The organism is Stenotrophomonas sp. LARHCG68, from assembly GCF_052871705.1.
In genome coordinates this window covers 1-55728 of sequence record NZ_JBIXJV010000006.1, presented here as the reverse complement: position 1 = coordinate 55728, position 55728 = coordinate 1, and the positions used below count along the sequence as shown (strand labels likewise).

Here is a 55728-nt window from a genome sequence, read left to right as displayed (position 1 = left end):
CATAGGAAGCGAGTTCGAGCAGGGCCAGGGCGGCGACGGACGCCGCAGCGAACGACAGCGCCAGGTGCACCCGCTGGCCGGGACGCGCGATCCATATCACCACATGTGCCAGGGCGACGATCAGGCTCGCACTCGCGAGCATGGGCCAGGCGAGTTCCATCCAGTTCATTGCGCGCCGGTCCGTTCTTCGTCGGCGGTGTTTTTAACACATCGGGCAGTGAACGAGCCGCCCTTGGCCGGCGTCCGGAACACGCATGGAAGGACGCATTCACGTTCCCGTCCCGGCACCGGCGTAGGCCCAAGGGCCAATTGTCCGGGCGACGAGGTGCTACCTACCATCCCGCCCCATGCACTCCAGCGCCCTTCCCCTGCTGATCGCCATCGTCGACGACGACGATGGCATACGGGTCGCCCTCCGGCGCCTGCTGCGCTCGGCCGGGTTCGGGGTGCAGTCGTATGGCTCGGGCGGTGAATTCCTCGGCCAGGTGGCCGATGCCGTCCCGGACTGCCTGGTCCTGGACCTGCACATGCCGGGACAGAGCGGCTTCGAGGTGCTGCGTTCACTGGCCAACCGCCGGCCCGCGCTGCCGGTCGTCGTATTGACCGGCGATGACACGGCGGGGAACCGGCAACGCGCCCGTGCCAATGGTGCCTCGGCGTTCCTGGTCAAACCGGTGAACGACGAGACATTGATCGATGCCGTTGTCGCGGCAATCCAGAACCGCTCCCACGTTTAACTCACGGAAGCCCTTTCAATGAAGAATTCCCCCTGCCGGCACCGGCGGCCATCATGCGGCCTGCGGACGATGGCCATGCCATTGCTTGCCGTCGCCGCCCTGCTGCCGCCCCAGGCACACGCCTCGTTCCTCAGTGGCGATGCGCTCGACAGCGCGGCCAACGTCATTTCCTGGTTCGCGCTGGTGATCGTCCCGGTGGTCCTGGTCACGGTGTTCTGGCTCGTGCATATCCTGCCCGAGAAGATCGCCGAACAACGCCGCCACCCCCAGCTTGCGGCGATCAAGGTGCTGTGCCTGCTCTCGCTGTTCTTCGGCGGGCTGCTGTGGCCGCTGGCCTGGCTGTGGGCGTACACCAAGCCGGTGTTCCACAAGTTCGCCTACGGCACCGACGTCGCCGACCACCCCGACCATGGGCAAGCGCTCACCCCGCTGCATGACGCAGGCATCGAACACCATCACGCGCGCGCCGCCGACGCAACGCAGGACGACCCTGGCGAGGATCTGGACGCGCTTCGCGGCCGCATCCGCACGCTGGAAGCGGCGCTGGCCGCCAGCACGGCCCGTGCGGGCGACCAAGCCACTACTGGAGAGTGACACCATGGAAATCATCCTGCTCCTGATCTACTCGTTCTTCGTCTGGCTGATCTTCTTCAAGTTCAAGTGGCTGGCGTGGAACTTCGTTTCGCAGATCATCGTGGTCTCGTTGCCGGTGTTCGCGCTGACGGCGATGATCCTGATCCTGAACGTCGTCGCGCCGTCCTCCTCGGACATCCGCGTGGTCAACTATGTCGTCCAGATCGTGCCGCGCGTGGCCGGTCGGGTCATCGAGGTCCCGGTCGAAGCCAATCGCCCGGTGAAGAAGGGCGACGTGCTGTTCCGCATCGACCCGGTGCCTTTCCAGCAGGAGCTCTCCACGCTGGAGGCCAAGGTCCCCGAGCTGTCGGCCAAGCTGGACACCGCGCAGGCCTACCAGCGCGAGCTCGACGAACAGTTGAAGTCGGCGCGTTCGGCGCAGGCCGCGGTGGCATCGCGGTTGAAGCTGGCCGAGTTGCGCGAAGGCCAGACCGCGGAGCTGGCCCGGATCGGCGCGGGCCCGAAGTTCGATCACGAGCAGGCACAGGCCGAAGCGGCCAGCCTGCGCGCCGAGCTGACCTCCACCTCCGCGCAGATGGCCCAGGTGCAGCAGAAGCTGTCCGCGCGGACCGGTGACGGCGAGCTTTCCGAGGTGGCACAGGCACGCGCCGCCCTGCAGCAGTTGGACGCGCAGATCGTGCAGGCACGTTGGCAGCTGGACCAGACCATCGTGCGGGCACCGTCGGATGGCTCGGTGGTCAACCTCCAGCTGCGCGAAGGCTCGTATGCGGCCAACCTGCCGCTGACCCCGGTGATGAGCTTCGTCGAGCAGGAGCAGTGGGTGCTGGCGATGTATGCCCAGAACGAGCTGGGCAACATCGCCCCCGGCAACGAGGCCGAGATCGCACTGAAGACCCAGCCCAACCGCATCATCAAGTGCAAGGTCGACTCGGTGGTCTGGGCATCGGGCACCGGCCAGATGCCGATCAGCGGGATGATCCCGCAGCCGGGTGACCAGCCCATTCCCACCGGGCGCATCGCCGTGCGGTTGCGGCCGGCCGGCAAGGACGCGGACCTGCTGCTGGCCATGGGCGCACAGGGACAGGGCGCCATCTACACCGAACACGGCAAGCTGCTGCACATGGTCCGCAAGGTGATGATCCGGGTCAGCTCGAAGCTTGACTGGCTGGTCCTCAAACTGCATTGAGCCCTCACATGACCGACATTTCCCGCTCCCCCCTCACCCGCGCCTCGCACGTGGCGGTGGCCTGCCTGCTTGCCGCCCTCTCCGGTTGCGCCGTGCTGCCCGAGCCCACCCGCAGCCAGGTCCAGTCCGAGGCGTTGGGCCATGTCGACATTCCCGACGCGTGGGCATCGTCCGCCGCATCGGCGGAGGTGATCGACGGCTGGCTGGCCAGCTTCAACGACCCGGCATTGACGCAGCTGGTGCAGGAAGCACTGGCGAACAACCCGGACCTGCAGATTGCCGCGGCACGCCTGGAGCAGTCCAACGCCCAGCTGGAGATCGCCCAGGCCCAGCTCAAGCCCGGCATCGGCGTGCTGGGCCGCGCCGGCACCAAGCCGGTATCGGACCTGGTGCCGCTGTTCAGCGGCGCCATGCTGCGGCTGTCATGGGAAATCGACCTGTGGGGCCGCCTCCGCTACGGGCGCAACGCGGCAATGGCCGCTCGCGATGCAAGCAGTGCGGACTATCAGTTCGCGCAGCAATCGCTGGCCGCCGGCGTGGCGCGGGCCTGGTTCGTGGCCTGCGAAACCGCGCAACAGAAGGCGCTGGCCGACCGGATGGTGACCTCGGCGCAGGCACTGCTGGAGCTGGCCGAGCACCGGCGTCGCATTGGCGCCGGTGACGAAAGCGACGTCATCGCCGCGCGCGCAAGCCTGAGCGACTACGAGAACGCCCGGCAACAGGTCGAGCTGGCCCATCTCCAATCGCGGCGTGCGCTGGAACTGCTGCTGGGACGCTACCCGGGGGCCAGCCTGGCCTCGGGCACCGGACTTCCCACGTTCCCAGGGCCAGTTCCGGCCGGCATCCCGATGGATGTGCTCAACCGGCGGCTCGACGTGCAGGCCGCGGAGCGACGGGTCGCGGCCGCCTTCGACAGGGTCGGTGAGGCCAAGGCCTCGATGCTGCCCTCACTCTCGCTGTCGGCCGGCTACGGCCGGCTCAGCAACGAGGTGCTGGAAACCCGCAGTGGCCTTGAGCAGACCTTGTCCAGCGTGACCGGCACCACCACGGTGCCGGTGTATGCCGGCGGCGCGCTCAGCGGGCAGGTGACGCTGCGCACCGCCGAACAGAAGCAGGCCGTCGCCGACTATTCCCGCAAGGCATTGGCGGCACTGGGCGAGGTGGAGGACGCGCTCAGCGCAGAGCGCATCCTCGGCGAGCGCGAAAGCATCCTCAAGGCCACCCGGGCGGCGAACCAGGAAGCGCTGCAGCTGGAGCAATCGGCCTACCACGTCGGCAAATCCGACCTGCGCGCGGTGAACCAGCGCCAGCTGGCCCTGCATGCCGCCGACGTCGCGTTGATCGCGCTGCAGAGTGACCGCCTGGCACGCCGCGTCGACCTGTACCTGGCGCTGGGCGGCAGCTTCGATACCGCCACCGGCGTCACCTCGGCATCTGCGGCAGGAGTGGAGTGATCGTCCGTGCGGTTGCCAGGCAACCGCACGGTGCTACCGGCCGGCGCTGCGGGGCAACGCGCTTCAGCGGCTGCGTGGCCCGGCGTTCAACACCTGCATCCAGGCCTGGAAGCCCTCCAGGAATGTGCCCAGGCGCTTCTGGGTCGCAGCGTCGAATGCACCGGTTTCCGCGTCGCTGGCCTTGGCCGCCTCGGCAACGTACAGCTGCGGCGCCGTCATCGTGAGCGCTCCCATGGCCGCCAGGGCATGGCGGAGCTGCGACTGGGCGACCCGCGTCCCCCACCGGCAGGGCGTCGCGCCCATGATCGCCGCCGGCTTGCCGGACAACACTTCGCCGTACTCGGCGTCCTTGCGCGAAAGCCAGTCCAGCGTGTTCTTGAGCACCCCCGGCAGCGACTGGTTGTATTCCGGGGTCGAGATCAGCACGCCATCGGCCGCGACGATCGCCGCGCGCAACTGTTTCACCCCGTCCGGCCCGCCGTGGGTCTCGGCTTCCAGGTCCTCGTCGAACAACGGCACCTGCGCGATGGTGTCGTAGACGGTCAGGCGAATGCCGGCCGGCGCAGCGGCTGCCGCTGCGTCCAGCAGGCGGCGGTTGTAACTGTGCCGGCGCAGGCTTCCGGCAAACGCCAGCACGTGGAAGGGAGTGTGCTCATCGGACATCGGGGAACTCCGTGGAATGGTCACGGCAACAGAACCACGCCGGCCATCTACCCGGCAAGCCCCCTCGTCACCGGCGAATCAGGACACGCGATATCGACATGGTCCTGCCACGGATACGGTCTCAATTGCTGCCGAGCCGGGTGAAGTCCTCGATCTCATCCAGCCAGAGCAGTTGCACGCCTTCGCCTGGCACGTCGATCGGCACCTGTCCGTTCGTCCCCTCTTCTTCCTGCGGTCCGCGGAACTGCTGGACCGCAGGACGCTCGGTCACCGTGCCGGTGATTACCCGGCCATCCTTCATCCGCAACGCAACGACCAGCTCCGCGTCCAGTGCCAGTTGCAACGCCTTCAGATGCTCGATTTCAACCTGCGCGGTATGCACGCGGGGCGCAGTCCTGGCCATGGGCTTCTCCGGGCCGTTGATAGGCGCACCCTAGGCGCCAGCGCGCTAAACGCGGATGAAACCTTTGTGCACGCCCTTTCACCTCACACGCCTGGGCGCTGTACGCGCAGGTATCGCCACATTCTGCAGACGGCGACGGCGTGCACGGATATCCGCCGGGATCAGGCTTCCTTCAGGTGCAGCAGCGGGAACGGATTGCCCTGCCCGTCCACGGGCGAACGCCCCGACACGACGAAGCCATTGGCGAGATAGAAGGCGACGGCGCGCGGGTTCTGTTCGTTGACGTCCAGTTCCAGCGCCCCCTTCAACGCACGTGCGTGCGCGAGCAACTGCCTGCCGCCGCCCTGGCGGAAGCGGGTGGGCGACACGAACAGGGCTTCGACCTTGTTGCCATCCAGCCCCATGAAGCCGATCGGTGCATCGGCGTCATCGCTGGCAACCCAGACTTCCAGGTGGGGCAGCGCCTGATCGCGCACGATCGGCAGCAGTGCCTGGATATCCTGCTCGGACAGGAACGCATGCGTGGCGCGCACGGACTGCTCCCAGATCACGAGCAAGGCCGGGAGGTCAGTGTGTTGCAGGGGTCGAATGCGCACGAACAGCAGGCTCCAGGGAGGCCGCACATCCTACCGTTTCCGGCCTTCCCTGCAACGGGGGGCCCCTTCGTACTGGAGGCTTTGCGTGGAGGCGAACCCTCCACCCGGCACCCGCGGCTGGACTGCCGCTCAGGCCGCGGGAAACACCAATGAGCGATGCACCTGCGCGCCGGCCCATGCCCCATCCCCGACCGCCAACGACACCGAATGCGGCACACGAGCGGTATCACCGCAGGCGAATACACCGGGAAGTCCGGTCTGCTTGGTCTCATCGACCTGGATCTGCGTGCCCATCGGCGTACTGGCCAGCGGGCAGCCCAGCCGCTCGGCCAGCGGGGTGGATGGCGCGTTCAACGGTGCCGTGAACAGGCCCGCGAACGTCAGCCGGCGGCCATCCACCAGCACCACGTCGGCCTCACTCTCGATGCGGGCGACCGGCGTCGACTCGATCCGTACACCGCGTTGCTGCAGCGCTTCCCGCGCCGCGGCATCGGGTTCCACGGCGTTGTTCAACAACAGCGTCACCTCGCCCCACTCCGGCAGCAGCTGCGCCTGGTGCAACGACATCGGGTTGACCGCGATCACCCCGATGCGGCCCATCGCCAGCTCGTAGCCGTGGCAGTACGGGCAATGGAAAACGCTGCGTCCCCAGCGCGCCTGCAGGCCCTCGATCTCGGGCAAGGCATCGGAAACGCCCGTGGCCAGCACGAGGCGCCGCGCGCCGAACTGGCCCGAGCGCGCGGTGCTGACCACGAACGCGTCATGCGTGCCGGCGGCATCGACAGCCTCGTCCTCGCACCAGGACAGGCTCGGGTACGCCTGCAACTGTGCGCGGGCGATACGGGCGATCTCGGCCGGATCGGCGCCGTCCTGCGCCAGGAAACCATGCGAATGCGACGCCATGCGGTTGCGACGCTGGCCGGCATCGATGACCAACACGCTGCGCCGTGCGCGTACCAGTTGCAGTGCCGCGGCCATGCCGGCGTAACTGCCACCCACGATGATGACGTCGTACTGCTTCATTGCCTTGCTCCCTTGTATGCGGCATGCCGGCGCGCGAAATCCTCGACCAGGTCGGCCAGCGAAACCGCGGCGAATCGCTCCAGCAGCAGTGCTTCGGCATCCGCGAACGCGGTGTCCAGGGCTGCATTGACCGCCTGTTCCACCAGGCACTCGGGCTGCTCGCTGCGGTTGCCGATGGCGAACAGCGCAGGCTCGCCCAGCGCATCGTGCAACTCGCGCAGGCTGACCTTGCGCAGGTCCGCGGTGATCCGCCAGCCGCCGGCATGGCCGCGTTCGGCGGCAACCAATCCGGCGTCACGCAGCAGCCCCATGGTGCGGCGGACCACCACCGGGTTGGTGCGCAGGCACTGTCCCAGCGCTTCGGACGTCATGGGGGTTGCCTGCTCGGCCATGTGCAACAGGGCATGCAGAACGGAGGAAAGGCGGCTGTCTCGCTTCATGTAACTTATGTTGTTACATATTGAGCGGGACGTCAAACCGTCCCGCGTTCATCCGCCGCGATGAACGCCACGACCTGGGTTACAACCTCCGGATCCTCGAGCAGGCGCCGATGGCCCAGTCCCTGCGTGGTATGCAGCCGCGCCCCCGGCCAGCTCGCGGCGATGGCAGCACCCTCGGCATGCGCCACCTCACGGTCGTCGCGGTCATGCACCACCAACAGGCGGCCCACCGGCGTCACCTGCGGCAAGCCGGTCACGTCGAACGCGGGCCAGCGGCGTCCCAGCCGCTGCTGTACATCGGCCTCGAACCGCGCCAGGGCTCGTGCATCCGCACCCAAGGCACGCGCGAACGGCGCAATGGCTTCCTGCGGCCGGGCAAAGGGAGCAATGAACGCCAGCCGCGCCGGCATGCCGAGCCCTTCGCGCAGCGCCAGGGTCGCGGCAGTGCATCCACCGGAGTGCGCGACGAGGCCAACCAGCGGGTCCACCCCAGCGGTGACCTTTCCAATGGCGGCGGCGATTTCCACGAAGCTGACCCGTCGCCCACCCCAGTGGCTCGGCCCGGAGCTGCCATGCGCCGGCGCGTCAAACGCGAGCACTCGCAGACCGGCCGCGCACAGCGGTGTGACGAAGGCATGCATCTGTCCGGCGTTGCCGCCCCAGCCATGCATCAGCAAGACTGCTGGGCCGTTGCCCCACGACCACACCGCCACGCGGTTTCCGTCCACGTCGACATCATGCCGCTGGCCGGCCTCCAGGCGGGCCAGCGCGGCGGGCTTGGGCCGGGTCTGCGGGGCGGTGAACCACAACCGCGCCATCAGCCGCGCCGCCAGCGCCGGGCTCACCCATCCCGCCATGCGCATGCACGCGCGCATCGCCGCCAACCGCCAGTCCGCGTCGGCACGCCGGCGTGGTGATTTACGAACGACCGTACTATTTTTGTCGTGCACGGAATCCATGGCGCTACTCCTCGAGCCTCAGCGGGCGTTGCGGGGGGGAATGAAGGGGGTGATCAGGCGCTCGAAGGCGCGTAGCCCGCGCATGCGCGCCTCGGTGTAGTCGAACAGGCCGGAGTCGTGGTGCAGCACCATCGCAAAGCCGGTGATCTCGAACGCCAGCTGCGCCGGGTCGGTATCGGCGGCGAGTTCGCCCGCGGACACGGCCTGGTCGATCACCCGCGACAGGTAGCCGCGCCATCTCGCCTGCTGGCGTGCCAGGTGCGCGCGGACCGGCCCCGGCTGGTCATCGAATTCGCTGGCTGCCGCGGTGAACAGGCAGCCGCCGCCAGTGCGCTCATGGCGGATCCAGTCGAACCAGCGATCAACGATGGCACGCAGCTGCGGCAACCCCGCCGGCTGCAGCGCCGCCGGCTCGATCACCTGCTGCACGAACCGCTGCGCGGTGGTGTCCAGCACCGCCAGTTGCAGGTCCTCGCGGGAGCCGAAATGGGCGAACACGCCGCTCTTGGACATGCCAACCGCATCGGCCAACACGCCGATGGTGAGCCCATCCAATCCGTTGACCCGCGCCAGGGCGCACGCCGTGCCGAGGATCACCTCCCGGGTCGCCGCACCTTTGCCTGCTGTCGTCTGCCTGACCATGCGGCAAATAAAAGCACAATCGTTCTTTTCATGCAAACGGGGACACGCCCCACCCACTGGACGGCGCAGCAGCGGCATCGTATAGAGCGGATCTCATCGCGCTCCTGTGCTGCCCATGCACCTGATCCCACACGTCCTGATGTTGATCGCCGTCACCATCGCCCCCCTCGCAGCAGCCTGTGATGCCGCGCGGCTGCCGCTGTCAGGCAGCGTCGCGGTTCCGAGTTGCGTTACGCAAGCGCCAACGGACACCTGCGTGTTTGCCGGCAAGGCGCTGTACGACTATATGCAGGCCATTCCCGACGATGACAGCGTGCTGACCATCGTCCTGCAGTCCAGCCCATGGCGCCTGTACGACGCGCAGATGCGCATCCTCACCCTTGATGACCTGGTCGCCAGCATCCAGCCAAAACTGGGTGGCGGGGTGCAACGCGTGGAACTGATCGGCTCGTGGACTGCTACCGCACCCACGGCGGGTACCGCCTCCCTGGCGGAACGCCTTTCGCAGGCGTTGGATGGCTTTCCCGTACGGGGCGAGGACGGTTTCCTATGGCTGGCCGAGGACGGCACGCGGCGCACCACCCGCCAGGCCTTCACCCTGCGCGCAAGCAGCGGTGCCTACTTCATACCCAAGGGGGCGGACGTATTGGCCGCACTGGCCACCGGCTGGCCCGCGGAAATGCAGGAGCATATCCCCGCCGACAACCACGCCCTCCAGCTATCGGCGGCCATCGGCTGGGACGCGTTCTTCCTGTGCCCGGACAAGGCACTGGAGCGGTTCGAGTTCAGCGCGGCGCAGGGCAATCCCATCGCCGCCTACAACGCCGCGGTGATGCGGATCGAGCGCGGAGGCGCAGGCGATCGCAGCGCCGCGCTTGCCCTGCTCGGCCAGGCCGCAGCGCTTGGCGATGCCCCTTCCCGCACGCGGCTGGCCGTCGAACGCGCGCGCAGGTAAGCGCGCCCTCAGGCAGCCAGCAGCGTGCGTGCCAACTGCCCGGCCTTCGCCTTCAACGGCATCGCCTGCAGCATGGCGCGCTCTGCATCCCGAAGGCGGTGCCCATGGGCCAGCGACAGCTCCAACATCAGCTCCAGCAGTCCTGCGATGTCGCGCTGCGGAGCGTCCGGCACCGCCGTCACCAACGCGACCAGCAGGTCGAACACCAGCGGGTGTGCGCCCGGATCCAGCCGCAGCGCCTGCTGCAGGCTGCGTGTGTAACGCGATGCCTTGACCATCGGCGTGGCTGACAGGCGACGCAGCGCAATAGCCAAAGCATCGGTCTCAAGACGCCCTTCCCGCCACGTGGCCAACAGCGCATCAACCGACAATGCATGCTGGCCGGGCTCCTTCGCCGCCAATCCCAACGCCAGCAGCAAGGTCGCCATGGGCCGCATCGTCACCGCCGGGTCCAGCAACCGCTCCAGGTATGCCTTGGTCGACCACTGCGCTTCCCACCAGTCCAAGTTGTTGCCGATCGCACGCACGCCGTCTGCAAAATGTGCCTCCAGGCAATTGGGTAACAACACCGCCGAGAAACGGAGCAGCCCTTCGTCATGATGACCGGCAAAGCCAGGCGCATGGAACACGTAATAGCCTCGATCCTCCTCGCGTGGTATCCGATGCCGACGGACCGCCAGCAGCTCATCGGCGACCTCATTCGGCTTGGTGTCCAGCTCCACGATGAAACCATGATGGTGGTAGGTCTTGCCCTGCACTTCCGATTGCCAGCTCTGTGTCTGCCAACGGTAGCGCGCGGCGTGTGCGCCACCGGCACCAATATCGCCTACCGCAGCGAACAATGCCGGGTCGTCGGCCTCGGGAAAGCGCACACGGGCGGCAGCGGCGAACAGGGCCAGTTGGCCTGTCTCCGGCGCGAGATCATCGCCCAATGCGTAGCGCAGCGCACGCGTGAATGGCCCGTCGGCAAGCTGTCGCGCCGCCTCGATGGCGGCTGCATCGCCGATCGGTGCCAGCCGCAGCAGGGCGCGGACCTGCTCGCGCAGGCCCACATCGACCGCCCGTTGTTCGTATGCAGCGGCACGTTCGACCAGCATTGAGGGGGCAATGAAGCCGCCGCGGTGCGTCGGCATGGACAACGGCGGTAGATGCACCGCTTGAGCTGCCAGCCGCAACCAGTCTTCGCTACGGTCCTGCAGGCAAGCGAGCGCAGTATCGGCGTAGACCTCGAATGGCCGCGGCGCCAACAACTCTCCCCTCTCACCCACCACAGCCAACAGCAGGCGCCCCAGCTCCTGCGCCACAGGGGTGCGCAACCGCCCTGCCCGCTTGATCACCGGCCCAAGCCGCTCACGTTGCCCTGCTTCGAGTGGCGCAAGCTGGACCAGCGCTGCGGCTGCCATCTCGAATGCATCGCTGTCGTGATCGTTCTCGAACACGTGCGCGATACAACGCACCAACGCGTCGATATCGGCCGGTGGCCGCAGGCGATGTGCCTCGTCCAGCGGACAGGCCGGGCCACTGCCAGGTGCGACGACCGGCTGTTCCACCAGCGACGGTCCGGCTGCGTCAGCCGCCGCTCCCCCCATCAGCGCCAGGAAGGCCGGCCGGTGCACGGCGGCGATTCCGTCGGCATAGAGCGGCAATAGCATCCGCACATCCGGCCCAGCGTGCCAGCGCGCAAGTCGCTGCAACACCTGCGCCTGTACGTCCGGGGCGGTATGCGCCAGCGCGGCCATGGCCAGTCCGAACGCACTTTCCGCCAGCGCGGAATCTCGCTTCACCCGCCCATCCAGCAGTTTCAATGCGCCCAGCACCTGCGCCTTGGTGCTTGCGTGCAGCACCGGGCGCAAGGCATCGAATAGATCCGCGTCGGCGATGACCTGGCTGGGCTCCAACCGTTTGATGACCTCCAATGCCATCGTCACCGTCGGTGCGATGCGGCTGTGGCAGAGCCCGAGATAGCGCGGCGCATTGGCGGCCAGCAGGGGCAGGTCGGGCGCGAGTTCGGCATGAAAGCGCGAGAACCAACCCGCACGGAATTGTGGCCAATCCTGCGCCAGGGTGGACAAGGTGCGTTCCATCAGCTGTTCCTGCGTGTACACCCCTTCGTCGCGCAACCGACACAGCACCTGCGACCAGCAGGCGGTGCCGTGCGTGTACTTGTCCACCGCGGCCAGGTTGAACTCGCTGCTGCCCTCCACCTCCATGATCCGCAGCAGTACCTCGCGTAGGCCGGGATCGGCGGCCCACACCGCCTCGAAGCGACGGTTCTGGGCCAGGCTCATCAACCCGATGATGTAGTCATCGCTGTCCGGCCGCGGTACCAGCCCGGCGACGAGCAACGCCTGCACCACTCCAATCGCATGCGGGCTGCCGCGCAGTTGGGCGTCCGCCATGCCCTGCAGGGATTCGGGGCCGAACTCCCGGCACAGATCCAGCAGGTCATCCTTGCTACCGTGGCTGGCAGCAACGTCGTCGGCGGTGCCACAGACCACCACCGTTGCGAACATGGCGCGGACCTGGTCGTCTGTAGGGCTCACACCCCAGCCGGCGTAATTCTCGTCACGGCTGTTCCAGCGCGCCGCGTCCAACAGCTTCTTCATGCGGCGCACACTGGACCGGTGCGCACGTCTCTGTTCCCGGTCGAGGATACGCAACAGGGTCAGGGTCTGCGGATAATCACCAGCGTAGACCGCCGATTCCAGCGCAGTTTCCGGTACGAAATTCTGTGCCATCCAGGCAGTTCCTTGGTTCAATGATCGAGCGTACGCAGGGCCGAGGCCGCCAGCACGTGCTTGCAGGGGCCCCGCTGCCCTTGATGACGGGCGAACCACGGGCAGGTGCAATGCAACTGCTCGTCGACTTCCCACACGCGGTGCCACACGCCCCCGCTGGCAATGGTGGCAGCCAGCGGCTGGGCGCTGACCAGCGTCACCGCACCTTCCTCCAACAGCTGGCGTGCTTCGGCCAGACGCGGGTGCAGGTCCTCCATCAGGCTCAGGTCGAACGGCAGCACGCGATGGAAGTAGGCGCCTTCGCTGACGTCGAAGCCCACCAGCCCCGAAGCTCCCAGCACGCGCAGCGCATCGGTCACGCGATCCACGCTGCTATTGCACCCGGCAGCCAGTGCGGCCGCATCGATCGCCGCCTGCCAATTCAACGAAGCACGGACACATGCCAGCTCGGCGGCGTTACCTGTACTGGCCTGCATCAAGGCTGTCAGCGCCTGTCCTTCACCGGAGAAACCACGCCAGACCTCGCTGCTCAGTACCAGGCTCAGGCGGGCGCTGCCGAAATCCAGCACCCAGGTGCAGGCCTGCTGCTGCGCATCAGCGTGAACCTGCAGGCCCTTGGCACGGGGTAGCAGCAACCCAAGCACGCGCAGGCGCGCGGTTTCCGTCAACCGCACCGCGCCGGGTGTTTGCCGGGTCGACGCGGCCAGACCGCCGCCCATCCGCGCGATCCACAACGGCGTGCGCCGGGTCGAGGCCTTGGGCAGGCTGCGCAGCAGGCGCAGTGCTTCCACGGCGGTCGCGCTGAAGCAGGGCTGCATGCTCGCTTGGTAGGACTGCACCTCCACCATGCCGCGCAGCCATCGGGTCGGCAGTGCCACTTTGCGTTCGACCACCTCGGCACCGGCCGAACGTAGCTGCACAGCGTCGCGCCCGACGGCCAGTTGCAGCCCATCAGCATCGCGCAGCCGCGCCAGTGCAGCACGCATCGGCGCGTTGAAGTCGACGTTGGTGGTGCCCTTGCCCACCACTTCGCCGTCGTAGGATGCCGGTAGCAGGTCCACGCGGATATAGGCGCTGCAGCACGAGGAAAAGCCCTCGAAACGCAGCACCTGCCCGCCACAGGTAACCACCGGGTCCGCCAGGGCAATGGCGCGGGCCACGCTGTTGGGCGGAGTGAAGAAGCGGCTGCCCACGATCAACTGCACCGCTGTCAGCAGTTCGGCGACCAGTCGCGGCTGCAGTAGCCTGCCCTCGAAGAAGTGCGGATGTGGATTGCCGGCCATCCCACTGGTTTCCAGCGTCAGTCGTGGCCCGGCGGCTTCCTGCCAGGCTGATGGCTGCAGGTAACGATATGTGTGCTGGAGACTGCTCAATCCCTTCCCCTGGAAGCGTTCCTCGCCGCGAAGGGCAGGAGTGGAGAATAGCCAATGTCGTGGCACGACATAACCGTCTCCGTGCCTTGCCGAGGACATCGGTTGTCGCCGATGCCGCCAGGGCGCCCTGCCATATATCCTGCACAAGCCCGCTTCCCCCATACAGTGCCCTCCGTGACCACCCTTGCCCTGATTACCGACGCCACCAGCCTCGACGACGACTACGACATGCCGCCACTGCGCGATGCCTGCCAGGCCTTGGCGCTGGATGTCCACATCTGCAACTGGGATGACCCGGACCAGGACTGGTCCCGCTTCAGCCACGTGGTGCTGCGCTCTCCCTGGGACTACACCCGCCGCCCCGACGCCTTCCTGGACTGGTGCGCACACGTCAGCAAGGTCAGCCGCCTGGTGAACCCGCTGCCGGCCGTGCGCTGGTCGCTCGACAAGCATTACCTGGCCGACCTCGCCAAGGCCGGCATGGCAGTGATTCCCAGCACCTTCATCGAATCGAAGGCATCGGCGCAGACGATGCTCGACGCGTTCCTGCAGGCGCACCCCGGCCTGGATGAACTCGTCGCCAAGCCAACGGTCGGTGCATCCTCGCGCAATGTGCGACGGTTCCTGCGCGCCGATGCGATGCAGGCACTGCAGCACGCAGAGACCCTGCTGGGCGCGGGCCACAGCGTCATCCTGCAGCCGTATCTGGCATCGATCGAACGGCAGGGCGAGACCGACCTGGTCTACATCAACGGCATCTATAGCCACGCGATCCGCAAGGCCGCGCTGCTGGCCCGCGACGGCACCACCAACGCCCCGAGCCTGGGCTTCCTTTCCGCATGCGAGGCGACCGCCACCGAACGCGCACTGGCCAGTGCCGCGCTGCAGGCAGCAAGCCGCACCCTCGGCCTCGATGCGCCGCTACTGTATGCCCGGGTCGACCTGATCCATGCCGACGACGGCCAGCCACAGCTGCTGGAACTGGAGATCCTCGAACCGTCGTTGTCCTTTCCGTTGGCCGAAGGCAGTGCGATGCGCTTTGCCCGGGCCCTCGCCGGATTGGACTGAGCGCGTCGGCGTTACCTGACTGCGCCGGCGCCTGGACGCAATGCTGACCCTGCCCGGCTCAGTCCAGCACCCGGCCTTCGGACAACTGCACGACCTGCTGGCCGAACACCTCCATGTCCTCCGGGTCATGGCTGATCAGGAGCATGGGAATGCCGGTGCGGTCCAGCACCGCTTCCAGCTCCCGGCGCAGATGGCTGCGCAGGGTGTGATCCAACGCGGCGAACGGCTCGTCGAGCAGCAGTGCACCCGGGCCAGTGACCAAGGCCCGCGCCAGCGCGGTGCGCTGGCGTTGCCCACCCGAGATCTGGTCCGGGTACTGGTCGCCCAGATGGTCGATGCGAAACGCCTGCAGCCACTGTTCAACCCTCGGATCGCGCGCGCCACGGCGTGGATTGAGCCAGCCCGCGTGCAGGCCGAAGGCCACGTTCTGGCGCACGCTCAGGTGCGGGAACAACGCGTAGTCCTGAAAGACATAGCCCAGCCCCCGCCGTTGCGGCGGCACATGCGTGTGACCGGCGGCGTCGAACAATGTCTTCCCGTGCACCCGCACATGCCCCCGCTCCGGCCGCAACAGGCCGGCCACGGCCTTGAGCGTGAGGCTCTTGCCAGCGCCGGACGGGCCAAACAGCACCACCCGCTGCTGGGAGCAACGCAGCGTCACCTGCAATGCGAACGCGGATGTGCCCGAACCAAACCGCTGCCCGATATCCAGGTCAAGCCACATCACGCAGCCCTCCCTGACGGCCGCGCGCCAGGCGTGCGGCAAGCAGCAGGACCACGATGCAGACCACCGAGGTCAGCAGCACCAAGGCATTGGCCCGTCCGTCATTGCCCGCCTGTACGGCTTCGTAGATGGCGATGGACAACGTCTGGGTACGGCCGGGGATGCTGCCGGCCACCATGATGGTCGCGCCGAACTCGCCCATGGCACGCGCGAACGCCAGCAGCAGCCCGGCCAGGATGCCGCGCCACGCCAATGGCAACGTCACCCGCAGGAACAACGCAATCCCGGAAACACCCAGCGTGCGACCAGCCTGCTCCAGTTGCGGGTCGACGCCCTCAAACGCCGCCCGCGCAGGTTTGAATACCAGTGGCAGCGAAGCGATGGCCGCGGCGATCACCGCGCCCTGCCAGGTGAACACCAGGTTGATGCCGAATACCTCCTGCAGCCAGGCGCCGAGGGGACCGTTCCGGCCCACCAGCACCAGCAGGTAGTACCCGAGCACCGTGGGCGGCAGCACCATCGGCAGCGTCAGCAGCGTATCCAGCAGTTCACGCCCGGGAAATCGCCGGCGTGCCAGCAAGGCCCCCAATGCGACGCCGACGACCAGGTTGATCGCCGTGGCCCATCCGGCCACCTTCAATGACAGCCACAGCGCGCTCCAGTCCAGGTCCATCGATCAAGGGCTGCCGAAGCCATGGCGCTGCAGGATCGCCTGCCCTGCCGCCGAACGCACGTAGGCAATGAAGCGCTGGGCCTGCGCGGCCTTGCTGCTTCCCTTCACCTGCGCCAGGGGATAGCTGATGTCGCCATCGACAGGCACCTGGAAAGCGCGTTGCACCCGGTCGGGCATCGCCTGCGCGTCGGTGGCGTACACAAAGCCGGCGTCAACCTCCCCGCGCGCCACGTAGTCCAGCGACTGGCGCACATTCTGGGTGGTGATCACCTTGGCCTGCAGTGCCGACCACAGCCCGGCCTGTTGCAGCGCGCCGCGTGCGTAGCGTCCCACCGGGACGCTGTCCGGATTGCCGATGGCGATGCGCTCGAAGCCGGCGCCCGCCAACGCCGCCAGGTTGGCGGGCCGCTGCCGGGCCTGCGGCGGCACCACCACCCACAGGCTGTTGTGCGCGAACACCTGGCGGGTACCCGGCTCCAGCAGCCCCTGGGTCGCCGCCTGGTCCATCGTGGCCTGGTCCGCCGAGGCGAACACATCCACCGGCGCGCCACGTGCGATCTGCTGCAACAACACGCCGGAGGCAGCGAAGTTCAGGTCCACCCTGGTGCCGGGGTGGGCCTTCTCGTAGGCCACCGCGATCTCGCGGAAGCTCTCGGTCAGGCTGGATGCCGCCGATACGGTCAGGTCCTCGGCCGACGCGGTGGCGCTGGTGAACAACAGCAGGCAGGCAAGCCAGGTGCGGATCATGTGCGGTTCCGTCAGGGATCAGGTGGGGGAGTCGTCGCTTGCCGCCATTTGTGCCAGACGTTCGGGCTGCAGCAAAATGATTTCGCGTTGTTTGACCGCGATGACGCCGTCGTCGCTGAGCCGCCGCAGCACGCGGCTGGCGGTCTCCGGTGCCATGCGCAGGTAGTTGGCGATCTCGGTGCGACTCATCGTGAGATTGAACCGGGTTGCGGAAAAGCCTCGACGGGCATAGCGCGCCGAGGTGTCCAGCAGGAACGCGGCCATGCGCTCCTCGGTCCGGTAATTGGCCGCCAACAGCGCGGCCTTGCCGATTTCCGCGCTGAGCAGGCTGAACAGCTTGGCCTGCAGCCCCGGCATGCGCGCGGCCAGCGAGCTGATCTTGGGAAACGAGATGCGGCACAGGTGCACGGTATCCAGCGCCACGGCGTTGCATGGGTAGCGCGAGCCATGGATGGCGTTGAGCCCGATCACCTCGCCGGGAAGGCTGAAGCCGAGCACCTGCTCGTTGCCCAGGCTGTCATCGACGAAGGTCTTGACCATGCCGGCACGCACGGCCGCGATCGAATCGAAGGGCTCGCCGGCGCGGAAGATGTAATCACCGGCCTGGTAAGGGCCGACGTGATCGACCAGGACATGCAGTTCGGACAACGCGGCCTTGTCGTAGCCTTGCGACATGCAGGCATCGGAGAACGCACAGGTGCTGCAGAAATGCAGGGCATCGCCGTCACTGGCGGCGGCCGGGTTTGGCGTCTTTGCGGCGCTTGCACCGCGCGGTGGCTGGATCGGTGACATCTTTTGCATTCAGGTGGTTTCGGCGGATGGGCGAAAGCACGCGGCGATCATACGCCACAGCAGTTGGCCTTCATGTTGAAGGCGCAGCATGCGTCCGTCATGTCGCAGCCACCCCTGCTCGACGAAGGGTGACAGGCTGGCGAGCGCCTCCCCGAAACACTCTCCCACGCGCAGGCCGTTGCGCCACTCGAAGGCGGCCACGTCCAGCGCGTGGTCACAGGCGATGCTCTGTACTGCCTCGTCGGCCAGTCGCTCGTCCTCGGAGAGGATCAACCCCGACACGATGCCCGGGTGCCCGGAATCCAGCCGGGCCAGCCAGCGCCCCAGGTCCTGCTCCTGGCGGCACAGCACGTCGCCGATCTGGCTGCAGGCGCCCAGTCCGATGCCGATGAAGTCGCTGCGATCGCGGCGCGGCACCCCGGCCATGTCGCAGTGCCGGATCCCGTCACCGCGACGCTCCGGATGCGCGCAGTCCGCGCGCTGGTAGTGGTCTGCGCCCATTGGCAGGTAGCCGGCCGCCAACACGTCCTGCCAGGCGCGCCACCAGCCGTCCACCGCGGGGGCTGGCGGAAGATGACGCGGGGATGGCAGCAGGATGCGTTCGGGGGCCAACGCCAGCACTGCGTGCAGGCGCGGCAGGAATGCCCGGTCGTCCTGCGACGGTACCGACAACTGGTAGTAGCAGGCGGTGAAGCGGGCCTGCTGGGCTCGACGCAGCAACGCCGGCCCGTCCGCATCGGCGCTATCAAGGATGTTCAGGCGGGTGCAGCCAACCTGGCGCAGCGCATCCGGCGCGATGCCGCTGCCGGCATCCAACCGTACCTCGACCTGCGGCCTTGCCACGGTCCGCAGGTGCTGCGGTACCGCGTCCAGCAGGTGGCCCAGCAAGGCCGGCGTCAGCAACTCCGCCAGTCCGCGTCGCAGGACGACCGCCACCACCTCCCGGTCCTCGGCCAGCGCTGCGCGGTGCAGCTGCAGGCTGGCCAGCATGGCCTGCATGTATGCCTGCGCATCCCCGGCCGGTTGCCGCCGGGGCGCCTGGAATGCCAGGGTCAGCCCCCGTGGGATCAGGTGTTCGTTGCTGGCCCTGATCGCCGTCCGCCAGCCGGCGTCGCCAAAACCGGTGCTGAACTGGTCAGGCGACGGATACAGCACATGGACCGGCTGATGCAACACGCTGCTGAGTGACAGGGTGCGTTCCACCATGGGAGCCTCGAATGACGTGGCGTACATCCTTGCGTGCCTGTCCGGGGATTTCCCTGATCTGGATCAAGCGCGCGAGGATGAAGCCACCCGCGCAGCCTCGATCGCCTCGGGCAGATCGGTCTGCGTGTCCAGCTGCGGGAAGTTCCTGCGTTCCATGCGGCGGATCGCATGGTGCATCCACGCAAGCGCGGCGGCGACCACCACGAACAACAGCATGAAGCAGCTGCTCCAGATGCCGATGGCATCGTTCAGGGCGCCGAACACGATGGGCAGGATGAAGCCCCCCAGCCCGCCGATCATGCCCACCACGCCACCCACCGCACCCACGTGCTGCGGGTAATACACCGGGATGTGCTTGTAGACCGCCGCCTTGCCCAGCGACATGAAGAAGCCCAGCACGAACACCAGCACGGTGAACAGGGTCACGCCGATGGCCAGGTGGAAGCGCAGCTCGCCGTGGATGCCCTTCACCACGTAGACCGTGTCCGGATAGGCCAGCAGGAAGGTGCACAACGCCGAGACGCCAAACGTCCAGTACATCACCCGCCGTGCTCCGATGCGGTCGGACAGCCAGCCCCCCACCACGCGGAACAGGCTTGCCGGGATCGAATAGCACGCCGCCAGCATGCCGGCAGTTCCCACCTCCATGCCATAGGCCCCCACCAGGTAGTGCGGCAGCCACAACGCCAACGCCACGAAGCCCCCAAACACGAAAAAGTAATACAGCGAGAATCGCCAGACCTGCAGGTTCCTCAGCGGTGCCATCTGCTCGGCGAACGGCATCGGCTTGACGCCATCGCGCCGGCGCTGCTCCAGTTGCGGGTCTTCCTTGCTGAACAGGAAGAACAGCACCGCCGCCACCGCCAGACCGACCGCCCAGACCTTGGCCACCATGGTCCAGCCGGCGGCCACCATCACCATCGGCGCCAGCAGCTTGGTGACCGCCGAGCCGATGTTGCCGGCACCGAAGATGCCCAGCGCGGTGCCCTGCTTGCTGGCCGGGAACCACTTGGAAACATAGGCCACGCCCACCGAAAAGCTGCCGCCGGCGATGCCGACGCACAGCGCCGCGAACAGGAACTGCGGGTAGGTGTGCGCATAGGTGAGCATCCAGGTCGCTACCGCGCCACACAGCATCACCAGCACCAGCACCTTGCGCCCACCGAACTGGTCGGCCCAGATGCCGAGGAACACCCGGCTCAGCGAGCCGGTCAGCACCGGCGTGGCGATCAACAAGCCGAACTGGGTGTCGTTCAGCCCCAGCTGCTGGCTGATCTGGATGCCGATGATCGAGAAGATCATCCATACCGCGAAACACACGGTGAACGCGAAGGTACTCAACCACAGGGCACGCTGCTGCTGGCCGTGGGGGACCGATTGCAGATTCTGGCTCATCGCCACTCCTTCAGGAAAACAACTTACTCGGCCTGGGCCTCGATTTCGTCCAGCCCGCTGACCGGGTAGCGCTCGCGCAGTTCCAGCAGGAACTGCTGCACATCACGCTGGCGCACCTGCAGCTCCAGGTAATCGCGGATCTGCGGCAACACCTGCTCGAAGCCCAATGCCACGCCGGCCTCGTGCGCGTCCACGTTCACCACGTGGTATCCCCATCGCGACTCCACCGGAAACCCCGCAAGGCCCTGGCGCAGCCGGAATACCTGGCGGTCGAACTCGGGGGTGGTCTGGCCACGCTGCAGCCAGCCCAGCTCCCCGCCCTCGGTGCTCGATGGGCACTGTGAATGACGGGCCGCCAGATCGGCGAACAGATGCGGTTGTACCTGCAACTCGGCGATCACTTTCTCGGCCTCGGTACGTGCCTTGAAGCGCCCGGCGACATCATCGGCCGGCGCCGCCAGCAGGATGTGCCGAACCCGGATGCGGTCCGGCGAGCGGAAGCGCTCCGGGTTCTGGCTGAAATAGCGTCGGCAATCTTCCTCGCTGGGAACACGATCCTCCAATACCTGTTCGATCAGGCGCTGGATGCGTGCTTCCTCGTCGGTCGGGTGGCCATCGCCCTGCCCCTCTTCCAGCCCGAGGCGCTGAGCCTCGCGCCGCAGCAGCTCGCGCACCACCAACGCACGGGCGGCGTCGGCGCGTGCCTGCTCCGGGCGCATGGCCCGGTGGAACTGCATCTCGCGGGCGATGTCGGCTTCACTGATGGCCAGGCCATCAACGAACAGGTGGCAAGGCGCCGGCTGCCCCAGCGAGCGTGGGCCTTGTCCCGTGTCGTCGTGGTGGTGGCCCGCTTCGGCGGGCACCGGCTGGGCCGAATCGATGATCGTGATCGGCAGGATCTTCGGCAGCGTGCCCATGGCTTACTCCCTCGGCCCATAGCGCAGCGTGGCCTGACGGCGGCGTACCACCTGGTACGGACGCCACAGGTAGCTGACCGGAATGCTCCACACATGCACCAGCCGGGTGAACGGGGCGATCAGGAACAGGGTCAGGCCCAGGAAGATGTGGGCCTTGTAGACCCAGTTGACGTCGGTGATGAAGTCCGCGGCGCCGGCACGGAAGGTCACGATGTGCTGCGCCCACTCGGCCAGCATCACCATCACGCCGCCATCCATGTGCCCGGCCGAGGCCTTGATGCTGTATAGCCCCAAGCACAGCTGCGCGAACAGCAGCACCAGCACCAGGGTGTCACCGACGTTGCCGGTGGCACGCACGCGCGCGTTGGTCAGGCGCCGCACCAGCAGGATGCTGATGCCGACGAAGCACAGCGCACCGAAGAAGCCGCCCACCACCATCGCCAACAGCTGCTTCTGCGAGGAGGTGATGAAGTGCTCGTACAGCGCATGCGGGGTCAGCAGGCCGACCAGGTGACCGCCGAGGATGGCCAGGATGCCAATGTGGAAACAATTGCTGCCGATGCGCATGCCACGGTCGGACAACAACTGGCTCGAGCCGGTGCGCCAGGTGTACATGGCCCTGTCATAGCGTGCCCAGCTGCCGATCAGCAACACCGCGACGGCGATGTAGGGGTAGTACTGGAAGGCGAATTGGTGCAGGTAGTAGCTCATCATGGCTGGATCTCCCGGTGCACGGCGCGTGCCGGTGAACGATGTGGCGGTTTGCAGTCTTCGGACGGGGCCTCGCTGCCGAAGCGCACGGCTTCCTCCTCCCAGAGCGCATCCATGGCTTCGGCGGTGTCGTCGCGCACTTCCTCGCCGGCGCGCTGGCGCAGCAGGGCCAGGTCCACCCTGCCTTCACCGGCCTCGACCAGGATTTCCAGCAGCACCGCATGCGGCAGTTCGCGCTCGGCCGCGCGGGCTGCGAGCATGCCGGCGATGTGGCCGATGTGGTGCAGCCAATCCTTGGCTTCGGCCTGTGGGCGATGCGAGAGGTATTCCAGCAGCAATGGCAGGTAGTCCGGCAGCTCCTTGGCGCTGAGCGCAAAGCCGTTACGGCGGTAGGCATCCACCAGGTCCACCATCGCCTGCCCGCGGTCGCGGGATTCACCATGGATGTGTTCGAACAACAGCAGGCTCATCGCCCTGCCCCGGTCGAAGGTGGCCAGCCACGCCGACTGCGCATCCAGTGTGTCGCTGCCCAGCAGCTGGTCCACGAACGCCCGCAACTGCGCGCGGCGGGCCGGCGACAGCGCGGGTTCGTCGCAGGCCTGGCGCAGTTCCTCCCCGTGCTGCCACAGCTCATCGCGCGGATAGTCCAGCAACACCCCGATCAACTTGAGCAGGCTCATTTGATCACCTCATGGCGGTGCTGGCGGTTGGGGTGCACCTCATAGGTGGTGCTCTTGCGTTGGCTGAACAGGTCGGCAGGGCTGTCGCCGTTGCAGCCGTTTCCGAACGTGAAGCCACAGCCGCCCCGCTCGCCGAAGGCGTCGTTGGCGTACTCGCGGTGCCCACTGGGAATCACGAAGCGATCCTCGTAGTTGGCGATGGCCAGGTAGCGGTACATGTCCTCGGCCTGGGCGACCGTCAGGCCGGTCTGCTCCAGCGCACGCAGGTCCTCCACCCCATCCACGTTCATCGCCCTGCGCCAGGCGCGCATGGCCATCAGGCGCTCCAGGGCGCGCACCACCGGCGCTTCGTCACCGGCCGAAAGCATGTTGGCCAGGTAGCGGACCGGGATCCGCAGCGAGGCAACGTCTGGCAACTCACCATTCATGCCCACATGTCCCCGCTCTGCGGCCGACTGGATGGGGGACAGCGGCGGCACGTACCACACCATCGGCAAGGTGCGGTATTCCGGATGCAGCGGCAATGCCAGCTTCCAGTCGATGGCCAGCTTGTATACCGGCGATTGCCGGGCGGCCTCCAGCCAGTTGTCGGGGATTCCCTCGTTGCGCGCGGCCGCGATGACGGCCGGATCGTTCGGGTCCAGGAAGATATCCAGGTGCGCCTGGTACAGGTCCTTCTCGGCGGCCACCGATGCGGCCTCGGCAATGCGGTCGGCGTCGTACAGCATCACACCCAGGTAGCGGATGCGACCCACGCAGGTCTCCGAGCACACGGTGGGCTCGCCCATCTCGATGCGCGGGTAGCAGAAGATGCACTTCTCGGACTTACCGCTCTTCCAGTTGTAGTAGATCTTCTTGTACGGGCAGGCCGACACGCACATGCGCCAACCGCGGCACTTGTCCTGGTCGATCAGCACGATGCCGTCCTCCTCGCGCTTGTAGATCGCCCCGGACGGACAGGCCGAGACGCAGGCCGGATTCAGGCAGTGCTCGCACAGGCGCGGCAGGTACATCATGAAGGTCTTCTCGAAGGCGCCGTAGATCTCCTTCTGCACCTTGTCGAAGTTGTAGTCGCGGGCGCGCTTGGAGAACTCCGTCCCCAGGATTTCCTCCCAGTTGGGGCCCCATTCGATCTTCTCCATGCGCTGCCCGCTGATCAGCGAGCGCGGCCGCGCGGTAGGCTGATGCTTGACCTCCGGCGCGTCATGCAGGTGCTGGTAGTCGAAATCGAACGGCTCGTAGTAGTCGTCGATCTGCGGCAGGTCCGGGTTGGAGAAGATCTTGGCCAGCATCCGCCAGCGGCCACCGGCGCGCGGTACCAGTTTGCCGGCACGCGTGCGTACCCACCCCCCGTTCCACTTGTCCTGGTTCTCCCATTCCTTCGGGTAGCCGATGCCCGGCTTGGTCTCCACGTTGTTGAACCAGGCGTACTCCACGCCCTCACGCGAGGTCCATACGTTCTTGCAGGTGATCGAGCAGGTATGGCAGCCGATGCACTTGTCCAGGTTCAGCACCATCGCGATCTGTGCACGTACTTTCATCACACCACCTCCCGTGCTGCCACCACGGCGTCTTCGCCGTCCAGCCAATCGACCTTTTCCATCTTGCGCACGATCACGAACTCATCGCGGTTGGTGCCGCACGTGCCGTAGTAATTGAACCCCCACGCCAGCTGGGCGTAGCCGCCGATCATGTGGGTGGGCTTGAGCACGATGCGGGTCACCGAGTTGTGGATGCCGCCGCGGGTGCCGGTGATCTCCGAGCCGGGAACGTTGATGATGCGTTCCTGCGCGTGGTACATCATCGCCATGCCGGGCATCACGCGCTGGCTGACCACCGCACGGGCGGCGATGGCGCCATTGACGTTGAACAACTCGATCCAGTCGTTGTCCTCGATGCCGGCGCTGCGCGCATCATCCTCGCTGAGCCATACGATCGGGCCACCGCGTGACAGCGTCTGCATGATCAGGTTGTCGCTGTAGGTGCTGTGGATGCCCCACTTCTGGTGCGGCGTGATCCAGTTCAGCACGATCTCCTTGTTGCCGTTCGGACGCTGGTTGAGCAGCGGTTCCACCGTGCGCGTATTGACCGGCGGACGGTAGCCCATCAACGCTTCACCGAAGTCGATCATCCATTCGTGGTCCTGGTAGAACTGCTGGCGCCCGGTGAGCGTGCGCCACGGAATCAGTTCGTGCACGTTGGTGTAGCCGGCGTTGTAGCTGACGTTGTCGTCTTCCAGGCCGGACCAGATCGGCGAGGAGATGATCTTGCGCGGCTGCGCCTGGATGTCACGGAAGCGGATCGCCTCGTGCTCCTTGCCCACCGCAAGATGGGTGTGCTCACGGCCGGTGAATGTGCCCAGCGACTCCCACGCCTTGACCGCGACATGGCCGTTGGTTTCCGGGGCCAGGTGCAGGATCACCTCGGCCGCATCGATGGCCGTGTCGATGGCCGGGCGGCCCTGGCTGACGCCGGCGTCGCGCACGGTGTGGTTGAGCTTGCCGAGGAATTCCACCTCGTGCCTTGTATCCCAGCTCATGCCCTTGCCACCGTTGCCGAGTTTGTCCAGCAGCGGGCCCAGCGAGGTGAACTTGCGGTACAGGTTGGGATAGTCGCGCTCGACCACCGCCATGTTCGGCATGGTCTTGCCCGGGACAGCCTCGCACTGGCCCTTCTTCCAGTCGGTGACGCCGAATGGCATGCCCAGCTCGTTCGGGCTGTCATGCAGGGTCGGGACCAGCACCAGGTCCTTCTCCACCCCGAGCACGCCCGGCGCCATCTCGCTCACCGATCGGGCCACGCCCTTGAAGATCTCCCAGTCGCTACGCGATTCCCAGGCCGGGTCCACCGCCTTGGACAGCGGATGGATGAATGGGTGCATGTCCGAGGTGTTGAGGTCGTCCTTCTCGTACCAGGTGGCGGTGGGCAACACGATGTCCGAGTAAAGCGCGGTGGTGCACATGCGGAAGTCGAGCGTGACCAGCAGGTCGAGCTTGCCCTCCGGTGCCTCGTCACGCCATTTCACTTCCTCCGGCTTGATCGCCCCCATCTCGCCCAGGTCCTTGCCCTGCAGGCCATGGCGGGTGCCGAGCAGGTGGCGCAGCATGTACTCGTGGCCCTTGCCCGAGGAGCCCAGCAGGTTGGAGCGCCAGATGAACATCATGCGCGGGTGGTTCTGTGCGGCATCCGGGTCGGCGAAGGCGAAGTCCAGCGAACCGTCCTTGAACTTGCCCAGCGCGTAGTCGGCCGGGGCGACGCCGGCCTGCTCGGCCTCGCGTACCAATGCCAGCGGGTTGCGATCAAGCTGCGGCGCACACGGCAGCCAGCCCATGCGCACCGCGCGCAGGTTGAGGTCGGCCAGGCTGCCGCTGTACTTGCTGGCATCGGCCAGCGGCGACAGCAGCTCGTCCACCTGCAGCTTCTCGTAGCGCCATTGCCCGGTATTGAAGTAGAAGAACGAGGTACCGTTCATCTGCCGCGGCGGGCGGCTCCAGTCCAGGCCGAAGGCCAGCGGTTGCCAACCGGTCTGGGGACGCAGCTTCTCCTGACCCACATAGTGCGCCCAGCCGCCACCGGTCTGCCCCACGCAGCCGCACATGACCAGCATGTTGATCAGGCCGCGATAGTTCATGTCGTTGTGGAACCAGTGGTTCATGCCGGCGCCGACGATGATCATGCTGCGGCCATGCGTCTTGTCGGCGGTGCGTGCGAACTCGCGGGCGATCTCGATTACCTCGGCGCGGGGCACACCGGTGATCCGCTCCTGCCACGCCGGCGTGCCCGGCACGTTCTCGTCGAAACTGCGCGCGACATTGCCGCCGCCGAAGCCACGATCCACGCCGTACTGAGCCAGCAGCAGGTCGTAGACGGTCGCCACCAGCGCGCTGCTGCCATCGGCCAACTGCAGGCGACGCACGGGGATGTTCCGTTCCAGCACGTCCTCGAACGGCGCTGCGGTCCAGCCGTCACTCTCCACGCCACCGAAGTACGGGAAGCTCACTGCTTCGATGCCTTCATGTGCGTCTGCAAGGCTCAGGCGCAGGCGTGTCGGGTGGCCATCACTGGCCTTCTCCTCGATGTTCCACTTGCCCTTCTCGCCCCAGCGGAACCCGATCGAGCCGTTCGGAACAGTGAGGTCACCGCTGTTCTCGTCGAAGGCGAGCGTCTTCCATTCCGGATTGTTGGTCTCCCCCAGCCCGCCCAGTTCACTGGCGCGCAGGAAGCGCCCTGGCACCTGACGGCCGTCGGCACGCTGCTCGATGTGCACCAGCATCGGCATGTCCGAGTACTGCCGGCAGTAGTCCTGGAAGTACTGCGAAGGCCGGTCGACATGGAACTCGCGCAGGATCACGTGGCCGAAGGCGAACGCCAATGCCGCGTCGGTGCCCTGCTTGGGATGCAGCCAGTGATCGGTGAGCTTGGCCAGCTCGGAGTAGTCCGGGCACACCGCCACGGTCTTGGTGCCGTTGTAGCGTGCCTCGGTGAAGAAGTGCGCGTCGGGCGTGCGCGTCTGCGGCACGTTCGAACCCCAGGCAATGATGTAGCGGCTGTTGTACCAGTCGGCCGATTCAGGCACGTCGGTCTGCTCGCCCCAGATCTGCGGCGACGCCGGCGGCAGGTCGCAGTACCAGTCGTAAAACGACAGACAGGCACCGCCCAGCAACGACAGGTAGCGGGCACCGGCGGCATAGGAAACCATCGACATCGCCGGGATCGGCGAGAAGCCAACCACGCGATCCGGGCCGTACTCCTTCACCGTGTGCAGGTTGGAGGCGGCGATGATCTCGTTGGCCTCGTCCCACGACAGCCGCACGAAGCCGCCCATGCCACGCCGGCGCTTGTACTCGCGCGACTTCTCCGGGCTGGCGACGATGCTGGCCCATGCCTCCACCGGCGACATCGTCTTGCGCGCCTGCCGCCACATGCGCAGCAGCGTGCCGCGGATCAGCGGGTACTTCAGGCGGTTGGCGCTGTACAGGTACCAGGAGTAGCTGGCGCCACGCGGGCACCCGCGCGGCTCGTGGTTGGGCAGGTCCGGGCGCGTGCGCGGGTAATCGGTCTGCTGGGTTTCCCAGGTGACCAGCCCGTTCTTGACGTAGATCTTCCAGCTGCACGAGCCGGTGCAGTTCACGCCGTGGGTGGAACGCACGATCTTGTCGTACTGCCAGCGGGCGCGGTAACTGTTCTCCCAGTCACGGCTCTCGCTCTTGCTGAACCCGTGGCCATCGGCAAAGGGTTGTGGGTCACGCTTGAAAAACTGCAAGCGATCCAGGAAATAGCTCATGGTGAATCTCCCTTCGCGGACTTCTGCATCGTGGCTATGTGTGTGATCTGGCTGCGGTGCACTGCGTTGTCAGCAGGGGGTCTCGGCCCCGCGCCGGTAGTACCACCACCAGGTAACGGCCAGGCAGGTGATGTAGAACGCAATGAATCCGTACAGCGCCATGTCGGGACCACCGGTCAGGGTGATCGACGAGCCGTAACTCTTCGGGATGAAGAACCCACCGTAGGCGCCGATGGCCCCGGAGAACCCCACCACCGCGGCGGACTCGATGCTGGCCTGGTGCGCGGCAGCCTTCTTTCCCTCGGCATCGGCGCCGGCCGACCGGCGTTCGTGCAGCGTCCGGAAGATCACCGGGATCATCCGGAACGTGGTGCCGTTGCCGATGCCGCTGAGCACGAACAGGGCCATGAACGACACCAGGAATCCCGGGAAGCTGCCGCCCACACCGTGGTTTGGCAGGAACTGCAGCACACCGAACACTGCCGCGATCATCAGCGCGAACACCCAGAACGTCAGGCGCGCGCCGCCCCAGCGGTCAGCCATGCTGCCGCCGACCGAGCGCATCAGCGCTCCGAGCAACGGTCCGATGAAGGCGTAGGTCATCGGGTTGACGTCCGGGAACTGGCTCTTGACCAGCATCGGGAACCCGGCCGAGAAGCCGATGTAGGAACCGAACGTGCCGATGTACAGCCAACACATCAACCAGTTGTGCTTGCGTCGGAAGATCACCGCCTGCTCGGAGAAGGACGAGCGCGCACTGGTCAGGTCGTTCATGCCGAACCAGGCCGCCACCGCAGCAATCGCGATCGCCGGCACCCAGATGAAGCCGGCGTTCTGCAGGAACATCTGCCCGCTGCCATCAACCAGCGGCTGCGGCTTTCCTCCGAGCGCACCAAACACGCCGACCGTGATCACCAGCGGGATGACCAGCTGCGAGACCGACACCCCGACGTTGCCCAGCCCGGCGTTCAGGCCCAGCGCCATGCCCTGTCGCTGCTTCGGGTAAAAGAAGGAGATGTTGGACATCGACGAGGAGAAGTTGGCCCCGCCGAAGCCGCACAGGATGGCGATGCAGACGAACACCCAGAACGGCGTGGCCGGGTTCTGCACCGCAAAGCCCAGCCACAGCGTGGGCAGCAACAACGATGCAGTGGAGAGTGCGGTCCAGCGCCGGCCGCCGAAGATCGGGATGACGAACGAATAGAAGATGCGCAGCGTCGCGCCGGACAGGCTGGGCAAGGCCACCAGCCAGAACAACTGGTCGGTGGTGAAATCGAAGCCGATGCGCGGCAGGCTGATCGAGACGGCGGAGAACATCACCCAGACCGAGAACGCCAGCAGCAGCGCGGGGATCGAGATGACCAGGTTGCGCGTTGCCACCCGCTGCCCTTTCTGCTCCCAGTAGGCAGGGTCCTCCGGGCGCCAGTCGGTGATGACGCGTCCGGCGGTGTCCTTGCGTGTTGCACGTTCGCTATCGACGGTCATACATGGCTCCGGGCTATGGAATGACGACGAGCTGCTGTGTCTGCGTGTTCCCCGTCGTCGTGGCGTCATTAGGCCGAGCGCGCCGGATGGCGGGGTTGATCTAGATCAATCGAATGCGCTTTCGTTGGGTATCTCTGACAAATGTCAAACGCAGTGCCGATGCGATGCTCAGGCGCGGCGCGCGACGCCTCGCTGGCGAATGCTGTCACGTACATCCACGTCGAACTCCACGTGCAGCACCTGCATGCCGGCAGGCACGTCCCACGCGACGCCATCACGGCTGGGCAGGCGCGCAGCCAGTGCGAGGACCCCTTCGCGTGGCAGCTTCAGCAGATACCCTTCGCCCTCCGCCATCAGTGCGGGATGGCTGTCGTCCTGCAGTTGCAGCGCCAGCGAGAAACCGCCGGCAGGACCGAAGGACGTAACGCTGCGAAGCACATCAGCGTCGAGCAGATGCGCAAGCTCCGCCTCGTCGATTCGCAGGCGGACCGATTGCTGCTGCAGCTGGATCTTCATGATGCAACGTCCTCCCATTGTGCGGGGGTATTGCAGTTGACCAGGTGTGCCGCATCAGTCGCGTCGAGCGGCAGCTCCAGTACGCCCAGTTCCCGCTGCAGCGCCTGCAGCGAACGGGGCCCGTCCGGGTCCTGGAGCATGGACGCCAGAAGATTGCGACAAGCGGCATCAATGTTCAACCGCATTGGCAGCGGTTGCCCGACGAACCGCGCACAGCGGCTGTGGGGCGCGTCACGCAATTGCATCAACAGGCGGGCATCCAGTCGTGGCATGTCCACCGGCACCACCCAGACGGGTCCATCGGCCAGCGTACGTAACGCGCTGTACAGCCCACCCAGCGGGCCGCAGCGCGGCACGCAATCAACGATGCCGTTCCACGCCGGATAGTCCCCGCTGACCCGGACCGGATCTGCACCGGCCTGTTGCAGCAACGCCTGCATGTGCACCAGCAACGGCACGCCCTGCCATGGCAGCAGGGCCTTGTCGCGGCCCATCCGCGAGGACAGGCCACCGGCCAGCACGATACCGGCGATCGCCCCGGCTTCAGCAGTGGGTTGGCTGGCCGTGGGCGTGTGCATGGCCATCCACTTCGGCTGTGTCCTGGCACAGGCTGCAGCCTTCGCTCCAGGCGCTGTCGCCATCTTCGTAGTGCTCCTGCTTCCAGATCGGCAGGCGGTGCTTGACCGACTCGATCAGTTGGCGGCACGCGCGGAACGCCGCATCCCGGTGCGGCGTTCCCGCCGCGACCACCACCGCAACCTCGCCCACCGCCAACCGCCCCTTGGCGTGGGCGACATACAGCGTGACGCGAGGGCCGAACTGCGCCTCCACTTCGGCGACCAACCGTCCGATCTCCTGCATCACCAAGGGCTCGAACAGGTCGTAGGTAATGCCCCGCACTGCACGCCCCTGGTTGAGGTCGCGCACCTTGCCGATGAACACGTCGATGCCTCCGAAACCCGCATCGGATACCGCGGCGATGGCCTCGGCCGGGTCAATGGCCGCGACCGTGCGGTCCACCACCTTCCACGCGTGTTGACCGCCCATGTCAGCCTCCACTCACTGGCGGCAGGATCGCCACGCGCCCGTCCTCGGGCAGGCGATCGCCGTCCCGCAGCACCTGGCGCTCATCGGCGAACGCCGAATAGTCGAGCAACCCGGCCTTGAACTGCGGCCATTGCCGGGCCAGCAACGCACGCAGCGCCCGGCGCAGGTCGCCCACCCGCTCGCCTTCAGTCTGTACGACGATCTCGCGGCTCGGGTCCAGTTCCGAGAACGCGCCGAACAACTGCACCTGTATCTGCTTCATGACATCTCCTGCATCAACAACCACACCGGATCGCGGTGCCCCAGGCCCCGCACCTGCACGCGTGTCCCAGCGCGGACAACGTCGTCCGCGCCATCGACGATCGCCCAGGCGTTGGCGTGGAGCTGGGTTTTCAAACGAAAGGATTCCTGACCGGCAAGCACCCTGACCGACAGGCTCCCCGTGGCATCAGCCACGACCTGGGCGCGCAGATGCACCCGCAACCCCGGCGGCTTGCGCAGGTCCGCCTGAAGGGGCAGCTGCAACGCCTGCTCGTCCACCATCGCGAGCATGCGCCGCAGCACCGGCTCCACGAAGAAGCGCTGCCCCACCGCAGCGGAAATCGGGTTGCCTGGCAGGCCGAAGTACAACGCGCCATCGGCAAGCCGCGCGAACAGCAACGGTTTGCCCGGCCGTATGGCGACCTTGTGGAAGACGATGCGCGCGCCACGGCCACGCAGTGCATCGGGAATGAAGTCATACCTGCCCTGCGACACCGCGCCGGTGCTGATCAGCACGCGCGCACCGGCGGCCGTCGCCTGGTCCAGGGCCTGCAGGAACATAGCGGGTTCGTCCCCCACCGCGCCCTGCCACACGACATCCGCGCCGGCCTGCTGCAGGCGCCTGACCAGATAAGGGCGATTGCTGTCGCGGATCTGCCCTGGCTCCAGAGCCTGTGCCCCATCACTGACCAGTTCCTTGCCGGTGGTGATCACCGCCACCGGCGGGCGGCGGGGGACCTGCACGGTGGTGATGCCAAGCGCATGCAGCAAGGTGACCGCATTGACGTCCAGCGTCGTGCCTTGCGGCAGCACTACCTCGCCCTGTGCCACGTCCTGGCCTCTCAGGCGAACGTGCTGGCCCGGCCTGACCGCCTCGCGCAAGCGGATGCGCAACGGCCGGTCCAGATGCGCTTCCAGCACCTCCACCTGCTCCACCGGCACCACGCTGTCCAACCCGGCCGGCATGTGCGCGCCGGTCATGATCTCCCAGGCGCCCTTGCCTCCCTGTACCGCAGCATCACCGGCGGCCTGCCATCCCTGAACCGTGAAGCTGCTGCCGGCGGCGATCTCCACGCCATCGGCACGCAACGCAAAGCCGTCCATGGCGGAGTTGTCGAAGGGGGGGAGATCCTGCACGCTGCCCACCGCCTCGGCCAGCACCCGTCCTTCGGCATGCGCCACGTCGACACGTTCGACCGGCATCGGCCAGGCGGCGTCCATCAAGTGCTGCAAGGCGTCGGCGTAGCTGATCATGCGTCCGTCTCGCGATGCTGGCCGTGGCCGAGGCCGTCCATCATCGCCAGCGCATGCCCCAGTACCGGGCGGATGATCTCCAGGCACTGGCCGACCGCACGCGGGCTGCCGGGCAGTGCGAACACCAGCATGCCGCCGACCTGCACCACATCGGCCCGGCTGAGCCAGGCCAACGGCGTGTGCTGCGCGCTCAGACTGCGCAGCATTTCCGCCAGGCCTTCCACGCGCCGCCCACCCACCGCCTGCAAGGCCTCCGGTGTGAGATCGCGCGGCCCCAATCCGGTGCCGCCGGTGCACAGGCAAGCCCGCACGCCCGAATCGGCCAGGGCCTGCAAGGTGCCTGCAAGCGGCTCGATGCCATCAGCAAGCACCTGCGCCGCGTCGACCACGCCGCCCATCGCCTTCAACCCTTCGACCAGCAAGGGGCCGGACTGGTCGGCGTACGTGCCCTGGCTGGCGCGGTCGCTCAAGGTGAGCACCGCGCAGCGTGCCCCCTGCAAGCCGCGCGGCGGGCGCGGCTTGAAGCGTTCACGCTCCTCGTCATCCATGCCCTGCGGATGCAACCACAACCCGCGCTTCCCGCCCTCCTTGAACAGGAGGCGGATGCTGCCGATCTCCAACGCCGGCTCCACCGGCTTGCTCAGGTCATACAGGGTGAGCAGCGCGGCATTCACGCCCGCCAGCGCTTCCATTTCCACACCGGTACGGGCCTCGCTGGCGCATTCGCACCACACGCGGATCGCCTGCCGCTCCGGCACCGCCGCGCAGTACACGTGCACCAGCTCAAGCGGCAGCGGATGGCACAACGGCATCAACGCCGATGCCATCTTCGCGCCCTGCAGGCCGGCGATTTCCGCCATCATCAGCGCGTCCCCCTTGGGCAAGCGGCGTTCGACGATCAAGGGGTACGCCACCGGGCCGGCAAACAACTCTCCCACCGCCACGGCCCGGCGCCGGGTGATGCGCTTGTCGCGGACATCGGCCATATGGAAGGCTGCATTCATCGCGCCACTCATCGTGTTGTTCATCCTCCAATGGAAGCCAGGTGCGGGGTGAGCCCGGTCAGGCCCTGGTGCAACCCATGCCCGGCGGCCTTCAGGCCGAGCTGGGTGGTAATGCGTGCAAGCAGTGCGTCGTGGTCATCGTCGGACTGCAGCAAAGGCCGCAACGCAATGCCGAAATCACCAAACAGGCACAAGCGAAGGTCACCGCGCGCGGTGACCCGCAGGCGGTTGCAACCCTTGCAGAAGTCGCGCGAGTACGGGGCGATGATGCCGAAGCTGCCGCGGTAATCAGGATGGGTGAACTCGCGCGCCGGGCCGGCATCGGCCGCGCGTGGACGCTGCTGCCAGCCGGCCGCGTGCAGCTGTTCGATGACCACGTCGGCATCCAGATGGTGGCGTTCGAAGTACGCCCGGTTGTCGCCGGTACGCATCAGTTCGATGAATCGCACGCTCACTGGCCGCTCACGCAGGAATTCCATCCATTGCGGCAGTTCGTCGTCGTTGCGTCCCCGCAACAGCACGGCGTTGAGCTTGATCGACTGCAGCCCCAGCTGCTGGGCCAACGCGATGCCCTCCAGCACCTCCGGGAGGCGGTCATGGCCGGTGATGGCATGGAACCGCTCGCGGCGCAGGCTGTCCATGCTGACATTCAGGGCCGTCAGGCCGGCGCGATGCCAGCCGGGCAGGCGGCGCGGCAGCAGGCAACCATTGGTGGTGATGGCCACCTTGTCGATGCCCGGCACGCGCGCGACGGTCTGGATCACCTGCTCCAGGTCCTTGCGCAGGCTGGGTTCGCCACCGGTCAGTCGGATCTTGTACATGCCCAGCGCGGCAAACGCCCGAACCAGCCGCCCGATCTCCTCCACCGCCAGGAACTGCGGCCGGCCATCAGCCTGGTACCCGTCAGGCAGGCAATAGCTGCAACGAAAGTTGCAGGCCTCGGTAAGCGACAGGCGCAGATAGGGAAAACTGCGACCGAAGCCATCGGTGAGTTGGCTCATGGCTGTTCCACCTCGTGACTCCACGCTTGTTCACCCGGCAACCCGGTGCGCCCTCATCGCATCAACTGGCTGCCAGCCTACGGGGGACAACCCGCCGGTGACATGACTTAAATCAATCCCTGCCCTGCCGGACTGTCCTGCGCTGTGGCAGCATGCCGGCACTGCCCCACGCCACCTGGCACAACCATGATGCTCAACGACTTTGATGGCCTGCTGCACGCGGCGGCCCAGCAGCAGCAACCCCAGCGTCTGTTGTTCGTCTTCGTGCGCGCGGACTTGCCCGAATCACCCACCTCGGACCAGCACCAGCGGCACGGCAACGGTGAAGGCGGAACCCTGTCCCCGGTACTGTGCGTGGACAAGGCCCCGCATGAACTGACGTCCTTCGCGGCCCTGGCAACCGAATCCAATACGACCGGCATCGCATGGGACCTGGTCTTCGTCGCCGCGCTGGACGGGCGCGCAGGCATCCCTCCTTCCAGTGATGAAGCCAGTCAACCGTTACAGCTGATGGTCAATGCCATCAATGACGGCCAGATCAGCCGGTTCGCGGCCTTCGACCGCGACGGCAACCCGGTCCAGTTCTACTGAGCAACCTGCTGCAGGGTCAGGAAGAAGATCACCAGCACGGTGTTCAGCCCCCAGGCCACGGTCAGGCCGCGTGCGGCCACGCCATAGTTGGGGTTGTGCGCGGAAGGGGCGGCACGCCAAACGGTCGGGATGATCCAGCCGGTGTACACCAGCAGCACCCCAAAGGTGCCCAGCATCAACGGGGTCATTCCCTGGGCCAGGGCCCACAGGGCCACTGCCCACAGCAGGTTGCTTGGAATCACGCCCAACAGCCAGAACACACGACCCAGTGGCGAAGGGGATGGATGGCCGCCCGACGCCGGCAGCGGGCTTGCGACAGTCATGAGTCCTCCTGCTGGATGGAACCAATGCATGTGCGGCGAGCTTGCGCCTGAACACCGGCAGCGTCAACTTCAATGGCATGCAGCCACGATTCCGTCGTCGCCAGGCAGAACGGCGTGAACATGGCCTGGCCACCGATGCTGGCACAGTCGCCGGATATGGCAATGCCATGGAGCCCCGGCTCGGGACCGCCGCCGACAGAGATGCCTGTCCATCGGCTGTCCACCCGCAGCGACATCGGCCTGCCCCACCGCCTCCGGAATTGCCAGCCCCACCATACGGACCGGCCAGATTTCTGAGCTATCCTCCGGCCAACGAGCCACTGCCCGGTCTCCACAGCGTTTAGCCAATCCGCCAGGTCGCTGCCCCGATGTCCGAATCCGACCCCGCTCCTGCTGATGACCTGCTCCCGGGAATCGTGGGTCGGCCGACGCTCCGCTGGCGTGCTGGCGAACGAAGCACGGTGATTGACCGTATTGCCGAGGAAGTCCCGGTTGCAATGCGCTACAACGGCGTTGCGTTCTCGGTCATGATGGCCACGCCCGCGGACCTGGAAGACTTTGCGCTGGGCTTTTCGATGAGCGAAGGCCTGATTCAACACGCCTCGGAATTACTCGGCGTGGAAGTCAGGCCCTGCATCGAGGGCATCGAGCTGTGCATGCGGGTATCGCACACTGCACCGGTCACCTCGCTGCCGCCTGCCGCGGCACGGGGATTGCCGGGGCGCAGTGGCTGCGGGCTATGCGGGGCCCGACAGCTGGAGGATGTGATGCGCATGCCCCCGCCGCTGGAAAGTCCCGCGACATACCCGGTCGCCTCCCTGCGATTCGCCTTGGCTTCGCTTGGCAGGATGCAACCCCTGAACACGCTGGCCGGCTCGACCCATGCCGCGGCATGGGTGGATCGCAACGGTCGAATCGTCCTTGTTCGCGAGGATGTCGGACGACACAACGCGCTGGACAAGCTCGCCGGCGCGATGCACCGCCAGTCCCTCTCGACAGAGGCGGGCCTTGTTCTGATCTCCAGCCGGGCCAGCTATGAAATGGTGAGCAAGGCGGCGCACGCAGGGATGGCCATTGTCGCTGCCGTTTCTGCGCCGACAGCCCTTGCCATCGATCTGGCCAAGGCAGCAGGCATCTGCCTGGTCGGCTTTGCCCGTCAGGACGGATTCAATGTGTACGCACACCCCGAAAGACTGCTCGGCTTCGAGACGGACACTCCCCTTTGCTGAACATTGGCGAACGCGCCATCGGGCCTGACGTCGGCATTGTGGGCGCCGAGCCCCGGGGGGAAAGGACCGGATGCCCCCGTGCGGAAACTCACATGGAATCAACAATCCGGCGTTCAATGTTGCCGCCATGCCGAGGGGGCCGCACGCCACTGGATGGGGTCGTTCCTTTTTGATGGCCCCGGGCGCTGGTCTCGGCAGGCGTCTGGGCAGCAACGCAATCCGGTGGCCGCTGCAGTTGCGCCGGGCGGATCATGCCAGCTGAAGGCGCCACCACCAGCCGTTCCACCCGGCCAACCCTCCTTCGATGTACCTGGACAAGTGAGGCATCGTCATGACCGAGAAGGACATCCCCGGCATCCGCAAGTACGATGCGCCGGCAGGTGGCTGGGGAGCACTCAGGGCAACTGCCAAAGCGATCAGTGAGCAGATGGCAGCCCCGGAGGCTGCAGCCACGCTGTACCGGACCAACAAGCCCGAGGGATTCGATTGCCCGGGATGCGCGTGGCCGGACCGCAAGCACACCTCAACCTTCCAGTTCTGCGAGAACGGCGCAAAGGCCGTCACCTGGGAAGCGACCCGGAAACGGGTCACGCCGGACTTCTTCGCATCCAACACTGTTTCGGCGTTGCTGGAATGGTCGGATTACCAGCTGGAAGACCAGGGCCGCCTGACCAGCCCGATGGCCTACAACGCCGAGAAAGACATCTACGAAGCCATCGGCTGGGACGAGGCGTTCAACCGCATCGGGCAGATCCTGCGTGAGCAGCCCGACCCCAACATGGTCGAGTTCTATACCTCCGGTCGGGCCTCCAACGAGGCCGCGTTCCTCTACCAGATCTTCGCCCGGGAGTACGGGACGAACAATTTCCCCGATTGCTCCAACATGTGCCACGAGGCAACGAGCGTCGGCCTGCCGAAGTCGATCGGGATTGGCAAGGGAACCGTCTCGCTGGATGACTTCGACACGTGCGAGCTCATCATCGCGATCGGCCACAACCCCGGAACCAATCATCCCCGCATGATGGGAACGCTTCACGAAGTCGCACGGCGCGGCGCCCCCATCATCGTCCTCAACCCCCTGCGCGAACGTGCGCTCGAGCGTTTCGCCGATCCACAGGACGCGCTGGAGATGGCGACCTTTGGTGCGACGGAAATTGCTTCGTCCTACCTGCAGCCACGGATTGGCGGGGACGCCGCCGCCCTGAAGGGCATCATGAAGGCGCTGCTCGAGATGGAGGCCGAACAAGGGAAAGCGGCCGGCATCCTGGACCGTGAATTCATCCAACGCCATACCAATGGCTTCGATGCTTTTTCCGAGGATCTGCGTGCGACCTCCTGGCAGGGCATCGTGTCTGAATCCGGCTTGTCCGAGGAGGACCTGCGCAAGGTCGCGCAAGCCTACGCCAAGTCCAAAGCGACCATCGTCACCTATGGCATGGGCGTCACCCAGCACAGCACCGGCACCGGCAACGTCCAGCAGATTGCCAACCTTCTACTCCTCCGGGGCAATATCGGAAAGCCCGGCGCGGGCATCTGCCCGTTGCGCGGCCACTCGAATGTCCAGGGAGATCGCAGCGTCGGCATCACCGAGAAACCCAGCGCCGAGATGATCGACCGGATCGAACGACGGTTCGGGTTCCGTGCTCCCGGCGCGCATGGCCATGATGCCGTTGCTGCCATGCAGGCCATCATTGATGGCCGCTCGCGCGTGCTCATCTGCCTCGGCGGCAATCTGGGGGTGGCACTGCCCGACGCGGAGGCCTGCTTCGCGGGCATGCGCAAGCTGGAGCTGTCCGTCCACATCGCCACGAAGCTCAACCGCAGTCACCTGCTGGTGGGCAAGCATGCCTTCATCCTGCCCTGCCTGGGTCGAACCGAGCAGGACATCCAGGACACGGGGCCCCAGGCCGTCACGGTGGAAGACTCCATGTCGATGGTGCATGCGTCACGTGGAAAGCTGAAACCCGCCTCCGAAGAGCTCCGCTCCGAGCCTGCGATTGTTGCGTGCATGGCCGCTGCAACCTTGCCGTCAAGCCGTGTGCAGTGGATGGACCTGGTGGCCGATTACGACCTGATACGTGACGCCATCGAAGCGGTGTTCCCGGATTTCTCGGACTACAACGCCAGGATCCGGATTCCCGGCGGCTTCCGCCTACCGCTGCCCCCCACTGAGCGCATCTGGCCCACGGCCTCCGGCAAGGCGGAGTTTCTCCGGTTCTCCGGCGTGGCCGAGGACCCCGTGGCGTCGGACGAGGCGGTCCTGAAGCTGGCCACCCTGCGTAGCCACGACCAGTACAACACCACGATCTACGGCCTGGATGATCGCTACCGTGGTGTCTTTGGCCGGCGTGACGTGGTCTTCATGAACGAAGAAGACATGCATGACCGCGGCATCCAGCAGGGCGACCAGGTCCGGGTGAGGACGGCACTGGACAACGAGGGGGACCGGGTCCTGGAGAACGTGATCGCCATCAGCTACAGGATCTCCAGGGGCTCCGTGGCGACCTACTACCCTGAAGGGAACTGCCTGATCCCGCTGAACTACATTGACCCGACGAGTGGAACACCTTCCTACAAGTCGGTGCCAGTGCACGTCACCCTGGCATAGCCCTGTTCACCGCCTGTGGGCTGGGGATGCCCGGAAGCATCGGCTTCCAGGCCTCCCTTCCTGCCCTGTCGCTGCCCGCCGCCGGCGACAGATTCAATTGGCCGGGCGCCAGCGCGCCGCTACCTCGGCGGAAAAAGCGGCATGGCTGCGCGGCGGCCTGCCCAGCAGCGCCGTCATCCGGGCGACGGTCTGCGGGGTGGCCGGCGAACCCTGCTGCTGGAACCCCTGGAACATCATCCGCAGGTCATGCGCAAAGCCGGCCGGCACGTGGCCTGCCAGCTCCCGCTCGAAGCCCACCAGGTCATCACCCGCATAGGCGATGTCGCGGCCCAGTGCCCTGCCCCATCCAGCGCAGAGGTCGCTGGCGGTGAGGTTGTCCGGCCCGACCAGGTCATGACGGACCAACGGCAGTGCATCCGCTGCATGCTCGCGGCGCAGCAGTTCATCGGCCGCGACCTGCGCGATGTCACGGGTGTCCACGTATGCCATGCCGCGGTGCCCGACCGGATGCGGATAGCACCCCGCCTCCAGTGCATCCTTCAACGACAAGTCGTTCTGCATGAAGAAGGCCGGGCGCAGGATGCTCGCCGCCATGCCGGTGGCCTCTATCATCCGTTCCGCCGCCACCTTGCAGGCGAAGTGAGGCACCTGCGGATGCAGCTCGCACTGGTAGACCGACAGGTAGACCACGCCGCGCACGCCGGCCTCCCGCGCGAGGTTCAGCACCGTCAGCGTCTGCTGCAGCTCATCGCCGACATTGGGCGCCAGCAGGAACAGCGTGGAGATGCCGGCCAGCGCGGCGCGCATGCCCGCCACATCGGCCAGCTCCCCCTGCACCGCGGCAACGCCCGGCGGGAACCCCGCTGCGGCGGGAGAGCGGGTCAGCGCCCGCACCTCGGCGCCGCGCCCGGCCAGCAGCCGTACCACTTCACGCCCGGTATGACCGGTGCTGCCGGTGACAAGGATGGCCATTGCATGTTCTCCAGGAAGTGCGCCGTCGTGCATCCGGTTGGATGACTTGACGATCGGAAGGCCCGGGAGAATATTGAGTGCCTGTCCCGGTTGGAAGTACGCACCGTTCGGTAAGTGCAATGAGCAGTCAGCAACCTCAACCCGATCCGGCACCGACACTGTCCGACCGCGTGCGTCGCGGTGACCTGTTCACGGGCCAGGACAATTGCCAATCACGCGAAGCTTTCGCGCATGTCACAAGCCTGTGGGGCGTGCTGTGCCTTATTGCCCTGCGCGAGGGCACGCAGCGCTACGCAGAGCTGCGCCGCATGACCAATGGCATCAGCGAGAAGATGCTGGTGCAGACGCTCAAGCGCCTGGAAGCAGATGGTTTCGTGCGCAGGACCGCCCATGCCGTGGTCCCGCCGCGGGTGGAGTACAGCCTTACCGGATTGGGCGAGGAAGTGGCCACGCATGTGGCGGCCCTGGCCGACTGGTTCGAGGTGAACCTGGCGCGCATCCAGCAGGCATCGCAGGGATCCCCGCCGGACTGACCCGGCGCGCCCATGGTGCGGCGGCACCTACTTCAGGGCGTCGGCACCCTTGCTGTGGAAGCGGCGTACCAACTCCTCCAGGTACAGGTCCAGCGACGCATGCTTCTGGTTGATGCCCCAGCGCACCGCATCGATCAACGTGGCATCACGCATCTCCGCCGGCGGGCTGAAATCGTTGGCGCGCTTGGCCCGATAACGACGGGCGCGTTCGGCCTGGGTCAGCGGTTCGCTGTAGATCTTGGGACGGCCACGCTTGCGCGGGGCATCGGCTTGTGGGGTGTTCTCGTCCTGCATTGCTTCAATTCTCCAGCGACCCGCGCACCTTAAAGTCACGCATCACAAATAACCAGCCCAACAGGAGCGACCAAGGCCGCGCCTGCTCAATGGAAGTCCCGCGATTCCACCTGCAGCTCCCCGAGCAGTTCGCTCAGGTCGTACAGGTCACCGGCAATCAGATGCTCCACGCCATCCACCTTTTCCCAGCGCCCGCGCACCGCCATCAGGCGTGACTCCAGCAACGCGCGGCGCCGGCGCAACGCTACGTGCGGCCAGACGATCACATTGATCATCCCGCACTCGTCTTCCAGCGTGACGAAGATGGTGCCCTTGGCCGTGCCCGGGCGCTGCCGCTGCGTCACCAGCCCCGCCACATGCACGCCGCTGCCGTGCGAGCGCTGGCGCAGCGCATCCAGCCCGGCGATGCGCCGCCGCGTCATCTCCGCACGCAACAACGCCATGGGGTGTTGGCGCAGGGTCAGGCCAGTGCTGTTGTAGTCGGACAGGATCTCCTCGCCGGTTTCCGGTGCATGCAGTTCCACCGGACGCTCCTCCGGACTGCCCGGCAGTAGCGGCCGGCTGCGCTCGATGCCGGCCACCGCCCAGCGCGCCGCATTGCGGTTGCCCACCAGCGACTGCAGCGCACCGGCCTCGGCCAGCGCCTCGCGCGCCTTTCCATCCAGCCCGGCACGCTGGCACAGATCAGCCACGCTGTTGAACGGCCGTTGCCGCCGTGCCTCCATCAGCGCCCGCGCGGCGGCCTCGGAGAACCCGGCCACCTGGCGCAGGCCCAGCCGCAACGCCGGCTGGGCGCCCGGATCGGCATCGCTGCGCCACGCTCGTCCGCCCTGCAGCAGGTTGTCCCAGTCACTGCACATCACGTCTACCGGCAATACCTCGATGCCCTCGCGCGCCGCGTTGCCGCGGCGGGCGTCCTGCACGATCTGGCTGGCCGAGTAGAAACCCATCGGCTGCGAATTCAGCAGCCCGCAGGCAAACGCCGCCGGCTCGTGCCGCTTGAGCCAGCAACTGGCGTACACCAGCTTGGCGAACGACGCAGCGTGGCTCTGCGGGAAGCCGTAGGAACCAAAGCCCTTGATCTGTTCGAAGATCTGGTCGATGAACTCCGACGAATAGCCCTTCTTTTCCATCAGATAACGAATCTTCTTGCGATGCGGTTCCATGTCACCGCCGCGTCGCCAGGCCGCCATCGACCGCCGCAACCCATCGGCCTCGTCGGCCGAATAGCCGGCATGCATCACCAGTTCCATCACCTGCTCCTGGAACAACGGGATGCCCAGCGTCTTGCCGAGGATGTCCTTCACCCCTTCGGATGGATACGTCACTGGCTCCAGGCCCTGCCGCCGGCGCAGGTAGGGGTGGACCATGTCGCCCTGGATCGGCCCCGGGCGCACGATCGCCACTTCGATCACCAGGTCGTAGAAGGTCCTGGGCTTCAGCCGCGGCAGCATCGCCATCTGCGCCCGCGATTCGATCTGGAACACGCCGATGGTGTCGGCGCGCTGGATCATCGCGTAGGTAGCCGGGTCTTCGGATGGAATGCTGGCTAGGTCGAAGTCGCGCCCGCGGTGTTCGCGCACCAGGTCCAGCGTCTTGCGCAGGCAGGTCAGCATGCCCAGCGCCAGGCAGTCGACCTTGAGCAGGGCCATGCTCTCCAGGTCGTCCTTGTCCCACTGGATGATGGTGCGGTCGGCCATCGCCGCGTTCTCCACCGGCACCACGCTGGACAGCGCGCTATCGGAGATCACGAAGCCACCCACGTGCTGCGACAGATGCCGCGGGTGGTCGCGCAGCATCTCGGTCACGTGCAGCACCTTGGCGATCAGCGGGTTCTCCAGGTCAAAGCCGGCCTCGGTGATGCGCTGCTCCATCGGGGTCTCGCCGTTGCCCCAGCCATAGCAGTTGGAGAGCAGGCTGATCTGGTCCGGCGGCAGGCCGAACACGCGCGCCACGTCGCGCACCGCGCTCTTGCCGCGGTAGCTGATGACCGTGGCCGCCAACGCGGCGCGGGCACGTCCATATTTGCGGTAGACGTACTGCAGCACCTCCTCGCGTCGCTCGTGCTCGAAGTCCACGTCGATGTCCGGCGGCTCGTCGCGCGCCTTGGACAGGAAGCGCGAGATCAACAGGCGGTTCTCGCTGGGGTCCACGGCGGTGATGCCCAGCGCATAGCAGACCGCCGAGTTGGCCGACGAACCTCGTCCCTGGCACAGGATGTTGCGGTCGCGCGCGAAGCGGACGATGTCGTGCACGGTCAGGAAGAACGGCTCGTACTTGAGCTCGGCGATCAGTTCCAGCTCGTTCTCGATGTCATCGCGCACCTTCGGCGGCAGCGGCCGGGTCCGGTTCCAGCGCTCGGCGATGCCTTGTTCGGTCAGTGCACGCAGGTAGCTGGTCGGGGTATGCCCGGCCGGCACCAGCTCGGCCGGGTACTGATAGTGCGTGTCGCGCTTGAGTTCAAACTGGCAACGCTCGACCAGCGCCACCGTGGCCTGCAGCAATGCCGCCGGATAGATGTTGCCCAAGGTGCGCCGGGCGCGCAGGTGGCGCTCGCCATTTCGGAACAGGTGCGCGCCGGCCTCGGCCAATACAACGTTGTGACGGATGGCGGTGAGCGTGTCCTGCACGATGCGGTCGCGACGGCGCGCCATATGCACATCACCACTGGCCAGCGGCACCAACCCGGTCGAGCGGGCCAACGCCAGCAACGCGGCCAACCGCTCGGCGTCATTCCAGTCGCGGTGCAGCTCCACCGCCAGGAAGGCACGCGCACCGAACACCGCTTTCAACCACCTGCCCTCGTCCGCTTCGGGCTCGACGGCCGGCAACCACAGTGCGAACAAGCCGGGCGGCTGGTCCTGCAGCACGCGCTCCACGTCGGCCCGCGCGAGCCGATACGCGCCCTTGTCGGCCGCACGCCGCCCCTGCGTGATCAGGCTGCACAGCTGTCGGTAGCCCGCGCCGTTCTCCACCAGCAACACCAGCTTCAGGCCATCGGCCAGCGTGAACTCACTGCCGACGATCAGGCGCACGCCGGTCGCTTTTGCCGCTTCCCAGCCCCGCACGATGCCGGCCAACGAACATTCATCGGTGATGGCCAACGCGCTATAGCCGCACTCCCGCGCCCGCTCGAACAGCTTTTCGGCGCTGGAGGCGCCGCGCAGGAACGAGAAGTCGGACAGGCAATGCAGCTCGGCATAGGCCGGGCTGCCATCGGCCGCGTGATGTGCCACATCGTCGTTGGCGGCAGCGGCCAGACGCTGGCCGACACGCCAGTTGCGCGGCGCGCGTGCGCCCGGTGTGTCCGGCTGCACACCCGGCGGCAGGTCATCCCGGCTCATGCGAACCAGCCCTGCAGCATCCAGCCCTGCTGTTCGCCCGGCGCGGCGAAGACCCAGGCGCGCTGCCCCTGCACGGTCTCGACCACGTAGTAATCGCGGCGCGCATCGTCACCGTCCCACCAGCCACTTTCCAGACGCTCCGGCCCGGACAGGATGCGCACCCGCCCGTCCCGCAGCGGCACCGGCTCGGGCAGCAACCAGGTCGGGCGCGGCGGGCGCGGCGGTGCGGTCGTCTCCACCGCTGCATCACCGCTGACCTTTTTCCACGCCCGTTCCGGGCGCGGGTCGTCGCCGGCCGCCAGCCGATACACCGCCTCGTCCCCCAGGCGCGCCCGCAACCGTTCTCGCAGGTGCGGCCAATCCATCGCCTGCTGCGGGCGGGTATCGAACAGGTCACGCGCGGCCGGGATGAACGGCGGCAGCTGCCGCGCCAACAAGCGCATGCCGACCACCGGGCGCGGGATCTCCACCCGCTCCAGGCGGTTGCGCGACAGCTCGAACAGCATCGACGGCGAACGCTCCGCCGCCAGCAGGCCGACCTCCACGTCGGTATGGCCTTCCTCGTGCTCCAGCCGCAACAGGAAGCGCTGCACGCCGCCGTCGCGGATGGACAGATAGGTACACAGGTCGCCGATCAGGCGCCGCAGCGGGAACAGCAAGGCGGTATGCGTTTCCACCTCATAGCCCAGCTCCAGGCGTGAATCGAAATGGTCCGGCGGGGCATAGCAACTCAACGGATCATCGGCTTCGCCATATAAGCGGCGCAGGTGCTCCAGCACCTCGCCGCCGAAGCGGCGACGCACGCCTTCGCTGGGCAGCCCGCGCAACGCGGCCAGGGTACGCACGCCCATGCGATGCAGGCGCTCGCCGGCATCGCCGGGCAAGGCCGCACGCCGCACCGGCACCTTGTCCAGCAGGCCCTGCAACGCAGCCAACTGGGTAACCGCCATGCCATCGCGCAGGCCCACCAATACCCGCGCCGCACGCGGGGTGGGTGCCAACGCGATGCGGTGACGGAAGCCCAAGGTATCCAGCTCCTTGCGCAGGCGCCGCTCGAAGCGCGGCCACGGCCCGAACAACTGGAAGCTGGCCTTCACCTCCAGCACGATCGCGTGCGACCACTGCTGGCTCACCAGCGAACTGTGCCGGTATGCCCACGCCGCCAGGAAGCGATGCCAATGCGCCTCGGCCTTGGGATCGAAGTCCAGCGTGCGTACCTGGGCCAGCAGCGCATGCGCCGCCGACAGCCGCATGCCCGGCGCCAGCCCATGCTGGGCGGCGCTGTCATTGACTGCGTACAGGCGACGCAGCTGCGCCGGGCCATCCACCAGCGCCAACGGCAGTTCCGGATCCGGCAGGCGGCGCAGGACAGCGTCCAGCGCCAGTTGCGGCAGCAGAATGCAGGCCCAGAGCATGGCGTGCGCTCACTGCACCAGTCGCAGGGGCTGCGACGGCACCTGTCCGCCGCGGCATTTGCGCACCTGCCAGGCATCCTGCGCCGGCAGGTATTCCAGCCGCAGCGCGGCCGGCGAGGCATTCACCGCATGGCGCCGATCACGCAATGCAAAACCACAGCAATCGCCGCTGTCGGCCGCCACCTGCAGGCGTCGCATCGCCCGCGCATCGGCGGTCTTCGGCCACCCCAGCACCGCCGCACAGGCACCGCTGCGCAGGCATTGCTCGAACGCCCACAGCGCATCGCGCGGCTCGGCTTCCACCACCTCCAGCCCGGCCAGCGCCACGCCACCGGACTGCCACGCCGGCGCATAGGGAATGTATGGAGGCGCCACCAGCACCACCCGGTTGCCGGCCTGCGTCATCCGCGCCAGCGTCGGCAGCAGCAACGCGATCTCGCCCACGCCATCGGCTGGCAGCAGCAGTTCCGTCAGTGCCTTGCGCGGCCAGCCACCGGTGGGCAACACCGCGTCCAGCGGGGCGTGGCCGGTGGCCTCGCCCTCATGGTTGAGCGCACTGCCACGGCTGGCCCGCCATACCGTGCGTGCCGCCATCAGTTCGTCCAGGGCCAGTACTTCGCCCATTGTTCAACCCTGCCTGATCAGGCCGCAGTAGATGCCTTCGATGGCGAAGTCGGCATCGGCCGCCACCACGATCGGCGCATGTGCCGGGTTGCGCGGCAACAGGCGGATCCCATCGCCCCCCCGCTCCAGCCGCTTGATGGTGATTTCATCGTCCAGGCGCGCCACCACGATCTGGCCGTTGCGTGCCTCGCCGCTGCGCTGCACGCCCACCAGGTCACCGTCCAGGATGCCGTCGTCGATCATCGAATCGCCCTGCACCTGCAGCAGGTAGTCCGGGCGCCGCGCGAACAGGCCGCGGTCCAGCCGCAGTTGCCGCTCCAGGCCGATGTCCGGCCCGATCGGCTGGCCGGCCGCCACCCGGCCCAGCACCGGCAGGTCCAGCACGGCCTGCGGCTCGGCCCCGGGGATGCGGATGCCCCGCTTCTGCCCGCTGCGCAGCTCGATCAGCCCGGCCTCGGCCAGCGCCTGCACATGCTTCTGCGCGGCAGTGCGCGAGGCAAACCCGCAATGGGCCGCGATCTCGGCCAGGCTGGGCGGCGCGCCCTGGCCCACCCGCTCGCGCAGGAAGGCCAGTACCGCTGCACGTTGGGAGGACAATTCTGACATGGTGTACATATGTACACCAAAGGCATTCAACTGCCAATAACGGATTGCAAAACCTGACCGGCACGTCGCTGGCAAGCGGTCTCCCCGCGCCCATTCACCTCACGCGTGCCACTGTCCATGGCCCCATCAACGCCATCTGCCGGAAACCAGACTGCAGCATCTGTAGGAATAAACTTACAGGGCGTCGGGCCTAACCCGCATTGTGTAAGGGCCATCCCGACGGGAACATTCCTAACTTCTGACAGGCAGCCACGGCGTTGGATGCTTTATGAGTTACGAAAACCTACAGGCCAGTTTTGACAGCCTGGCCCAGGAAATCGTCGTCTACGCCTTCGCCCTGCGCGATGGCGAACGCAAGCACATGATGCGCGAGCTCTGCCTGATCGCCGGCCAGATTGCCCAGGTGGTGCAGGGACGGGCCGATGAGGTCAAGATCCTGTGCGCGCTGGACGGCACCATCCACCGCGCCAACAGCATGGTCAACGCCGTGGAGCAGTGCGAGAACATCCGCGAGCGCACCGCGCGCCATTACCTCGGCAACCGGCACACCTGCCGCGATTGATCACCGCATCGTTGCGCCGCCGCTGCGTTACCCATCCACCGTTCCACCCTGCCGGCCCTGGACGAAGGCCTTGAAGGCATCGGCAGGCAACGCCTTGGCATACAACCAGCCCTGCGCGTACTGGACGCCGGCTTCCATGAGGTAACGCGCCTGCGCCTCGGTCTCCACGCCTTCGGCCACCATCGCCAGATTCAACTGGTGTGCCATGCTGATGATGTGGTTGACCACGATGCTCTGGGCGGCCTCCTGGTCGATGGCCTTGACGAAGGACTTGTCGATCTTCAGCGCATCCAGCGACAGCCCCTCAAGCAGCGACAGGCTTGAATAGCCGGTACCGAAATCGTCGATCACCACGCGGTGGCCCGCGGCGCGCACCTTCCGGATCGCCACCGCGGCAGCGGAGGCATTCATGAAACCGTGCTCGGTGATCTCCAGCCAGACCTGCGATGGGTCCACGCCTGCCCGGCTCACCGCCTGGGAAAGCCGGGGCAGGAAGCACGCCGTCTCCATGTCATCGGCGGGGATGTTGAGGCTGACATGCAGCTCGCCATGTGCACGGAAGAAGGCGCCCATTTCCTCCAGCGCGGTTTCGATCACCAGTTCCGTCAGCGCCGAAGTCAGGCCCTTGGCTTCGGCCAGGGGCAGGAACTCGCCTGGCAAGGCGATCCGGCCATCCGGCTGCGGCCAGCGCACGAGCGCCTCGGCCCCCCGGCAACGACCGGTCGTAAGATCCATGATCGGCTGGTAATGCACCACCAGTTCGCGGTTCCTGATCGCCCGCTTCAGGGCTTTCTCCGGCGAGGGCTGCTGCCGCCACACGCACAGGATCAGGCCCAGCAGCATGGCCGAGATGACGCCGCCGATGAGCACGGTGTAGCGCCAGTCCAGCAGCAGCGATGCTTCGTGCGCCCCCTTCTCGACAAGCGCGAACGCGACCAGGCCCGAAACCGGGCGCGCGGCAAAGACGAACTGGTCGGCGCGCGGCGAATGGCCTCCGACCAGCAGCGCCTGCACGAGCTGCGGGTCAACCTGCGTGGAGGATTCCAGCACGCGCCCCTGGCGGCTGGCCACCCCGTACACCGTGCCCTTGTCCGCGACCAGGTCGGTGAGCCGCCCCGGCGTGATGAGCACGCCATAGTCCCCGCGCCGGATCTCGACGCGCGGGCTGCCCTTGAACAGGACCGGACGCTCGGCATAGGACAGCCAGTTGCCACCGCCGATATCAAGGTCGGACGGATGCGCCGGCACCGGCGGATCGATGCTGCCCAGCCGCGAGCAGACCAGTTCCGAGTTCCTGAAGAAGCCCACGTCCTCGATGCTGCGCGAGTCCGCGGCCACCTGCCCCATCATCTTGCGGTGCGCGAGCGAACAGTCGGTCCGGTCGATGCGCTGCGCACGCGACAACGCCTGCCTGGCATCATCCAGCGTGCGTTCCACGCGTGATGCGGTCCAGGCAGCTGCATTGCCAACGTATTGTTCCTGCGCCCTCAGTGACTGCGCCTGCAGCAGCTTCGACACGCCAAGCAGGGGGAGCATGCCTGCGGTGATTGCCAGAAGCACTGCGCTGAACATTACCGATCGTTTTCTCATGCACCCTCGCAATGTCGGCATGCCCTTTCCCTTGGGCAAACCGTCATTACGATACACCCGCCATTCACCGCCATGGGGGAAGGGCCGTTTCAGCCCCGGGCCTGGCCGGTGACCCATCGACGCTACGTCCGCCAGGCCTCCGGCAACTGGCCGCAAAAGCCCCTTGACGCTCGGCCTGCCGTCAGGCGCATACTGGCCAAAACCGTGACATCCGTTGCAGATTCAGGGGGCTGTGATGGGATTTGCAGAGCTGCGCGCAGCGCTTGAGGACTCGGCCTCCGAGCTGATCGCCCATGCCTATGGCATGTCACACGCCGAGCGGTCTTTCCACCTTCAGCGGGTCGGCCTGCTGGCCGGCCGGGTGCTGTCGGCCGCCGACGGGTTGCCCGATGCGGGGGCGGTGGCCGCATCGGTTGATGCCCTGCTCCACCGGGTCCAAAGCCATGTCGGGGCCATCGAGCAGTGTGAGCGGATCCTGCGAACAGCCCCCGGGTGGCTCACTCCGTCCCGGCGCCTGCCCTGACGAAAACGGCCCGGGGAACCGGGCCGTGGCGGTCGCCAGGCAGCAAGCCGCTGCCTGGCGTGGTCTGCAGCAGTCCCCAGGACGAGCGCTGCAGGTGACCGCCCAAAGCGGTCGGTGACACGCCTTGCTTACTTGAAGTCGAGCGTCTGTTCGAACGACTTCAGTGCGTGGCGTGCCAGCGCCAGGTTGGCGCGGGAGCGGTCCAGTACCACGTACAGGAACAGGTCCTGGTTGCTCTCCAGCGGGCGCAGCAGGTGGTACTGCTTGGCCAGGGTGATCAGGACATCGTCAATGGTGTCGGTCAGCCCCAGCGAAGCAGCGGCACGACGCTTGGCGCGCACCACTTCGGCGTTGCCGGCAGCGGCGATCTCCATGTTCAACGAACCGCCCCCGAGCAGGCCCAGGGCCATGCCGCTGCCGCTGTCCACCAGCGCAGCACCCACAAAACCCTCCAACTCGCTCAACTTGTCCAGCTTCACGTTTCCAGCCATCGCTTGATCCTTTTCGACTCCATGGTGACCCGCTCGCACGCCGGCAGGCCGGCCGCGCAAGCGATTGGGGCGGAGTCTAGGAGCGCAGGGGAACGGGCTTCACTCACAGGTGATCGCAAATCGTCGCGCATGTTCTCTTTCGATCACACGCAACGGCGATGGCAATGCCTCAACAGGCGACGGTATAGGCCAGCAGGCGCTTGCCCACCACGGCCAGGATACGGTTGAGCAGTTCGACATCCGTGGGCTGGCCCAGGTCCAATGCCTGCTTGATGACGCGTTCGGGCAGGTCCAGGCTGGCGGCCGCCGCCCTGAAATCGCGCCCGCTGGCAAACATCTCGTTGATGACCATCACCTTGAGGGCCTCGCCGGGCGAGAGCCGCACGAAGAAGGAAGGCGAAGGCCGGGCCTTGGGAACGCGGATGGGCAGCTTGGAGCGTACGCAGCGGGCGATCTCCGCCAACAGCGCACCCTTGAGCTCGATGAGCGGATCACGGCGGGCGGCAACGGAAACTTCCGGCCAGTCAACCAGCGCCACCTTCACTTTTCCCTGGCTGGCATCCACTCGTACCGCGTACTTGAACATCCCGTGATCTGGCTGGTTTCCCCGAGGCAAATCTAGCAAACGGAATGTGAAGAGAACTGTCCACGCAGATCACAAATCACGGCGTGCTCCCCCACGAACACCCGCCGCCATTGCGAGGGAGAAGCCTGTAGCGCCAGCATGATCGACGCCATCAATCGATAGGGCTGATGGCGGCGATGCAGCCCGGTCGCGGCAGGCGCGTCAGATCGCGCCCGGGCGCAACCGCAGGCTGCCCAGCACCTGGTCCCAGGCCGCCAGTGCCTCGGCATCGTTGCCAAAGGCGGCGGCCGGCGCAGCCTGCTCCTCGGTCAACAACTGCAGCGAGAGGAACGGGAACTGCAACGACTCCGCGCGCCCCTGCGATTCCCACAGGAACGCGTACATGCGTTTGCCGCCCTCCTCGGCATGGGCAAGGATCTCCTGCCCCTGGATCGGCCCCACGTCGCGCTCACCGCGGCGCAGGTTGCGCATCTTCGCCTGGGCGGCGGCGTATTCGGGTGGCAGGTCGCTACTACGCTGCAACAGCGGGCGGTCCGGCCGGCCGGTCACGTACGACATCAGCGTCATCCGGGCGCCTGGATAAGCGCGTGGACGCAGGCCGATGGTCATCTCCTCGCTGTTGATGCGGTTGCCCGCGATGAAGCCCGAGTCGATGCAGAACCCGGCGGCGGTCGGGATGGTGGCGGGATCGCGGTAACTGATGCGCGGGCGCAGGGCGCGATAGTTCTCGATGGCGGCCAGCAGTTTGGCCGCATCGGTCTCGCCGCTGACCAGGTAGCGCACGCCATGCGCGCGGTCCAGCACATACAGTTCCTGCCGATGGCCGGCCTTGCTGGTGTCGCTCACCCAGGAGGTCAGCAGCACCGCATCCTCGTCGATGCGGGTCTGGCTCACCGACATGCTGCCGCCCAACCGATGCGACGCGGCCGCCAACGCGGCCTCGCGCGCGGCAACCTGCTGCCGGAACCGTTCGGTCGAAACGCCGGTGGCGGTCTCCACCTTCTTCTTCGCATACACGTAGCCAGGGTTGACCGTGGTACCGGCCGGGACATCCAGCAGGAATCGTCCAACGCACAATGTCTTCATATCGCTTTCCCGTTGTAGCGGCGCCGCGCAGGCAACACCCGCGGCGCCAAGGGCCAATACCGTCAACGCCAGCAGGGCGCGCAATGCCGGCCATCCCGAGGCCATCGTCACCCGCTCAGGCCCAGTCCGCGCCCTGCGCCAATCGCACTGCGGCGTACAGGGTTGCCCATCGCGTGCGTTCGTCGTTGTAGCTGCCTTGGTGGTCATAGCCCTTCTTTCCCTTTTTCGCGTACTCGCCGGTACCGAGACTGCCTTGCCGGAAACACGCCAGCACATCGATTTTCGGGGCGGCACCTGAACAGGCCGGCACCGTGCCGTCACCGGGGTCCGTCGGGTCGGCGATCTCCAGTTTGATCTGGCCGCCTGCACCCTTGAGCTTGACCTTCCCGTTGCGGTTGTCCGACACCGTCTCCATGCCGTCGGCACTCATCATGCTGCCCCCACTCCAATGCAGCTCTCCCCAGCTCAGCTGCTTTGCATCGTCGCCGTAGTGCACGTAACTGGGCGCGTGGTACTTGCGGCTGATGTCCTTGTGGAAGAACTGCACGCCTTCGATGTTGATCTGGAACGAGGTGCGCGCCGACAACGTCGGGCCATCCTCCTCCTCGCGTGCCGACGCCGCTTCCGCGGTCGGCGCGGAAGGGTCGAGCAGCTCGGTATTGCCCTCCGGGACCAGCCCGTACCATTTCGTGTTGAGGTAGATCTCCTTGTACGGGTCACCGTTGAACGGGATCCGCGCCCCGTTGTCGCCCAGCTGCAACCATGGCTTGCCCTGGTTGTAGTCGGCGGCCGGCAGCAGTTCCAGGCCACCCGGCGCCTGCGCCAGGATCGCGATCACTTCCCCCGCATTGCGGCCCAGGATGATGCTGGAGACGCCGGTATAGCCCGCGCGGCAATGGTGATAGGTCGCGGCGGCGCCGGTCGCCGGCATCACACCATGCGAGATCCCCAGCAGGTTGCCGTAGTTCTCCAGCCGCGAAATCGCACGCGATACCAACCCGCCCATCGAGTGCGTCACCAGCACCACCTTCTTGGCACGGACGCCGCGCTTGGCGTAGTACGGCAGGATCACCTGGTCGATGCGGGCGATCATGTCGCGGGCAGACAGGCGATTGCTCTGCAGCCAGTTGTAACCGCCGGACCAGACCTCGAAGCGATAGTGCGCGGCCTTCTTGCACTGCTCAGGCGTCAATGCCGCGCTCATCCCGTTCTGCTCGCCGTACTCGGCCGGCGCGCGTACGCCATCGCCGCTCCACCACGGCTGCAGCTTGCCGGCGGACATCAGGTCGTTGAGCTTGCGATGCATCTCGGCCATCACCGGGTTGTAGGCCGAGCGCATCAGCGAGCCCCATCCGCGTTCACGCGCCAGCGCTTCGGGGATGGTGCCCTCCGCGTCCAGGGAGCCGCGCTCGTCCACCTCGGACGTCAACGGGTTCAACAAGCGTTGCCGGGTAGCCGCGCCCCGGAACAGGAACACGACCATCTGCCCCAGCGCCCCCAGGATCGCGCCCACGCCGTCGGTATTGGGCGGCCGCCACACCGGGTCACCGGTGATCGTGGACTTCAGGTTGGTCCCCATGATGCCGGGCACGAAGATCACCGGGATCACCGCATCGGTGTCGGCCTCGACCACTTTTTCGCGCTGGTCCTTCAACGCGGTCAGGCGTGCGCGCGCGACCGGGCGTCCGTCGGCATCCCAGTCGCCGGTCGGCAGCAGTACTTCGTCTTTCTCATCCATGCGTCACGCCTTCCCCAGGATCTTGATGACCACTTCATCGATGCCCTGCCCACGTTGCCGCGGCAGGCGTCCCTGCGCATCGGTGACCAGCTCGCTGCGCCCACCGTCACTGCGGGTGATCTCCACGCGCGTATTGGCCATGGGCTCCCCGGTCGCGCGATGGCGCACGACATAGAGATCGTCAAACTGCGCGTTGGGCCAGCTGTTCATTTCGGTGGACAGGTGCGTCGGCCCCACGAACCGCTTCCTGCTCGCATGCACGGTGATCTTTCCCGGGCAGTTGAAGCTGATGTTGCCGCCCTCGATCGTCACGCTCGCACCACCGGCGGTGGCGATGTGGATCGTCTTGCCGGCCGCCAGCTCCACCACGCCCTGCGCACTGGCCGCGCGCAGCGCCTGCCGCGACTGGATCTGCACCTTGTCGTTCTGCGCCTGCACGTCCAGCTCGCCGGCACCGGTGACCACGCTCAGCGCGTTGCCTTCCTTCACGCCACCATCGACCGCGGCCGCCAGCACCCCGACCGCCTGCCCGGCATGCAGCCGCGCATCCCCCATCACCGTGGTGTCGCTGTGCTCGCCGCTGGCCAGCAGCAGCCCTTCACCGGCCGTCCAGTGCAGCGCCTGCCCGGCCACCTGGGCGATGCCCGCCGGCGCGGCCAGGCCCAGCAGCGGATCACCGCTGTGCGGCACCCGCCCTTCGCCGGGTTGCGCCTGCCGCTCGGCGGCCTCGCTTCGGGCCTCGCCGTAGCCATCGCCACGCACCGTGGTGTTGACGCTGTCCTGCAGCGCCGCCAGCGGCGCCTTGTCGGCGACCAGCTGCGAGCGCGCCTTGCCACGCGCACCTTCCTGCAGCGCCAACGGGCTGGCCAGGTGGGTCCGTGCCGCCTCGCTGAAGCGCTGGCCCAGCTGGTTCACCTGCTTGAGCAGGGCCGACGGCTGCACCGCCTCGCCCACCGGCTGTGCTCCGTCATGCGCATACGCACTGAACCAGCTGCCCGCCGTCGCACGCACCGCGCCCCAGCCGTCGGTGCGCAGCTCGAAGCCGGTGCCGCGCAGGCTGCCCAGGAAATTGTCCGACTGGTGGCGCAGGTGGCCCAGCGTCAGCTGCGAGGTCTGCTGGCTGCTGGCCAGCTGCACCCGCAGCTGCTGGTCCGAGTCATCGAACAGCAGGTGATTGCTGCCCTGCCCGCCGTCCCATTCGCGTGAGCGGATGCCCCACACCGCACCGGCGTGCCGGTGCGCATCGTCACCCCCGCCGGCGGCATGCCAGGCCGGGGCATGGCCACCGCTCAGGTTGCCCTGCGCACTGCTGCGCTGGTCCCCGGCCTGCCTGTAGATCGCACGATCCGTCTCACCCTCGGCACCGGCCGGGGTCGGCGCCACGCCCGCTTCGCCGCGGCCGTTGTACAGCGCGCCCAGCACGATGGGCCGGTCGATGTCGCCCTCCAGGAACCCCACCACCACTTCCTGGCCGATGCGCGGCAGGAACTGGCTGCCCACGCCCGGCCCGGCGTAGCGCTGGGCCACCCGCAGCCAAGTGGTATCGCCCTGCGCATCCTGGAAATGGAAACGCACGCGTATCCGCCCCAGGCTGTCGGCGTGGACGTCCTGCCCGCCACCGTCGTGGCCGGCCACCACGATGGCGGTCTGGTAGCCCGGCGCGGTCGGCCGGGGGTTCAGGCGCGCGCCGGTGGCATCGTGCAGTTGGGGCCGCCAGGGCTGCGTCCGCTCCACGGCGGTGAAGGTATTGCCGTAGCCCACTTTCTCGGCCGAAGCCCAATTGGTCGTACTGCCGTCCATCAACACGGCACCCAGCGTCGTCTCCACGCTCCTGCGCAGGTCGGTCGGCAGGTTGTTGATGCCGGTGTGCTCCACCGCGACCAGCAGCAGCTCCGGCGGTTCGGCAAACGGCGCCTGTTGCACCCGCACCCAGGTGCCGGACTGCAACCCACGCACGCTGCCCTGTCCGTGCCAGCACCGGCTGTGGGCTTCCAGCACCTGCGCCTGCAGCTGCGCGTAATGATCGGCCGTGGCGCCATCGGCGAAAGCATACGCACCGGCCGGGTCGTAGTGCTCGCGCTGTGA

At 66.8% G+C, this 55728-nt stretch carries 55 protein-coding genes (1 of these 55 only partly in view); 12 read left to right on the top strand and 43 right to left on the bottom strand.

What is annotated here, in order from left to right; all coding sequences use genetic code 11:
• Nucleotides 1-142: the start of a sensor histidine kinase gene (locus tag ACIPR8_RS16770; RefSeq protein ID WP_446541745.1), read on the bottom strand. 1307 nt of this gene lie to the left of the window's left edge; the window shows 142 of its 1449 coding nt (coding positions 1-142); the start codon lies at nt 140-142; the stop codon falls past the left edge of the window.
• Between the two features lie 205 nt (nt 143-347).
• On the opposite strand from ACIPR8_RS16770, the gene ACIPR8_RS16765 reads away from it, so the two are divergent.
• From ACIPR8_RS16765 to ACIPR8_RS16750, 4 genes are all read left to right on the top strand, one after another.
• Nucleotides 348-737 (top strand): response regulator transcription factor, encoded by a 390-nt coding sequence (locus ACIPR8_RS16765; RefSeq protein ID WP_192285687.1) that lies wholly within the window; start codon nt 348-350, stop codon nt 735-737.
• Nucleotides 738-812: 75 nt separating this feature from the next.
• Nucleotides 813-1331 (top strand): DUF3302 domain-containing protein, encoded by a 519-nt coding sequence (locus ACIPR8_RS16760; RefSeq protein WP_225591542.1) that lies wholly within the window; start codon nt 813-815, stop codon nt 1329-1331.
• A gap of 4 nt (nt 1332-1335) precedes the next feature.
• On the top strand, nt 1336-2517 hold the full coding sequence (locus ACIPR8_RS16755) for an HlyD family secretion protein (protein ID WP_446541744.1): 1182 nt from the start codon (nt 1336-1338) through the stop codon (nt 2515-2517).
• An 8-nt stretch (nt 2518-2525) separates the two neighbouring features.
• Nucleotides 2526-3971: an efflux transporter outer membrane subunit gene (locus ACIPR8_RS16750; protein WP_446541743.1), complete on the top strand. Its 1446-nt coding sequence runs from the start codon at nt 2526-2528 to the stop codon at nt 3969-3971.
• A 63-nt stretch (nt 3972-4034) separates the two neighbouring features.
• Here ACIPR8_RS16750 and ACIPR8_RS16745 read toward each other — a convergent pair whose 3' ends face one another.
• The 7 genes from ACIPR8_RS16745 to ACIPR8_RS16715 all read right to left on the bottom strand — a co-directional run bounded on the left by ACIPR8_RS16745 (nt 4035) and on the right by ACIPR8_RS16715 (nt 8652).
• Complete coding sequence (locus tag ACIPR8_RS16745; protein WP_446541742.1) at nt 4035-4634, bottom strand: NADPH-dependent FMN reductase; 600 nt, start codon at nt 4632-4634, stop codon at nt 4035-4037.
• A 121-nt stretch (nt 4635-4755) separates the two neighbouring features.
• Nucleotides 4756-5037: a DUF3247 family protein gene (locus ACIPR8_RS16740; protein WP_446541741.1), complete on the bottom strand. Its 282-nt coding sequence runs from the start codon at nt 5035-5037 to the stop codon at nt 4756-4758.
• A 161-nt stretch (nt 5038-5198) separates the two neighbouring features.
• Nucleotides 5199-5633 carry an acetyltransferase gene (locus ACIPR8_RS16735; RefSeq protein ID WP_132865987.1) on the bottom strand — a complete coding sequence of 145 codons (435 nt, stop codon included), beginning with the start codon at nt 5631-5633 and terminating at the stop codon, nt 5199-5201.
• 129 nt (nt 5634-5762) lie between these two features.
• Complete coding sequence (locus ACIPR8_RS16730) at nt 5763-6656, bottom strand: NAD(P)/FAD-dependent oxidoreductase (protein WP_192285675.1); 894 nt, start codon at nt 6654-6656, stop codon at nt 5763-5765.
• A complete protein-coding gene (locus tag ACIPR8_RS16725) occupies nt 6653-7096 on the bottom strand; it encodes an Rrf2 family transcriptional regulator (RefSeq protein ID WP_446541740.1) in 444 nt (147 codons plus the stop codon). Before ACIPR8_RS16725 ends, ACIPR8_RS16730 begins: the two co-directional genes overlap by 4 nt.
• A gap of 32 nt (nt 7097-7128) precedes the next feature.
• Complete coding sequence (locus tag ACIPR8_RS16720) at nt 7129-8055, bottom strand: alpha/beta fold hydrolase (RefSeq protein ID WP_446541739.1); 927 nt, start codon at nt 8053-8055, stop codon at nt 7129-7131.
• Between the two features lie 18 nt (nt 8056-8073).
• Nucleotides 8074-8652 (bottom strand): TetR/AcrR family transcriptional regulator, encoded by a 579-nt coding sequence (locus ACIPR8_RS16715; protein WP_343145376.1) that lies wholly within the window; start codon nt 8650-8652, stop codon nt 8074-8076.
• 160 nt (nt 8653-8812) lie between these two features.
• On the opposite strand from ACIPR8_RS16715, the gene ACIPR8_RS16710 reads away from it, so the two are divergent.
• Entirely contained in the window at nt 8813-9652 is an 840-nt protein-coding gene (locus ACIPR8_RS16710; RefSeq protein WP_446541738.1) for a hypothetical protein, read from the top strand.
• A gap of 8 nt (nt 9653-9660) precedes the next feature.
• Here ACIPR8_RS16710 and ACIPR8_RS16705 read toward each other — a convergent pair whose 3' ends face one another.
• Both ACIPR8_RS16705 and ACIPR8_RS16700 read right to left on the bottom strand, forming a co-directional pair.
• The gene (locus tag ACIPR8_RS16705) at nt 9661-12390 is read right to left on the bottom strand and encodes a DUF6493 family protein (protein WP_446541737.1); all 2730 of its coding nucleotides are present in this window, start codon (nt 12388-12390) and stop codon (nt 9661-9663) included.
• 17 nt (nt 12391-12407) lie between these two features.
• Complete coding sequence (locus ACIPR8_RS16700; RefSeq protein ID WP_446541736.1) at nt 12408-13673, bottom strand: SWIM zinc finger family protein; 1266 nt, start codon at nt 13671-13673, stop codon at nt 12408-12410.
• A 264-nt stretch (nt 13674-13937) separates the two neighbouring features.
• On the opposite strand from ACIPR8_RS16700, the gene ACIPR8_RS16695 reads away from it, so the two are divergent.
• Nucleotides 13938-14831, top strand: coding sequence for an ATP-grasp domain-containing protein (locus ACIPR8_RS16695; protein ID WP_446541735.1), 894 nt, complete (start codon nt 13938-13940; stop codon nt 14829-14831).
• A gap of 58 nt (nt 14832-14889) precedes the next feature.
• Here the strand turns inward: ACIPR8_RS16695 and ACIPR8_RS16690 are convergent, their stop codons facing one another.
• From ACIPR8_RS16690 to moaA, 19 genes are all read right to left on the bottom strand, one after another.
• Complete coding sequence (locus tag ACIPR8_RS16690) at nt 14890-15555, bottom strand: sulfate/molybdate ABC transporter ATP-binding protein (RefSeq protein WP_446541849.1); 666 nt, start codon at nt 15553-15555, stop codon at nt 14890-14892.
• Nucleotides 15545-16228, bottom strand: coding sequence for a molybdate ABC transporter permease subunit (modB, locus tag ACIPR8_RS16685; RefSeq protein WP_192285664.1), 684 nt, complete (start codon nt 16226-16228; stop codon nt 15545-15547). The genes ACIPR8_RS16690 and modB overlap by 11 nt, the downstream gene beginning before the upstream one ends.
• A 3-nt stretch (nt 16229-16231) precedes the next feature.
• Complete coding sequence (gene modA / locus ACIPR8_RS16680) at nt 16232-16975, bottom strand: molybdate ABC transporter substrate-binding protein (RefSeq protein ID WP_192285656.1); 744 nt, start codon at nt 16973-16975, stop codon at nt 16232-16234.
• 18 nt (nt 16976-16993) lie between these two features.
• On the bottom strand, nt 16994-17767 hold the full coding sequence (locus ACIPR8_RS16675; protein ID WP_446541848.1) for a helix-turn-helix domain-containing protein: 774 nt from the start codon (nt 17765-17767) through the stop codon (nt 16994-16996).
• Nucleotides 17768-17776: 9 nt separating this feature from the next.
• On the bottom strand, nt 17777-18973 hold the full coding sequence (locus ACIPR8_RS16670) for a coproporphyrinogen III oxidase (RefSeq protein ID WP_446541734.1): 1197 nt from the start codon (nt 18971-18973) through the stop codon (nt 17777-17779).
• A gap of 63 nt (nt 18974-19036) precedes the next feature.
• Entirely contained in the window at nt 19037-20368 is a 1332-nt protein-coding gene (locus ACIPR8_RS16665) for an MFS transporter (RefSeq protein ID WP_192285652.1), read from the bottom strand.
• 23 nt (nt 20369-20391) lie between these two features.
• The gene (locus ACIPR8_RS16660; protein WP_446541733.1) at nt 20392-21285 is read right to left on the bottom strand and encodes a peptidylprolyl isomerase; all 894 of its coding nucleotides are present in this window, start codon (nt 21283-21285) and stop codon (nt 20392-20394) included.
• A gap of 3 nt (nt 21286-21288) precedes the next feature.
• Nucleotides 21289-21996, bottom strand: coding sequence for a respiratory nitrate reductase subunit gamma (gene narI / locus ACIPR8_RS16655; RefSeq protein ID WP_446541847.1), 708 nt, complete (start codon nt 21994-21996; stop codon nt 21289-21291).
• Entirely contained in the window at nt 21996-22676 is a 681-nt protein-coding gene (gene narJ / locus ACIPR8_RS16650; RefSeq protein WP_446541732.1) for a nitrate reductase molybdenum cofactor assembly chaperone, read from the bottom strand. Before narJ ends, narI begins: the two co-directional genes overlap by 1 nt.
• Nucleotides 22673-24217, bottom strand: coding sequence for a nitrate reductase subunit beta (narH, locus tag ACIPR8_RS16645; protein WP_192285645.1), 1545 nt, complete (start codon nt 24215-24217; stop codon nt 22673-22675). The genes narJ and narH overlap by 4 nt, the downstream gene beginning before the upstream one ends.
• Nucleotides 24217-27960, bottom strand: a complete 3744-nt coding sequence (locus ACIPR8_RS16640; protein WP_192285643.1) for a nitrate reductase subunit alpha — start codon at nt 27958-27960, stop codon at nt 24217-24219. The genes narH and ACIPR8_RS16640 overlap by 1 nt, the downstream gene beginning before the upstream one ends.
• Nucleotides 27961-28029: 69 nt before the next feature.
• Nucleotides 28030-29445, bottom strand: coding sequence for a NarK family nitrate/nitrite MFS transporter (locus ACIPR8_RS16635; RefSeq protein WP_446541731.1), 1416 nt, complete (start codon nt 29443-29445; stop codon nt 28030-28032).
• 168 nt (nt 29446-29613) lie between these two features.
• Nucleotides 29614-29961: a DUF7009 family protein gene (locus tag ACIPR8_RS16630; protein ID WP_446541730.1), complete on the bottom strand. Its 348-nt coding sequence runs from the start codon at nt 29959-29961 to the stop codon at nt 29614-29616.
• Nucleotides 29958-30539: a molybdenum cofactor guanylyltransferase gene (mobA, locus tag ACIPR8_RS16625; protein ID WP_446541729.1), complete on the bottom strand. Its 582-nt coding sequence runs from the start codon at nt 30537-30539 to the stop codon at nt 29958-29960. The genes ACIPR8_RS16630 and mobA overlap by 4 nt, the downstream gene beginning before the upstream one ends.
• Complete coding sequence (locus ACIPR8_RS16620; RefSeq protein WP_446541728.1) at nt 30505-31008, bottom strand: molybdenum cofactor biosynthesis protein MoaE; 504 nt, start codon at nt 31006-31008, stop codon at nt 30505-30507. Before ACIPR8_RS16620 ends, mobA begins: the two co-directional genes overlap by 35 nt.
• Nucleotide 31009: 1 nt before the next feature.
• Nucleotides 31010-31270, bottom strand: a complete 261-nt coding sequence (locus ACIPR8_RS16615) for a MoaD/ThiS family protein (protein WP_192285632.1) — start codon at nt 31268-31270, stop codon at nt 31010-31012.
• On the bottom strand, nt 31267-32523 hold the full coding sequence (locus ACIPR8_RS16610; RefSeq protein WP_446541727.1) for a molybdopterin molybdotransferase MoeA: 1257 nt from the start codon (nt 32521-32523) through the stop codon (nt 31267-31269). Before ACIPR8_RS16610 ends, ACIPR8_RS16615 begins: the two co-directional genes overlap by 4 nt.
• Entirely contained in the window at nt 32520-33539 is a 1020-nt protein-coding gene (gene moaCB / locus ACIPR8_RS16605; protein ID WP_446541846.1) for a bifunctional molybdenum cofactor biosynthesis protein MoaC/MoaB, read from the bottom strand. The genes ACIPR8_RS16610 and moaCB overlap by 4 nt, the downstream gene beginning before the upstream one ends.
• Nucleotides 33540-33547: 8 nt before the next feature.
• The gene (gene moaA / locus ACIPR8_RS16600) at nt 33548-34528 is read right to left on the bottom strand and encodes a GTP 3',8-cyclase MoaA (protein WP_192285628.1); all 981 of its coding nucleotides are present in this window, start codon (nt 34526-34528) and stop codon (nt 33548-33550) included.
• Nucleotides 34529-34714: 186 nt separating this feature from the next.
• Here moaA and ACIPR8_RS16595 point away from each other — a divergent pair, with 186 nt between their 5' ends.
• The gene (locus tag ACIPR8_RS16595; RefSeq protein ID WP_192285626.1) at nt 34715-35119 is read left to right on the top strand and encodes a ribonucleotide reductase subunit alpha; all 405 of its coding nucleotides are present in this window, start codon (nt 34715-34717) and stop codon (nt 35117-35119) included.
• On the opposite strand, the gene ACIPR8_RS16590 is transcribed toward ACIPR8_RS16595, so the two are convergent.
• Together ACIPR8_RS16590 and ACIPR8_RS16585 are read right to left on the bottom strand one after the other, a co-directional pair.
• Entirely contained in the window at nt 35113-35442 is a 330-nt protein-coding gene (locus ACIPR8_RS16590) for a hypothetical protein (RefSeq protein ID WP_446541726.1), read from the bottom strand. The two genes, ACIPR8_RS16595 and ACIPR8_RS16590, sit on opposite strands and share 7 nt — an antisense overlap.
• Nucleotides 35439-35678, bottom strand: coding sequence for a hypothetical protein (locus ACIPR8_RS16585; protein WP_446541725.1), 240 nt, complete (start codon nt 35676-35678; stop codon nt 35439-35441). The genes ACIPR8_RS16590 and ACIPR8_RS16585 overlap by 4 nt, the downstream gene beginning before the upstream one ends.
• Nucleotides 35679-35810: 132 nt before the next feature.
• Here ACIPR8_RS16585 and fdhD point away from each other — a divergent pair, with 132 nt between their 5' ends.
• A complete protein-coding gene (gene fdhD, locus ACIPR8_RS16580; protein WP_446541724.1) occupies nt 35811-36671 on the top strand; it encodes a formate dehydrogenase accessory sulfurtransferase FdhD in 861 nt (286 codons plus the stop codon).
• Nucleotides 36672-37002: 331 nt separating this feature from the next.
• Nucleotides 37003-39279, top strand: coding sequence for an FdhF/YdeP family oxidoreductase (locus ACIPR8_RS16575; protein WP_446541723.1), 2277 nt, complete (start codon nt 37003-37005; stop codon nt 39277-39279).
• 93 nt (nt 39280-39372) lie between these two features.
• Here the strand turns inward: ACIPR8_RS16575 and ACIPR8_RS16570 are convergent, their stop codons facing one another.
• The gene (locus tag ACIPR8_RS16570; RefSeq protein WP_446541722.1) at nt 39373-40251 is read right to left on the bottom strand and encodes an SDR family oxidoreductase; all 879 of its coding nucleotides are present in this window, start codon (nt 40249-40251) and stop codon (nt 39373-39375) included.
• A 119-nt stretch (nt 40252-40370) separates the two neighbouring features.
• Here ACIPR8_RS16570 and ACIPR8_RS16565 point away from each other — a divergent pair, with 119 nt between their 5' ends.
• Complete coding sequence (locus ACIPR8_RS16565) at nt 40371-40784, top strand: winged helix-turn-helix transcriptional regulator (protein ID WP_192285614.1); 414 nt, start codon at nt 40371-40373, stop codon at nt 40782-40784.
• 27 nt (nt 40785-40811) lie between these two features.
• Here ACIPR8_RS16565 and ACIPR8_RS16560 read toward each other — a convergent pair whose 3' ends face one another.
• The 5 genes from ACIPR8_RS16560 to lexA all read right to left on the bottom strand — a co-directional run bounded on the left by ACIPR8_RS16560 (nt 40812) and on the right by lexA (nt 47067).
• Nucleotides 40812-41078, bottom strand: a complete 267-nt coding sequence (locus ACIPR8_RS16560; protein WP_132865979.1) for a hypothetical protein — start codon at nt 41076-41078, stop codon at nt 40812-40814.
• An 86-nt stretch (nt 41079-41164) separates the two neighbouring features.
• Nucleotides 41165-44422, bottom strand: coding sequence for an error-prone DNA polymerase (locus ACIPR8_RS16555; protein WP_446541721.1), 3258 nt, complete (start codon nt 44420-44422; stop codon nt 41165-41167).
• Nucleotides 44419-45837: a Y-family DNA polymerase gene (locus ACIPR8_RS16550; RefSeq protein ID WP_446541720.1), complete on the bottom strand. Its 1419-nt coding sequence runs from the start codon at nt 45835-45837 to the stop codon at nt 44419-44421. The genes ACIPR8_RS16555 and ACIPR8_RS16550 overlap by 4 nt, the downstream gene beginning before the upstream one ends.
• A gap of 9 nt (nt 45838-45846) precedes the next feature.
• Complete coding sequence (imuA, locus tag ACIPR8_RS16545; RefSeq protein WP_165931224.1) at nt 45847-46461, bottom strand: translesion DNA synthesis-associated protein ImuA; 615 nt, start codon at nt 46459-46461, stop codon at nt 45847-45849.
• A gap of 3 nt (nt 46462-46464) precedes the next feature.
• Nucleotides 46465-47067 (bottom strand): transcriptional repressor LexA, encoded by a 603-nt coding sequence (lexA, locus tag ACIPR8_RS16540; RefSeq protein ID WP_446541845.1) that lies wholly within the window; start codon nt 47065-47067, stop codon nt 46465-46467.
• Nucleotides 47068-47335: 268 nt separating this feature from the next.
• Here lexA and ACIPR8_RS16535 point away from each other — a divergent pair, with 268 nt between their 5' ends.
• Nucleotides 47336-47629: a hypothetical protein gene (locus ACIPR8_RS16535; protein WP_132865976.1), complete on the top strand. Its 294-nt coding sequence runs from the start codon at nt 47336-47338 to the stop codon at nt 47627-47629.
• A 27-nt stretch (nt 47630-47656) separates the two neighbouring features.
• On the opposite strand, the gene ACIPR8_RS16530 is transcribed toward ACIPR8_RS16535, so the two are convergent.
• Nucleotides 47657-49165 carry an EAL domain-containing protein gene (locus tag ACIPR8_RS16530; protein ID WP_446541719.1) on the bottom strand — a complete coding sequence of 503 codons (1509 nt, stop codon included), beginning with the start codon at nt 49163-49165 and terminating at the stop codon, nt 47657-47659.
• A 289-nt stretch (nt 49166-49454) separates the two neighbouring features.
• Between ACIPR8_RS16530 and ACIPR8_RS16525 the strand changes: the two genes are divergently transcribed.
• On the top strand, nt 49455-49742 hold the full coding sequence (locus ACIPR8_RS16525) for a hypothetical protein (protein ID WP_446541718.1): 288 nt from the start codon (nt 49455-49457) through the stop codon (nt 49740-49742).
• 128 nt (nt 49743-49870) lie between these two features.
• Here the strand turns inward: ACIPR8_RS16525 and ACIPR8_RS16520 are convergent, their stop codons facing one another.
• The 5 genes from ACIPR8_RS16520 to ACIPR8_RS16500 form a co-directional block, all read right to left on the bottom strand.
• Nucleotides 49871-50233, bottom strand: a complete 363-nt coding sequence (locus ACIPR8_RS16520) for a roadblock/LC7 domain-containing protein (protein WP_132865973.1) — start codon at nt 50231-50233, stop codon at nt 49871-49873.
• Between the two features lie 169 nt (nt 50234-50402).
• On the bottom strand, nt 50403-50819 hold the full coding sequence (locus ACIPR8_RS16515; RefSeq protein WP_132865972.1) for a hypothetical protein: 417 nt from the start codon (nt 50817-50819) through the stop codon (nt 50403-50405).
• A gap of 201 nt (nt 50820-51020) precedes the next feature.
• Complete coding sequence (locus ACIPR8_RS16510; protein WP_446541717.1) at nt 51021-51905, bottom strand: T6SS immunity protein Tli4 family protein; 885 nt, start codon at nt 51903-51905, stop codon at nt 51021-51023.
• Between the two features lie 115 nt (nt 51906-52020).
• Complete coding sequence (locus ACIPR8_RS16505; RefSeq protein ID WP_446541716.1) at nt 52021-53643, bottom strand: esterase/lipase family protein; 1623 nt, start codon at nt 53641-53643, stop codon at nt 52021-52023.
• 3 nt (nt 53644-53646) lie between these two features.
• The coding region (locus tag ACIPR8_RS16500; RefSeq protein WP_446541715.1) for a type VI secretion system Vgr family protein at nt 53647-55728 on the bottom strand (2082 nt) is incomplete at its 5' end.

Excerpts from the sequence above, each read along its gene's own strand:
- ACIPR8_RS16505 (WP_446541716.1), bottom strand. The coding sequence starts at position 53,643 with ATGGATGAGAAAGACGAAGTACTGCTGCCGACCGGCGACTGGGATGCC.
- ACIPR8_RS16630 (WP_446541730.1), bottom strand. The coding sequence starts at position 29,961 with ATGAAGATCCAGCTGCAGCAGCAATCGGTCCGCCTGCGAATCGACGAG.
- ACIPR8_RS16610 (WP_446541727.1), bottom strand. The coding sequence starts at position 32,523 with ATGATCAGCTACGCCGACGCCTTGCAGCACTTGATGGACGCCGCCTGG.
- fdhD (WP_446541724.1), top strand. The coding sequence starts at position 35,811 with ATGTCCGAATCCGACCCCGCTCCTGCTGATGACCTGCTCCCGGGAATC.
- ACIPR8_RS16535 (WP_132865976.1), top strand. The coding sequence starts at position 47,336 with ATGAGTTACGAAAACCTACAGGCCAGTTTTGACAGCCTGGCCCAGGAA.
- ACIPR8_RS16525 (WP_446541718.1), top strand. The coding sequence starts at position 49,455 with ATGGGATTTGCAGAGCTGCGCGCAGCGCTTGAGGACTCGGCCTCCGAG.
- ACIPR8_RS16510 (WP_446541717.1), bottom strand. The coding sequence starts at position 51,905 with ATGAAGACATTGTGCGTTGGACGATTCCTGCTGGATGTCCCGGCCGGT.
- moaCB (WP_446541846.1), bottom strand. The coding sequence starts at position 33,539 with ATGAGTGGCGCGATGAATGCAGCCTTCCATATGGCCGATGTCCGCGAC.
- ACIPR8_RS16730 (WP_192285675.1), bottom strand. The coding sequence starts at position 6,656 with ATGAAGCAGTACGACGTCATCATCGTGGGTGGCAGTTACGCCGGCATG.
- moaA (WP_192285628.1), bottom strand. The coding sequence starts at position 34,528 with ATGAGCCAACTCACCGATGGCTTCGGTCGCAGTTTTCCCTATCTGCGC.
- ACIPR8_RS16620 (WP_446541728.1), bottom strand. The coding sequence starts at position 31,008 with ATGGGCGGTCAACACGCGTGGAAGGTGGTGGACCGCACGGTCGCGGCC.
- ACIPR8_RS16530 (WP_446541719.1), bottom strand. The coding sequence starts at position 49,165 with ATGCTCCCCCTGCTTGGCGTGTCGAAGCTGCTGCAGGCGCAGTCACTG.
- imuA (WP_165931224.1), bottom strand. The coding sequence starts at position 46,461 with ATGGGCGAAGTACTGGCCCTGGACGAACTGATGGCGGCACGCACGGTA.
- ACIPR8_RS16565 (WP_192285614.1), top strand. The coding sequence starts at position 40,371 with ATGAGCAGTCAGCAACCTCAACCCGATCCGGCACCGACACTGTCCGAC.
- ACIPR8_RS16755 (WP_446541744.1), top strand. The coding sequence starts at position 1,336 with ATGGAAATCATCCTGCTCCTGATCTACTCGTTCTTCGTCTGGCTGATC.
- ACIPR8_RS16760 (WP_225591542.1), top strand. The coding sequence starts at position 813 with ATGCCATTGCTTGCCGTCGCCGCCCTGCTGCCGCCCCAGGCACACGCC.
- ACIPR8_RS16635 (WP_446541731.1), bottom strand. The coding sequence starts at position 29,445 with ATGACCGTCGATAGCGAACGTGCAACACGCAAGGACACCGCCGGACGC.
- ACIPR8_RS16615 (WP_192285632.1), bottom strand. The coding sequence starts at position 31,270 with ATGAAGCAGATACAGGTGCAGTTGTTCGGCGCGTTCTCGGAACTGGAC.
- ACIPR8_RS16740 (WP_446541741.1), bottom strand. The coding sequence starts at position 5,037 with ATGGCCAGGACTGCGCCCCGCGTGCATACCGCGCAGGTTGAAATCGAG.
- mobA (WP_446541729.1), bottom strand. The coding sequence starts at position 30,539 with ATGCACACGCCCACGGCCAGCCAACCCACTGCTGAAGCCGGGGCGATC.
- ACIPR8_RS16660 (WP_446541733.1), bottom strand. The coding sequence starts at position 21,285 with ATGGGCACGCTGCCGAAGATCCTGCCGATCACGATCATCGATTCGGCC.
- ACIPR8_RS16570 (WP_446541722.1), bottom strand. The coding sequence starts at position 40,251 with ATGGCCATCCTTGTCACCGGCAGCACCGGTCATACCGGGCGTGAAGTG.
- ACIPR8_RS16745 (WP_446541742.1), bottom strand. The coding sequence starts at position 4,634 with ATGTCCGATGAGCACACTCCCTTCCACGTGCTGGCGTTTGCCGGAAGC.
- ACIPR8_RS16595 (WP_192285626.1), top strand. The coding sequence starts at position 34,715 with ATGATGCTCAACGACTTTGATGGCCTGCTGCACGCGGCGGCCCAGCAG.
- ACIPR8_RS16550 (WP_446541720.1), bottom strand. The coding sequence starts at position 45,837 with ATGCTCTGGGCCTGCATTCTGCTGCCGCAACTGGCGCTGGACGCTGTC.
- ACIPR8_RS16720 (WP_446541739.1), bottom strand. The coding sequence starts at position 8,055 with ATGGATTCCGTGCACGACAAAAATAGTACGGTCGTTCGTAAATCACCA.
- ACIPR8_RS16675 (WP_446541848.1), bottom strand. The coding sequence starts at position 17,767 with ATGTCACCGATCCAGCCACCGCGCGGTGCAAGCGCCGCAAAGACGCCA.
- ACIPR8_RS16690 (WP_446541849.1), bottom strand. The coding sequence starts at position 15,555 with ATGTGGCTTGACCTGGATATCGGGCAGCGGTTTGGTTCGGGCACATCC.
- ACIPR8_RS16560 (WP_132865979.1), bottom strand. The coding sequence starts at position 41,078 with ATGCAGGACGAGAACACCCCACAAGCCGATGCCCCGCGCAAGCGTGGC.
- modA (WP_192285656.1), bottom strand. The coding sequence starts at position 16,975 with ATGATCCGCACCTGGCTTGCCTGCCTGCTGTTGTTCACCAGCGCCACC.
- ACIPR8_RS16555 (WP_446541721.1), bottom strand. The coding sequence starts at position 44,422 with ATGAGCCGGGATGACCTGCCGCCGGGTGTGCAGCCGGACACACCGGGC.
- ACIPR8_RS16640 (WP_192285643.1), bottom strand. The coding sequence starts at position 27,960 with ATGAGCTATTTCCTGGATCGCTTGCAGTTTTTCAAGCGTGACCCACAA.
- ACIPR8_RS16520 (WP_132865973.1), bottom strand. The coding sequence starts at position 50,233 with ATGGCTGGAAACGTGAAGCTGGACAAGTTGAGCGAGTTGGAGGGTTTT.
- ACIPR8_RS16515 (WP_132865972.1), bottom strand. The coding sequence starts at position 50,819 with ATGTTCAAGTACGCGGTACGAGTGGATGCCAGCCAGGGAAAAGTGAAG.
- ACIPR8_RS16765 (WP_192285687.1), top strand. The coding sequence starts at position 348 with ATGCACTCCAGCGCCCTTCCCCTGCTGATCGCCATCGTCGACGACGAC.
- ACIPR8_RS16700 (WP_446541736.1), bottom strand. The coding sequence starts at position 13,673 with ATGGCCGGCAATCCACATCCGCACTTCTTCGAGGGCAGGCTACTGCAG.
- lexA (WP_446541845.1), bottom strand. The coding sequence starts at position 47,067 with ATGTCAGAATTGTCCTCCCAACGTGCAGCGGTACTGGCCTTCCTGCGC.
- narI (WP_446541847.1), bottom strand. The coding sequence starts at position 21,996 with ATGAGCTACTACCTGCACCAATTCGCCTTCCAGTACTACCCCTACATC.
- ACIPR8_RS16665 (WP_192285652.1), bottom strand. The coding sequence starts at position 20,368 with ATGAGCCAGAATCTGCAATCGGTCCCCCACGGCCAGCAGCAGCGTGCC.
- narJ (WP_446541732.1), bottom strand. The coding sequence starts at position 22,676 with ATGAGCCTGCTCAAGTTGATCGGGGTGTTGCTGGACTATCCGCGCGAT.
- ACIPR8_RS16670 (WP_446541734.1), bottom strand. The coding sequence starts at position 18,973 with ATGGTGGAACGCACCCTGTCACTCAGCAGCGTGTTGCATCAGCCGGTC.
- narH (WP_192285645.1), bottom strand. The coding sequence starts at position 24,217 with ATGAAAGTACGTGCACAGATCGCGATGGTGCTGAACCTGGACAAGTGC.
- ACIPR8_RS16575 (WP_446541723.1), top strand. The coding sequence starts at position 37,003 with ATGACCGAGAAGGACATCCCCGGCATCCGCAAGTACGATGCGCCGGCA.
- ACIPR8_RS16585 (WP_446541725.1), bottom strand. The coding sequence starts at position 35,678 with ATGTCGCTGCGGGTGGACAGCCGATGGACAGGCATCTCTGTCGGCGGC.
- modB (WP_192285664.1), bottom strand. The coding sequence starts at position 16,228 with ATGGACCTGGACTGGAGCGCGCTGTGGCTGTCATTGAAGGTGGCCGGA.
- ACIPR8_RS16590 (WP_446541726.1), bottom strand. The coding sequence starts at position 35,442 with ATGACTGTCGCAAGCCCGCTGCCGGCGTCGGGCGGCCATCCATCCCCT.
- ACIPR8_RS16725 (WP_446541740.1), bottom strand. The coding sequence starts at position 7,096 with ATGAAGCGAGACAGCCGCCTTTCCTCCGTTCTGCATGCCCTGTTGCAC.
- ACIPR8_RS16705 (WP_446541737.1), bottom strand. The coding sequence starts at position 12,390 with ATGGCACAGAATTTCGTACCGGAAACTGCGCTGGAATCGGCGGTCTAC.
- ACIPR8_RS16750 (WP_446541743.1), top strand. The coding sequence starts at position 2,526 with ATGACCGACATTTCCCGCTCCCCCCTCACCCGCGCCTCGCACGTGGCG.
- ACIPR8_RS16710 (WP_446541738.1), top strand. The coding sequence starts at position 8,813 with ATGCACCTGATCCCACACGTCCTGATGTTGATCGCCGTCACCATCGCC.